Annotated in this window: 32 protein-coding genes; 9 read left to right on the top strand and 23 right to left on the bottom strand. The window is 61.7% G+C overall.

The features are described 5' to 3' along the window. Positions 1–169: 169 nt before the first annotated feature. Positions 170–1,654: a D-alanyl-D-alanine carboxypeptidase/D-alanyl-D-alanine-endopeptidase gene (dacB, locus tag PLL20_09825; GenBank protein HPD30282.1), complete on the bottom strand. Its 1,485-nt coding sequence runs from the start codon at positions 1,652–1,654 to the stop codon at positions 170–172. 219 nt (positions 1,655–1,873) lie between these two features. Between dacB and PLL20_09820 the strand changes: the two genes are divergently transcribed. Beyond that, positions 1,874–2,650, top strand: a complete 777-nt coding sequence (locus tag PLL20_09820; protein ID HPD30281.1) for a hypothetical protein — start codon at positions 1,874–1,876, stop codon at positions 2,648–2,650. After that, positions 2,647–3,963: a GGDEF domain-containing protein gene (locus PLL20_09815; GenBank protein HPD30280.1), complete on the top strand. Its 1,317-nt coding sequence runs from the start codon at positions 2,647–2,649 to the stop codon at positions 3,961–3,963. The genes PLL20_09820 and PLL20_09815 overlap by 4 nt, the downstream gene beginning before the upstream one ends. On the opposite strand, the gene PLL20_09810 is transcribed toward PLL20_09815, so the two are convergent. From PLL20_09810 to PLL20_09775, 8 genes are all read right to left on the bottom strand, one after another. Then, positions 3,918–6,854, bottom strand: coding sequence for a tetratricopeptide repeat protein (locus PLL20_09810; protein ID HPD30279.1), 2,937 nt, complete (start codon positions 6,852–6,854; stop codon positions 3,918–3,920). The genes PLL20_09815 and PLL20_09810 overlap by 46 nt on opposite strands. Before the next feature lie 130 nt (positions 6,855–6,984). Next, positions 6,985–8,610 (bottom strand): hypothetical protein, encoded by a 1,626-nt coding sequence (locus tag PLL20_09805; protein HPD30278.1) that lies wholly within the window; start codon positions 8,608–8,610, stop codon positions 6,985–6,987. A 772-nt stretch (positions 8,611–9,382) separates the two neighbouring features. Beyond that, entirely contained in the window at positions 9,383–10,534 is a 1,152-nt protein-coding gene (locus PLL20_09800) for a hypothetical protein (protein HPD30277.1), read from the bottom strand. Then, positions 10,503–11,918, bottom strand: coding sequence for an MBOAT family O-acyltransferase (locus PLL20_09795; protein HPD30276.1), 1,416 nt, complete (start codon positions 11,916–11,918; stop codon positions 10,503–10,505). Before PLL20_09795 ends, PLL20_09800 begins: the two co-directional genes overlap by 32 nt. A gap of 12 nt (positions 11,919–11,930) precedes the next feature. Then, on the bottom strand, positions 11,931–13,355 hold the full coding sequence (locus tag PLL20_09790) for a class I SAM-dependent methyltransferase (GenBank protein ID HPD30275.1): 1,425 nt from the start codon (positions 13,353–13,355) through the stop codon (positions 11,931–11,933). A gap of 63 nt (positions 13,356–13,418) precedes the next feature. Further along, a complete protein-coding gene (locus PLL20_09785; protein ID HPD30274.1) occupies positions 13,419–13,547 on the bottom strand; it encodes a hypothetical protein in 129 nt (42 codons plus the stop codon). Between the two features lie 218 nt (positions 13,548–13,765). Then, a complete protein-coding gene (locus PLL20_09780) occupies positions 13,766–15,364 on the bottom strand; it encodes a sulfatase-like hydrolase/transferase (GenBank protein ID HPD30273.1) in 1,599 nt (532 codons plus the stop codon). 115 nt (positions 15,365–15,479) lie between these two features. Then, the gene (locus tag PLL20_09775) at positions 15,480–16,538 is read right to left on the bottom strand and encodes a glycosyltransferase family 2 protein (protein ID HPD30272.1); all 1,059 of its coding nucleotides are present in this window, start codon (positions 16,536–16,538) and stop codon (positions 15,480–15,482) included. A gap of 234 nt (positions 16,539–16,772) precedes the next feature. On the opposite strand from PLL20_09775, the gene PLL20_09770 reads away from it, so the two are divergent. After that, a complete protein-coding gene (locus PLL20_09770) occupies positions 16,773–18,707 on the top strand; it encodes a hypothetical protein (GenBank protein HPD30271.1) in 1,935 nt (644 codons plus the stop codon). On the opposite strand, the gene PLL20_09765 is transcribed toward PLL20_09770, so the two are convergent. After that, on the bottom strand, positions 18,685–20,151 hold the full coding sequence (locus tag PLL20_09765; GenBank protein HPD30270.1) for a hypothetical protein: 1,467 nt from the start codon (positions 20,149–20,151) through the stop codon (positions 18,685–18,687). The two genes, PLL20_09770 and PLL20_09765, sit on opposite strands and share 23 nt — an antisense overlap. 215 nt (positions 20,152–20,366) lie before the next feature. Between PLL20_09765 and PLL20_09760 the strand changes: the two genes are divergently transcribed. Together PLL20_09760 and PLL20_09755 are read left to right on the top strand one after the other, a co-directional pair. Continuing rightward, complete coding sequence (locus PLL20_09760; GenBank protein ID HPD30269.1) at positions 20,367–21,023, top strand: hypothetical protein; 657 nt, start codon at positions 20,367–20,369, stop codon at positions 21,021–21,023. A 198-nt stretch (positions 21,024–21,221) separates the two neighbouring features. Then, positions 21,222–22,574 carry a PhoPQ-activated protein PqaA family protein gene (locus PLL20_09755; GenBank protein HPD30268.1) on the top strand — a complete coding sequence of 451 codons (1,353 nt, stop codon included), beginning with the start codon at positions 21,222–21,224 and terminating at the stop codon, positions 22,572–22,574. 109 nt (positions 22,575–22,683) lie between these two features. Here PLL20_09755 and PLL20_09750 read toward each other — a convergent pair whose 3' ends face one another. From PLL20_09750 to PLL20_09740, 3 genes are read right to left on the bottom strand one after another with little or no spacing between them, the layout of a single operon-like run. After that, positions 22,684–24,816, bottom strand: a complete 2,133-nt coding sequence (locus tag PLL20_09750) for a hypothetical protein (protein HPD30267.1) — start codon at positions 24,814–24,816, stop codon at positions 22,684–22,686. Positions 24,817–24,834: 18 nt separating this feature from the next. Continuing rightward, the gene (locus PLL20_09745; GenBank protein ID HPD30266.1) at positions 24,835–25,818 is read right to left on the bottom strand and encodes an aldo/keto reductase; all 984 of its coding nucleotides are present in this window, start codon (positions 25,816–25,818) and stop codon (positions 24,835–24,837) included. A gap of 31 nt (positions 25,819–25,849) precedes the next feature. Continuing rightward, positions 25,850–26,905 carry an alpha/beta hydrolase gene (locus tag PLL20_09740; GenBank protein HPD30265.1) on the bottom strand — a complete coding sequence of 352 codons (1,056 nt, stop codon included), beginning with the start codon at positions 26,903–26,905 and terminating at the stop codon, positions 25,850–25,852. Positions 26,906–27,361: 456 nt separating this feature from the next. Here PLL20_09740 and PLL20_09735 point away from each other — a divergent pair, with 456 nt between their 5' ends. After that, positions 27,362–28,864: an AMP-binding protein gene (locus PLL20_09735; GenBank protein ID HPD30264.1), complete on the top strand. Its 1,503-nt coding sequence runs from the start codon at positions 27,362–27,364 to the stop codon at positions 28,862–28,864. Positions 28,865–28,944: 80 nt separating this feature from the next. Here the strand turns inward: PLL20_09735 and PLL20_09730 are convergent, their stop codons facing one another. The 4 genes from PLL20_09730 to PLL20_09715 all read right to left on the bottom strand — a co-directional run bounded on the left by PLL20_09730 (position 28,945) and on the right by PLL20_09715 (position 34,621). Further along, positions 28,945–30,399, bottom strand: a complete 1,455-nt coding sequence (locus PLL20_09730) for a neutral/alkaline non-lysosomal ceramidase N-terminal domain-containing protein (GenBank protein HPD30263.1) — start codon at positions 30,397–30,399, stop codon at positions 28,945–28,947. A 1,099-nt stretch (positions 30,400–31,498) separates the two neighbouring features. Further along, positions 31,499–32,530, bottom strand: a complete 1,032-nt coding sequence (gene cydB, locus PLL20_09725; protein ID HPD30262.1) for a cytochrome d ubiquinol oxidase subunit II — start codon at positions 32,528–32,530, stop codon at positions 31,499–31,501. Positions 32,531–32,534: 4 nt separating this feature from the next. Continuing rightward, positions 32,535–33,992: a cytochrome ubiquinol oxidase subunit I gene (locus PLL20_09720; GenBank protein HPD30261.1), complete on the bottom strand. Its 1,458-nt coding sequence runs from the start codon at positions 33,990–33,992 to the stop codon at positions 32,535–32,537. Positions 33,993–34,171: 179 nt separating this feature from the next. Continuing rightward, on the bottom strand, positions 34,172–34,621 hold the full coding sequence (locus PLL20_09715) for a hypothetical protein (protein ID HPD30260.1): 450 nt from the start codon (positions 34,619–34,621) through the stop codon (positions 34,172–34,174). Positions 34,622–34,847: 226 nt separating this feature from the next. Between PLL20_09715 and lpdA the strand changes: the two genes are divergently transcribed. After that, the gene (gene lpdA / locus PLL20_09710) at positions 34,848–36,281 is read left to right on the top strand and encodes a dihydrolipoyl dehydrogenase (GenBank protein ID HPD30259.1); all 1,434 of its coding nucleotides are present in this window, start codon (positions 34,848–34,850) and stop codon (positions 36,279–36,281) included. 277 nt (positions 36,282–36,558) lie between these two features. Beyond that, positions 36,559–36,894: a zinc-ribbon domain containing protein gene (locus tag PLL20_09705; GenBank protein ID HPD30258.1), complete on the top strand. Its 336-nt coding sequence runs from the start codon at positions 36,559–36,561 to the stop codon at positions 36,892–36,894. Positions 36,895–36,977: 83 nt separating this feature from the next. On the opposite strand, the gene PLL20_09700 is transcribed toward PLL20_09705, so the two are convergent. The 6 genes from PLL20_09700 to PLL20_09675 all read right to left on the bottom strand — a co-directional run bounded on the left by PLL20_09700 (position 36,978) and on the right by PLL20_09675 (position 43,986). Then, complete coding sequence (locus PLL20_09700; GenBank protein HPD30257.1) at positions 36,978–38,000, bottom strand: hypothetical protein; 1,023 nt, start codon at positions 37,998–38,000, stop codon at positions 36,978–36,980. Positions 38,001–38,034: 34 nt separating this feature from the next. Next, on the bottom strand, positions 38,035–38,670 hold the full coding sequence (locus tag PLL20_09695; protein ID HPD30256.1) for an RNA polymerase sigma factor: 636 nt from the start codon (positions 38,668–38,670) through the stop codon (positions 38,035–38,037). A 182-nt stretch (positions 38,671–38,852) separates the two neighbouring features. Further along, positions 38,853–39,509, bottom strand: coding sequence for a hypothetical protein (locus PLL20_09690; GenBank protein ID HPD30255.1), 657 nt, complete (start codon positions 39,507–39,509; stop codon positions 38,853–38,855). Next, complete coding sequence (locus tag PLL20_09685; GenBank protein HPD30254.1) at positions 39,506–41,593, bottom strand: hypothetical protein; 2,088 nt, start codon at positions 41,591–41,593, stop codon at positions 39,506–39,508. Before PLL20_09685 ends, PLL20_09690 begins: the two co-directional genes overlap by 4 nt. 72 nt (positions 41,594–41,665) lie before the next feature. Beyond that, positions 41,666–42,388 carry a UMP kinase gene (gene pyrH, locus PLL20_09680; protein ID HPD30253.1) on the bottom strand — a complete coding sequence of 241 codons (723 nt, stop codon included), beginning with the start codon at positions 42,386–42,388 and terminating at the stop codon, positions 41,666–41,668. Between the two features lie 248 nt (positions 42,389–42,636). Next, positions 42,637–43,986 carry a 3-deoxy-7-phosphoheptulonate synthase class II gene (locus tag PLL20_09675; protein ID HPD30252.1) on the bottom strand — a complete coding sequence of 450 codons (1,350 nt, stop codon included), beginning with the start codon at positions 43,984–43,986 and terminating at the stop codon, positions 42,637–42,639. Positions 43,987–44,203: 217 nt separating this feature from the next. Between PLL20_09675 and PLL20_09670 the strand changes: the two genes are divergently transcribed. After that, positions 44,204–45,409: an aldo/keto reductase gene (locus tag PLL20_09670; protein ID HPD30251.1), complete on the top strand. Its 1,206-nt coding sequence runs from the start codon at positions 44,204–44,206 to the stop codon at positions 45,407–45,409. Positions 45,410–45,577: the final 168 nt, after the last annotated feature.

The raw sequence follows: 45,577 nt of genomic DNA, 5'->3' as shown, positions 1-45,577 counted from the left end.
CCCTGGCGCTATCGCCAAGGCCATTCTTGCCTCGAAAGTGTTCAACTTGGGTTAGTCCCTTCCGTCGCGACGGGTGCGCACTTTGCGCGCATGTTTCTGGATGGCAGTGCGTTTGGGTTGCGGCCCGCAAAAGGGCGCTTCGCCTTGGGAGTTGAACCCGGAATGCATCCTACTTGAACGCCGCGAGTCTTTTGCAGATTTCTTCTTCGAGCCTTCGGGCCGCTGTGGAACCATCTTTACTCTTGTTGGTGTCGTTGCAGAGAATGCTGAATGCAAAGTATCGCTTGCGGTCGGCGGCCACAACGTAGCCGCTAAGGGCACTGACCCCGGCAATGTAGCCGGTCTTGGCGTACACCGTTCCCTTCAGCGCCGGCATGCGATTGCGCAACGTGCCATCAGGGTCGCCCGGCGTTGCGAAACCGGCCCACCACTGCTTGCGGATCGGCATCTGCCGGTCGACATACACCAGCGTCTCGCAAAGCGAGGTCGGCGAGATGCGGCTGTTGTGGCTCAGACCTGAGCCGTCGTCAATTACAAACCCATCGGTCTTAACACCCAGCTTCGCGAGGAATTCCCGGATCACTGCTGCGCCGGCGGCACGCGTCCCCACCGCCTTCCCGCCGGTCGAATAGGCTCCGAGCGTCTTGAGCAGCGCTTCGGCGAACACGTTCAGGCTGCTCTTATTCATCCGCCAGAGGAAATCAATCGGCTTGCTCTCGTACGCGGCGACGATCTTGAACTCCGCCGGGAGCGAGCCGTCGGCCTGGCGAACGCGCTGCCGACGAACCTTGCCGTCGATCTTGATGCCTTTGGCGGACAGCACCGAATGAACCGTCCGGGCGAAGAAATCTCCCGGATCGCCGACGGGAATCGAGGTCGGGTTACCGTCACCCGTCGGCCGGGACACGGTTTTGCTCACCGAGATAGTCAGCGGATCAACCGAGGCACGGCGAATCACAGGCTGGCCCTTGCTGCCGGTCACCGACTTATTGTCCACCTTCACCCAATCGGGAACCAGCTCTACAATCGCGGGCTTGCCTTTCTCAGCGGGCGTCAATATCACATCCACGCAGTTATCATTGAAGTTGAGTCCGCCCACCGGGGCGGTAAACCAGTCTTCCAGGTTATGCTGCTGTCGCCAACTGGCGGGCACGAACTCGGTGTCAAAGATCGAATCGTCGAAGATCAAATCGCCCTCGACGGCATGGATGCCTTCAGCTTTCATCCGGTCGGCCCAACGTTCAAAGACTGCGGTGACCGGCTGCCGCTGGGCCTTGGCCAGCTTGGGGTCACCGATCGACGGGTCGCCCGCCCCGATGATCACCAGGTCGCGCCCCAGCATTCCCAGCAATGTGCGATACTGGAAATCGGGCGGCAACATGGTCAGGGCAGCGGCCGTGGTCAGAATTTTCTGGTTACTGGCCGGCTTGAAGAGCTCGTCGGCGTTCTGGGCATACACGAGTTGCGGCTGCTCGATGCCCAGAGCAACGATGCGAATTCCCACTTTGACCTTGGCCAGGCTCGGGGCCGCAGCCAGTGCCTTGATCTCATCGCCAAGAGCCTCGTACGGACCGGCCCAGGCAACCCGACCCCAAACGCAGACGGACAACAGGCCGATAATCGCCGAACGAACGTGTATGCTCCTGAATCGCATGAACATCTCCATCAAGCTCCCGGAGGCCGTTTTCGGTGCTCTGCCGACCGGCTGGAAGCCGGTCCCACGCAGGCCTTGGGACGGACTTCGTGTAAGTGTTGAGGTCGACTCCAAGCGGGCCGATATCCCAGTGTTTGACCGCGCCATTCTCCAACGGTAAACTAGATAAATAGCGGCAGAGAGTCAATCTGGCAATGCGATTCAGGCGAGGGCGGGGCAATGTCACGATTTCAGCCGCACGGTGCGCGAATCCTTTGCGTCGCCGGCAGCGAGGGTGAGTTCCCTGAGGCCGTCCGGCAATGGCTGGCCCAAGTGACGCTGCGCACCGAGTACTGCAGCGATGTGTACGATGCGTTGGCCGTTCTTGCGACCGGAACACGTCCCATCCTTGTGATCGTGGGCATCGACTCCGTCGATTGGAGTGAGATGGATTTCTTCAGCCATGTTGCCGCTCTCAGCCGCGGCACACGCATCTATGTCGCGGCCCACGATGCCAGCGACGGCCGGGTGTTCGCGGCCGGAGAACGGGGAGCCCGTCTGTTCGATCCCGCATCGGCAAACGCGGACATTGAGGCGGTCTTCACCCAGGACCAGGCAAGCGGACCGGGCGGTTTGCTGGCCGGAACGCTGCGACCTTCTCAGGTCAATCGCCAGCCGGTCAATGTGCCGCCCGCAACCGCAGAGCAAAACCAGCCTCCTGCGTCCGAGACCTTCAAGACCAAGACCGAGGAGCCGCCGATCCGGCTGGTCACCGCTGCCGAGCCCGACGAAAACAGCGACGTTGAGCTATCTGTGCCGTGGGCGCCTCATCCCAGTCGGCCCAGGCGTACCCCGCCCAAAGGCCCGGCAGATGCGCCGCAGCCATCACCGCGCCAAACCGACGGAGGCATCGAAACAGACAAGCCGTTGCCCCGCGTCGAGCTGACGCCCGATGAGATTGCCGCCCTGCTGGGCAAGCCGGGCTCGTCGCCACGGTTGAGGGAACAGGGATCATGACGCCGGACCCCCTCATTCCGACTCGCGAGCAACTGCTGATCGTGCACGATCCGGCTGATCTGGCGGCGTTTGTCCGCGGACGCTACCCACAGTTCGACGTGGCCACTGCTCCTGGATACATGGATGGTCTGGTCGCTCTGGCAAGGCAGTCGCCCCGCGGCGTGCTCGTGGGCGTGGAGCCGACCGTCCGCAAGCTGAGCAACGCGATTGCCGCACTTCGCAAGGCCGCCGGACCCTCGTCGCGTATTGTGCTGTGCTGCATGCCCAGCGGCGAGCCGGTGGCCCGCCGCGTGGTCGCCGCCGGTGCTGATGATTACCTGATATATCCCCCTGAAGGTGCAGAACTTGACGCCGCTCTAGCGTTGCCCACGCCCGGAGGGGATGCCCGCCTCGCGACGCCTGAGCCGCCGGTTCCCACCTGGTACGAACTGCATTCGCTGACCGACATCCTGGCGGGGCTGGCCGACGGCCGGACGGCGATGCTGGAACGGCTCTGCCGCCTCCTGGCCGACGCGATGCGGACACCGTTTGTGCGAATCACCTTGGAAAGAGAAAGCAGGCATGTCGGCGATCCCAAGACCGAGCCGGCGCTCTTCGAGACGATTCAGTCGGGCGGCCAGGTTCTCGGCAAGATTGAAGTCGGCCCGCGACATCGCGGTCCGTTCTCGGCCGCCGAGGTTGAGAAGCTTCGGCATCACGGCCGGCTGATCGCCCATCTGCTCAAGGCCGCCGAACAGCAACAACAGTGGCATCGCCTGGCCATGATCGACGAAGTGACGCAACTGCCCAACCGCCGATACTTCAGGCAGGCACTGGAAACACTCATCCGCCGGGCCGCGACGGAGCGATTCTCGGTGACGGTGGTCATCTTCGATCTCGACGGCTTCAAACACTTCAATGACACCTACGGCCACAACGCCGGCGACCAGGTACTCCGCGAGCTGGCCCAACTGATCCGCCGCCACTGCCGACGGCACGATATCGTCGCCCGTTATGCGGGCGATGAGTTCGTCGTTGCCTTCTGGGATGCCGAAGAACCACGCGTGGCCGGCTCCAAGCACCCTACCGACGCCCTGGCGGTGCTGCGGCGGTTCCAGAAAACGCTTGAATCGCAGGAGTTCGCCAACCTGGGTCTGGACAGCAAAGGCCGGATAACCATCAGCGGCGGCCTGGCCACTTTTCCATGGGATGCTCAAGAAGCCGCCCTGCTCATCGAGCAGGCCGACCAGGCGATGCTTCGAGCCAAGCGAGACGGCAAGAACCGTATTTACCTCGTCGGGGGTGAGACAGACGGTGAGGATGAACGGGGCTGATCTTCGAGCAGTGACTTGGCGTCGGATTGCGGATCGAGGCTGACGGCCCGCTTCGCAGCACCCTTGGCCTCCTCCGTCCTGCCCGCACGATATAGTGCGAACGCCAGTCGGCTGTGGGCCTCGGCGGAGGCCGGTTTGAGCTGGGTCACTACGCGGAAGGCGTCAATCGCTTCGAGGAAACGCTGTTCTCTCATGAGCAACTGGCCGAGGGCCTCATGCGTATCCTTGTCATACGGGGCCACCATCAGGGCCTTGCGATACCACTCGACGGCCTCGGCTCCCCTGCCGGCATCAGCATGGATGCGGGCGGCGCGCAACGGATAGCTCTCTTCGTTCGAGTCAAGGCGGGCCAGCTCGATCAGTTCGGCCAGGGCCTTCTCCGGTTGCTTTAGCTCGATATACAACTCGGCGAGCCGAGAACGCGAATACAAATCCCTCGGACGGGCCTCAACAACTCTGGCGAACATCTCGACGGCTCTCAAGCGATCCTGGTCCTTGATGGCCTGACTGCCGAGCACCCAGCAGGCGGTGGGATTGTCGGGATCCCGCTTGGCGAGCTCCTCGGCAACCTTTATGCACTCCTTGCGCAGCTTCTCCTCCTTCTTCTTGTCACTCTGACCAGCCTGGGCCCACAACGTCTGCACCATGACGGTGAGCACGCGTGCGTCCCGGTCATTGATCTTCCGTGCATCGCGAAGGGCCTTGGCCGCCTCGTCAAGTTCATGATTATCGAGCAGAGCTTCAGCTTTCGAAACCAGGAGTGCGACCTTCTCGGCGTCCTTGGCGCTGACGAGCCTCCTGTCGATTTCCTCAATGGGAGGTATGGGATCCAGCGGCTGACCCCACGATTCCGCCTGCTTGCTTGCCCAGGCGGTAAAGTCCCTCATGAATGCCTCGGGGGATTGGCCCAAGGCATTCCGCACGATCTCATCCTGCCGGGCGGCATCGCGAAAGCCCGCCAGCATGGTCCCAATGGCGCCTTGTCCGTGACGCTCGATGATGTAGTCCACCATCCACTCGCTTTGGGCATAGGCCAGCATCGGCCCGCCGTGGTGTTTCGGCCGAACGAAGCCCCAATCGATCGAGTTAAGGTCGTAGAGCATTCCCCTGCGCAGGGCCATGACCAGCATCTGGCACCATTCCCAGGACCAGTGTCTGCCCTCTTCGCGCTGGGCCAACCCTTCAGTCAGCCACCGGGGAACCCGATTCCCCGTTGCCGCCAGGGTAACCGTGTGAACGAATTCATGCCGCAGCACGGTGGGCCAATTGAAGGTCATGCTCGTGGGGCCGCTTCGCGGGGCATCCAGGGCGATGACCGGGCCGGTGGTCGCGCCGATCGTGTGCAGGAACGGCCGGCCGGTGACCCTCACGGCGAAACTGCCGTGCTCGGGGAAGACCTCAATGATCGTCTTGCGCGGCGGACGGTAGTTGTATTGATCGCAGACGCGAGCGTAAATCTCCTCAGCATAAGCGGCCACCATGGGTCTGATGATTGACTCTGGGCCATCGGCGGATTTGACGATGAAGTGTTCGGTCTCCTCGTGGCCGAACTTCTCGAGCTTATCCAGAAGATTCAGCGTGTGGAAGGTTTTCTCGTTGAACGGGTCAAGTTTCCACGACGAATCGAGCACCCGCCGGGCGGCCGCTTCGTCGCCGGTTTCCATGTAGAGCATGCCCAGCCCGGTCAGCGGATCGGCCCACTCAGGAGCCAGCTCGGCCGCCTTTTTGAACAACGGCTCGGCCTCGGAAAACTGGTTTCGCATGGCCAACCAGGAAGCGACCTCGTTGGGCACGATGGCGTTGCGGGGATTGACCTTCTCGGCACGGCTCACGGTCTCCTGCATGCCCGCTTTGTCGCCGTGAAGGAGGCGCGCGGCCGCGAGGATCCCGAGGGCTTCGAGGTGATTCGGGTTCGTGTCCAGTGCTTGGGCGGCGGCTTTGACGGCCTCAGCATCCTTTCGTTCCAGGAGGTGAATACGAGCCTGCAGGCAATGCGCATCGGGGCTGTGCGGATTGATCTTCAGGGCAGCGGCGGCCTCTTCAGCGGCTTTTTCAAAATCCCACTGATCCAAAGCGATGGTTCCTAACCCGACGTGTGCCATCGCCAGGTTGGGGTTGATCTTGATGGCGGCTTTGAAATCGTCGCCGGCTTGCTCCAGGTTGTACTTGCTCAACAGCAGCTCGCCGGACGCCAGCAGCGCCGGCCAGTACTCCTTGTCCAAACGCTCCACGGCCGGTTGCAGCAGCTCCTGCAAAACGTACTTCGTCCGGGCGGTGGTCTGAGGACTGCGAGTGAGAACCGCATGACGGTAGATCGCAATACCCGAATCGGTCAGGGCAACGGCCGTGGTCGGGTAGCTTTTCCGCAGGAGGGCTTCAAACCACGCGTAGGCTTCAATCGCCTTGAGTCTGTCGCCCGTGATCTCGTACAAATGTCCCAGCAGTCGGCGGGCGCTGGTGTTGCGACTATTAAGCTCAATAGCCTTGCCGGCCGCTTCGATGGACTGTCCGTAACGGCCGATCTCCGACAGAACCTCTGCGCGAGCCAACTGCCAGCTATCGGAGGATACGGCGTTGACTCTTTCGAGAACGGCTAAAGCATCGGCGTACCGGCCCACCATTCGGCGGGCTTCGGCCAGCCCGATGGCTGCTTCGACGGCCTGCTCCGGATCTGCCGCCAGCTCCTCCAAATTCTTGGCCGCTTCTTCATAAGCGCCCCTGACGAGGAGGTCCTGAGCCTGTTTCAGAAGGTCTTGCGACGGCTTGGTCAGCGGCTGGGGCGCCTGGCTAGCAGGAACGTCGGCTGCAAAGATGACCGGCATTGGGCACCGAGCCAGAAGACCTGAAAGACAAAACAGGGCCAGACGAAAAGGCATATCGCGCGGTCTCATACGCACATTCTACCGATACAGCCGACGCACTCGCAGGCCGTCGTCACAACACGGCCACCACGTTATTGTAGCACAACGGGATGTCCGCTTTCAGCATAAGAAGGGATATGACTGGACTGCGGTGAGGCACTCAATTCGGCCTGTTGGCAACAACAAGCCCGTTGTTTTCTCCGGCAGCAGGCGGCGGCACACGGTAGATGCGGGAACGTGGTAGCGGGTCACTTGGCGGAAGTTGAACCGAATCGTCGTACACCAATTCCAGACGCGGATCCGTCGGCCAGTCACGGCGAAAAGGCTCGCGAACGAATACGAAATCAACGCCCAGCTCCTGAAGCTGCTCCACGGTCGGTTTCAGCTCCGGAAACAGCGATTTCGTCGTCATGTAATCGATTACGTCATTCTTCAGATCGCGACCATACAGGGGATAGGTCAGAGTGCTGGCCCCGCTCCAGTCAGAAAGGTTGATCACGCGCGTGCCGTCGGGCCACTGATCGACGGGCGGCGGCAGGCCATAGAAGCCGGATCGCGAGAAATCCCCGGAAGCCAGACGCCTGCTGAGTTCGCGAGCCGGCTGCCCGGCAACCAGAGCGCACGCAAGTACCGTCGACGTGAGAAAGGCCAAACCGGTCAATCGGGGCCAGTATCGCACCGCCCAGCCGATGACCGGCATGGCCATGCACGTCGCCAGGAGGAGATAGATGATGCCAAATCTTGCGTAGTGCTGCAGCGGCCCGGTCCACAGGGCAAGGGACGACAACGTCAGCACCGCTATCGTCAGCCGGTTTCGCCGGGTTGCTCGCCTGCCCCGGGCAAGCAGCATCAACACCCCCACAAGCATCCCGATTGGCACGCACATGGCAAACAGCGGGCCGACGCTGCCCGAGAGCATGTTAAGAGTCACCGCATATCCGGCGATTCTGGCTATCGTCGCAAGCCACTGATGTGGCGATTGAGACATCGCCGAGAGTGAACCGTCGTTCTGTTCATACATCTCGTAGTATGCGCTGAACCTGATCCCCCTCAGCAGCACGCGATCGCCGACGGCAACCTGTACCGGATAGAAAGGATTGCCCGTCAACAGGCCCGCCCGGATGAACCAGAAAGCCGAGCATGCCAGGCAAGCCAGTATGAACGCCGGTAGTAGAAACGCAAGATCGTTGTTCCGCCGGTTTCGCTTCACAAGGACAACGAAGAAGATGAGAGCAAAGGCCAACGCATAGATCCAGTTGACCGGCTTGGTACCCATGGCGATGCCGATGGCCAGCCCCGCGATAGTCACAAGAACCCTTCGAGCCGCCAAAGTACGTTCGGGACCAATCGCAAGAAAAAACGCCGCGACGCCGCTTGCCAGAAACGCAGTCCCGAAGACATCGACGTAGGCATGTGATACCTGGAAGGTGACCAAGTGGGCGGACAGCGGAATCGCCACGGCCAAGGCGGCCGCACATCGCGACCCCTTCAGGGATCGGACGATCGACCAGACTGCCAGTCCCAGGAGGACCGAGGCCGGCCCGAAGGCCACGCCGGCGACACGCTCGAAGCCCCCCTTCAGCAGCCACCAGAGAATCAGTTCACCGTTGGCCGGGAGCGAAAAGGACCAAGTATCCGGTCGCATCACCAGAGCGTCCGCTTTCAGCCAGGTGACTACCAGAGGCAGACGATACTTCAGACCGTCGTGGCCCGCCGGCATTCTGGAGAGTCCCTCAGCAAGGAGAATCAAATGAGTGAGGACAACCGGCGCCAGAAGAATCGCCACCGACCACGCGTTCCGGGAACGAGCGCCCGTTTCGGTTGGCGGCCTGCGCCTGCTCCAAGGGTACCGGTATCGGCTTGTCCGCCGGTACCCAACTGACGCGGAAAAGACGTCGCCAGGTGTTGCCAGAGGCGACCTCACCGCCGTAGGTGATTGGACCGGATATGCGAGGACGAACCAGGTTAAGGCCAAGATCACCACGAACGCCGCTGTGATGAGGGCCGGGGACAGACCTGACAGCAATCCAAGCAAACGGAGGAATCCGACGAGGTGAAAGGCTACGATCCAGCCCGAGGTTACGAGCACGGCCGACAGAAGTGCTGCCGTAGGCTTGTCGGCATCCCCAATCCACCGCTGCCGCAGCAACCCCCCGAGCGCGAGGAAACACGGGATCGCGATGGCTGGAGCAGCGACCAGCCACGTGATCGTCTCCGGAGTGGGTTTCATAGATGCCGACTCCGAGCTTGGATGTCGACGGTCATGGCCACAGCCAACCTGCCACCATCCAATAGAATTGCCGGACCTCGCGAGATCGCAGCACAAACCCCACCAGAACCATGATAGACGCGGCCACAATCACGCCTGAGACGATCCGGCAACGCCAGAATCTGCTCGTTGCCCGACAATGGCTCTCGCCGTTGCGCATGCGAAATTGATCGGCGGCAACAATACCGGACTTCATACTTATCCGGCTGCGCATCACGATCGTCCGATAACCTCTTTGCTGTTGGATCCGCCCGACATCTCGGCCTGATATCGCAGCCAAGCCTGTCTTCTACGGATCCGAAGAGCCGTACCAACCGATGTTGCCGGCCAGCGACGACGCTTGAGGCGGCGGGGGCAACCAATCCATGGCCGTCAGTCTTGACACGATGAGCGAGGTGAACTTGCGTGCCCCCTGCGGGGTGAGGTGACATTCGTCCATGAAGTCGGCAGCGTCATCCAGGCCGGCTTCGGCTCCGTCTCGCCAGCACAGGTAGGCAACACCACCGCCGGTCATGGCGGACATTGCTGCGTTGAACTGAGCCAGGCGCGTCTGTGCATCCTGATTGCAGAACCTGGCCCGATGGATGACGGTCGCGCCAGGCATGGCCACCAATAGGACCTTGATCCCCGCGTGTCGCCACTGATCAACCAGTCGCGTGAGAAGATTGACCTGGCACTGCGATGTTCCCTCGGGCCACTCGGCGGGCGTCCATTCAGGATCGACGGACGCGCCCGGCGCAGAGGGCGGCTTCGCGCTCTCAAGTCGCGGGAGCCAACGGGCCCGTAACGTGGTCATTTTGGACGGCTCCCATGCGGGGCGCATCGCTTCCGGCCGGAGATAATCGGATTCGCCGCAGAGCCCCAGACCCCATGTCACCAGATCGCGGCGATCCGAATGGTAAGGCCAGACCCAATCCAGCGTCATGAGCATACGATCCGACCAGCGATCCACAGTGAGCTTCTCGGGAAGCGTGCTGAATCGGTAGAAATGGCCAAGTCTGCGTCGAACCGACCTTTCTTGCAGTTCCGAGAATCCCACGTTGTAGACAACCAGCCGAACGTCGCTGAAGAACTCCGGATTTCGACGCCAGAAGAATAAGGCGTCCCAAGGCTGACCCGCCTCAATGCCGAGATTCGCCACCTCAGCAGGGGCCATACCGGCCGCCGCGGCGATCTGATCTTCGAGCAGGCCGTAGCGGGCCATCGAATTGCCCATAAGCACGATCTTCGGGCGCGTTTTGGCTCGGCTGATGATCTGATCCTCCAGCTCGATGTATCGCTGGAAGATGGCCGGGGCGGGAATGCGATCAAGCCGGTCGGATGCGGCGTAGAGTACCGCGCGGAACCCTGCGCAAAACACCAGCGTCAGCACCAGCGAGGCCGTTACGCGTGGCAGGCCGGTGAGGGTGTCAAAAGCGAAAATAGATGAACGCCGTTCCATGACCGGCTCCGACAAAGGAAATCAGAATCACGGCCGTCGCCTGTGCCAACCCGCGGACATACCAGCGAGTCCGGGTGGTCAAGGGATACTCCTCGTTCCTCACCCAGCAAGGCAGATCAATCAACAGCATCAGAGTCAGGTAGAACCCCGTGACGCAAACCAACCGCAGCTCCACGGCCGTCGTCAGTTGAGCAAGTCCAGTCAGATAACTCCACGCCACGTCCAAGCTGCCGGCCCGGAAAAACACCCAGCCCAGACACACAAGATGGAAGGTCGCCAGAACACGCAGCCCGAACGCTGCGAGTTGGCGCGGCGTACGGATCTGCTGCTCCATTGGGCGAATCCCGATCAGCTTGGCTGCGCTGAGATAGAGCCCGTGCAGACCTCCCCAGATGACGAAGGTCCACGCGGCCCCGTGCCACAACCCCCCCAGCAACATGGTGATCATCAGGTTGCGGTAGGTTTTCAGCCGGCCACAACGATTACCACCCAACGGGATGTAAAGGTAATCGCGCAACCAGGTGGAAAGCGAAATGTGCCAGCGGCGCCAGAAGTCGACGATGTCGGCCGACAGATACGGCTGCCGGAAGTTGACCATCAACTCGATACCAAACCATCGGCTCACGCCGCGGGCGATGTCGCTGTATCCGGAAAAGTCGCAGTAGATCTGGACGGCGAAGAGATAAACGCCGAGAAGCAGCTTCAGCGAGGAGCACGCGGTCGGCCGGCTGAAGATTTGTTCGACGCAGGGGGCCACGGCGTCGGCGATGGCAATCTTTTTGAGATAACCCATGAGCACGAGCTGCGCAGCGGTGGCGATTTGCGCGGGACCGACGGTACGCTTTGTCATGATCCGCGGCAGCAGGTTGATCGCCCGCTCAATCGGCCCGGCCACAAGCTGCGGAAAGTAGGCGACGTACAGGCCGTAATCCACGAGACCATCAACGGGCTTGAGCCGGCGACGATATACGTCGATCGTGTAGCTGAGGGACTGGAAAGTATAGAAACTGATGCCGACGGGGAGAATGACCTTGACAGCCCAGTGCATCCGGCCCAGTCCGAAGCAGGCCAGCAGATCGTTCAGGCTGTCCACAAAGAAGCCGCAGTATTTGAAGAATCCCAGGACACCCAGCCCGAACGAGAGGCTCAGCAGGAGCAGCAGTTTTCTACGACGTTCGTCGGCGGTACGATCGATCGCTCGGGCAACCTGAAAGTCGACCAGCGTCGTACCCGCGAGCAGGAAACAGAAACGCCAGTCCCAGGCTCCGTAGAACACGTAGCTGGCCGCCAGCAGCATGCGGTTCTGCCACTTATGCGACAAGACGTAGTACAGCGGCAGTACGACCGACAGGAAGCCAACGAATATGAAGCTGTTAAACAGCATGAGACTTCAACGTCATGCGTCCTTCTTGCGCATGAACAGCAGCGTCCGCCGGGAATCCACGACGGGAACCTGCCGCAAGACGTCAAATCGCTCCTCGAAAGCCCGGATACAAGCGTCGAGCGTGAAATCCTGGTACACATCCACGCGAAACTGCATGAGCTTGCGGAACATCACGTCGTCGGTGGGTACGAATTCGAGAACCAAATGCCGATCGCACAGATCGGCCAGCATGTCTCGAATCCCGGCTACGGGCAGATTAGCGCTGACGTGCAAGTGATGAATGAGTGCCAAGGCCAGGACGCAATCCGCCCGGACACGTTCGAGGAAGCTCGCTCGCTCGCGATTGCGGAAGCCGATCGCAGGGCTGGGATTGGCGATATCCACGCAAAGGGGAAGAATCGGATGTCCGCAGTGGCGGATCCTGCGATACAGCAAGTCGATGCAATCCTGATCGCTGTCGATCGAGACGACCTTTGCGCCGGCCTCGAGTGCCAGCATCGAGTAGCGACCGGTGTTGCTGCCGACGTCAAGGACGGACGCGGGCCGGTGTTCCGTCAGGAAACGCCGGACCTCGCGAACCTTGGATTCTTCGGCACGGTCGGTGTAGCTGCACGTCTCGCTGTACGTCGCCCAGTGGCCGGCAGAACCGTTCCTGGCAGCCAGGTTTCTGAGCTTGGACCGCAGCCGGCGAAGATTGATGATCTGTGCGGCGGGCGTCGTTTGCCTGCACGTGAGCCGACGCGGCCCGGCGTCGCCCAACCTCGACGCCCGGCGGCCCAACCAGTAAGGCAGCGTCACATCCAGCAGTAGCCGCGGGCTTAGCCGTTCCAGCCTGCCGAAGGCCCGTTGCACGCGGCTGACGTCACTTCCGTCAAGATCGGCGAGGAAACATGATCGTAAGCTCTGCCCCTTATAGCGGTTTAATAACAAGGGATTCGTGAACATGCGCCCGAACTGGCCAAGGGCAATCCAAACGTCCAATCGTGGCGGACGTTCGATCGAGGGAACATCGATGAACACCGGCCGGCCGTGGCGAAACTGAATATTGTAGGCAGTGGCATCCTTCAGCGAGAAACCGTGTTCCAGCAGCCGAATCTGCAAGTCGATAGTGCAGACGCCGGCATCGGCCAGCATGGACGGGGACCACTCGTACGGGTAGCTGACAGGATGAATACGTTCATGTTCGAGGAAGCCTGCCTGCCCTGGGTAAACGGCCTTCAATCGCCGCAGGAGATCGGGCGATTCAACAAGCGAGGTGGGGACGATCAACCCTTCATCGATCAGTCGACCAAGCAGGCCGCCGTCGAGAAGTTCTCGAACAGTCCGCAGACAGTCTTCGTCGACGGCGCGCAGAATTCGACCGTTGAATTCGAACACGAACCCGCTGGGATCGCGAAATGATCCCGGCTGCCTGATTGGTGTTTGAACTTCCGGCATCCGCTCTCCCGAGCATTCATGAGTCAGCGTTCCGCAGCACCGATGAGTAGGCCGACCAAACCGTCAGTTCCGCTTGAAGACGCGCAGCAGCTTCCCGATGCCTTCGCGGAAGAAGAGCCCCGCGCCGATCAGCGAACCGATCAGCAACTGCAGGAGAATCGTTCCGGAACCTGGATCTATGTAAGCGATCATCGGCCGGCACCGCCTCAAGACACCTCTGCCGGGACATCGGTCGGAATCGGCTTGCGGCCCTGCCCGCACCGAGCCCCTATCGAGGATTACTATCGTTCATCCGATAAGCCAACTGAACATCTTTCCCTCAGACCGGCCCCCAGCCTCCGCAGACCCGCAAAGCCAACCCGGCAGTACTGGGAAAGGGCTGCCTTCACGCCTCCGCCCTTCCCGGCGGTTCACCGGCCGCACACGGGCGGGCGCGGAACCACCCACGTCACGGCATCGCGTTGCGCGTTTCCCTCGACCCATTGCCTGACAAGACTCTCGATCTGTCCCGGCGACGGAGGGGAAGCGATTACCCATCGAATCAGTGAACCGAGGCGGCGGGTTTCAAATCGATTCGAGATCGAAACCGGCGTTTGCTGACCGGGAAGTTTGATAAGCAACGGCACGTGGGTGACCGGAGTGACGATCGTACCGGACTTTCTGGCCGGATCGAACCGCCAGGAATGATCCGAAGTCACAATGACGAGCGCATCGTCGAACCGTCCCGCGCCATGCATGGCCTGCACGAACTCACCGATCAGGCGATCGAGCCCCTCCAAGTTCCTCGTGTATCCCTCGACGTTCGGCCGAATCCACGCCGAGTCGTCGGGCCCACGATAGGTGCCGTCCGGATCGAGGATGAACGGTTCATGGGGAAGCATGTAGTGGATCACCGCGAACGCGGCGGCCGGCTGGTCTCGGATGACGGAGAAGGCGTCGTTCCGCGTCCGCTCGTGCACCGTGAGAATCTGCCGGTCGTTCATGCGGGTCTTGAGTTTGGCGTAAGCCAGAACGCTCCACGGGTCCGTCAAGTATGAGACCGCGTTGAAACCGTGGATCGTCACCCAGCTCAGCATTCCATCCGCTCGCGGGTAGTAGCAGTAGCTTCGACAGATATCGACCTGATCGCCGAGCCACGCTTGGTATGGGAGAAACGCCCCGATCATAATGCGTCGATAGCCTTGGTCGGCAACCACTGAGAACAGGCATTCCAAGTCGGACCTCGGGACCACGCGGCCATCGCGGTCAAAGCCGACACTGCCGTTCTTCACGACGGGCCGAAGGTTCGTCTGAAACAACAGGGCGGGCATCGAGGTTGCGGTATCTTCGCCCGGGGAATGAGCATCATGAAAGACAACGGACCGCGCGGCCAGATCAGCCAGATTGGGAAAAGCCGTCTTCGGAGCGCCCTCCGTGAAGGTCCGCTCATAGGACCACTCGTCGAAAACGAACAGATAAACCGGCGGCCTGTCGACCTCAGCGTCGCCGCCCGACGCCGGCACGACCGAGGTTGAAACCAGCGGATCGGCGGCCAATGGATACGTCGGGGCCGCCAGCAGTTGAAACGCCACGATCGGCACCACGGGTGATGCGATGAGGCACGCCCGGCCGCACCAGAAAACCAGCCTCGAAGCCGGCTTGGCGAAGGAATATGCCACTACGGCCACCAGGATCAACCAGAGCGTTTGCATCTCCATGCCCGTCCGGCCGATGCGCCAACCTTGCGACTTGTCGCCGTAGAAAGCCACATTCGCCAAGATGCCTGCGCCAACAACAAGCACAAAAAGGTGATGGTAGAGGCGCATCAGGGTCGGCCTGGCGAGCTTGCGAAGCAGCCCATCAGCAAGCGTGGCAAGAGCCGCCAGTACGACGACGATGCTCAGCACCAGAACCATGTCGCTGCGCTGCCACATGTGCAGATACCGCGTGAGATCGCCAAGGGAGTTGGACAGGTAGGGACCAAAGAGGATAAACACGGCCATCAGCGAGGCGACAAACCGTGAGGCCACCGGCCTCAGTTTCGTCCAGCTTCTCGGTGAGCCATGCATCGGAACACCCGCCGCTTCCCTCCTCTGAGTTGCATCGATCAGGGACTTCCAGCGGTTTCTCGCCTCCATCCGGCGATCAGGCGCTGTTTTCGTGACCAGATCTCTCCATTGACCTGGACGGCGACAAACGTGCGGCCGTAACACGCTGTCGACGCTGCCTGACGTCCGTGCTCAGGAAGTCAAGCACATCCGGCACCGGCCGGGGCATCCGCTGAAAACCAAGGCGTTCTTTCGCTACGTACATGGGCCGTCCGCGAACCTCGCGATAGATGCGGGACATGTACTCTCCGACCACGCCCAGTCCGATAAGCTGAATGCCTCCCAGTAGACTCAGAGCAGCGCCCAGTGTGAGCACGCCTTTTCCACTTGCCGCCGACCACAAACCCGACACGCTGACCGCCAGGATTGACAGGGCGATCGCGGAAATGAGACCGCCGGTCAAGGTGATGGCCTTCAGCGGCGCATCGGAGAATGACAGAATGCCATCCATCGCCAGACGAAGCAAACGGCGAAAGGTGTATTTGGTTTCGCCCGTGTGCCGAGGTTCACGGTCGTATTCGATCTCCGCCTGCCGGAAACCGACCCAGCTTCGCAGTCCGCGAAGGAATCGCGTTCTTTCGGGAAGGCTGTTCATTTCGTCCAGGGCTCGGCGATCCATGAGTGCGAAGTCACCCGTGTCCAGCGGAATCGCAATTTCGCTCATCTGTCGCAACAATCGGTAGAAGCTGAAGTAAGCGGCCTTCTTGAAAATGTTCTCGCGGCGACTGCGACGCCGTGCAAAAACGACCTGATATCCGCTTCTCCATTTTTCGATCAGGTCCGGGATCACCTCCGGCGGATCCTGTAAATCGCCATCCATGGTGATGACTGATCGGCCCGTTGCGGCTTCCAAGCCCGCGCACAGCGCCGCCTGATGGCCGAAGTTTCGCGACAGGAACACGCCTTTGACGGTCGAGTCCTGCACGTGAAGATCGCGAATGACCTCCGCCGTGCGATCGCGACTGCCGTCGTCGACGTAAATGATCTCGTAGGGAATCGCCAGACGTCGCATGACCGCGCTCAGACGCTGATGAAGCGTCGGCAAGCTCTGCTCTTCGTTGCACAGGGGAATGACGATCGAGCACTCAAGAGCCACCGGGGCACTCCTTCTTTTGATAGCCGGCTGATCCTCGCTCAGGGGGCCATAAGCCCTGGTTCTTAAGCATCGGCGGGTTTCCGGACCGCGTTAAGCTTAATCCATGCAGCAGAAGGGATTATCAGACGTTGCACAAGCGATGAAACGGCGACAGGGCGAGCAACAGTTGCGTCTGCAGGCAACCGATATTATGGGACGGCATCCGGACGTAGTTCAGCAGGCAACGGCGACAACATGATCACAGCAACACGGTACATGCATCTTCGATCCAGCGACATGGCGCCGCCCTTGGCGGGCATTCGAGCCGGTACGTTCGCTGCTGTAACCGTATTCATCATCGTGTGGGTGATCTCGCTCAGCCGGAGCGTTTTCGACCCGATCGGATTCGACCAGGCGCTGTATCAGTACATCACCGATCGAGTGATGCTCGGCCAGCGGCTTTATGCCGACGTCTGGGACCAGAACACGCCCGGCATCATCGGGATTCATTGGCTGGCGACGATTCTCGTCGGCCGAACGCCGATTGCACTGCGGGTTTTCGATGCCTTCTGGCAATGTGCGACGATTACCGCGTTGGTGGCTCTGGCGGTCCGCGACGGGCGGCGCTGGCAAGCCGGCTGGCTGGCGGCGACTTTGTATGTCCTGGCGTACTATGGGCTGGGTTACGTGCATACCGCCCAACGGGAAGGCTTCGCGGTGCTTCCGCTGCTCCTGGCCGTTCATGCCCTCGCCCCTGCGACGGGACATGACCGCGCGTCTCGTGCTCCCGCTCCTCGACATGTTCTGGCAGGGGCGCTCTGTTTCTGCGTTTTCGCCATCAAGCCACCGCTCGGCCTTTGTTTCGGAATGCTCTGGCTCATGATTCTGGTTCGTTGGCTTGCCCCGCTCCTGCGTCCGGCTGCACCCTCCCTTCAGAACGGTGCTTCACCGCTCCAGCAACTCTGCCCCGGCGCAGCCTTAGGCGAAACGAGACATGAGAGCAGATTCTCTATCACACGTTTGTCAGAATCCGCTGAGAAAAGAGCCTTGTTCTCGCTGAGCCTGGGATTCATCGTCTCGGCGGCCCTGGCGGTCGCGCTTGTGCATCAGCTCGGCTGGTGGAGCGGCCTTTGGCGAACGCTGGCCCGTCAGGACGTGGCGGGTTACATCCGTGGGCCGCAACTGATCCGCGAATCAGCTCCTTACCTTTTCACCGGTGCAGTCGGCATTGCGGGCATCGCGCTGCTCGCACACGTACTTCGAGCCAAGAGTCATGCGGGCTCAAGCCTGCGTCTCCGTGACCTTGCCGCACCGGTTACAGGCGGCTTGGCCGTTTTCGCGTTGCTGTTGACTATTCAGCGATGGCCGGACTGGCAACAGGCGTTCCTTAAGACGGCCGGGATCCTCGTGCCGGCCGGCGGGGCCATGCTTCTGGCCCAATGGGGCCGGAGGTCGCGGATATGGCAGATGACCGCTCTTTTGGGCCTTGCATCGCTGGCCGCGGTCTTGTGGCAAGGCCACTTTGCGCTTTATCAGTTCCCTCCGTTGTTGGCGTGCGGGGCATATATCGCGGCGGCGGAGATTTCGGAGCGGTTCCCCCGCTTCTGCGAGATGGACAAGGCCGGGCGCGTATGGACCGTGGTCTGCCTCGGTGCGGTGATGCATTTGGCCGCCGGCACCTGGGGATGGACGATGACCTTCTACGGCCGTTCTCCGTACGTTTTGAGCGGCACGACGCTGATGCAGCATTACACCAAGGTCACCGCGAACAAACCCAGCTTCCCGACTTACGAGACAACCTCCGCGGCAGCAGTTCGTGTGCGGGAGCTGACCGGCGAGACCGACCCGATCGTTTGCCTAGTCGATGAGCCGCGGCTTTACTACCTGGCTCAGCGGCCGCCGGCGTATCCGCTGCTGCGTACCCAGGTCTGCTACAGCAGCATGTTTCCCGCCTTGTTTGAGGCCATCCGAACACAACACCCCAAGGTGTTGCTGGCCCGTCTGCCGGTCGGCGCGCGAGGCGCCGGTGATGCCAGGGCAGCCGAAGCCGCCGTCCTGGCCGACTTGGAGGGCTACTTCGGCCCGCCGGCTCGAGTTGTCCGCGACGAATACAGGCTGACGGAGGTCGTCAACGGCGACCTGTGCATTCTGCAGCCGCAAGCTCGTATCAGTAGTAACGCGGATCGTTGACCACGCCTTCATCACTGATCAGAACGGACAGCACCGGGTCCTTGAGCACGTCTTCAACAAGCATGGGCCGGCCGTCAACGAGCATCACCCGCTTGACCAGTCGAATTCCATGACTGTAGTCCATGTAGGTGATCGTGTGTCCCAGATACAGAGGCTGGATGGGCTGACCGTTGAGCTGGTGCCATCCGTAGATGGCCACCTTGCCGGGATGCGTGGCCAGTTGCGCGGTGACAACCACGTCCTTCTTGGTGCCAGCAATGAGCGTGCCCAGCGATGTCCCGGCGGCGATCCGCTGGCCTTCAATGTAGGTGTTGCTCATGTTGAACACCTCGACCGACTCGATGTTGTACACCGAAGGGCTGTAGGGGTGCGGGGCCAGCTTGCACGGTGCGGCCGACCAGATGTCGTTGACCATCTTGCGGGTCGGCATCATGCACTGGAACGTATCGCCAATGGATTGAGCGGTCAGCGGTCCCATCGGGAAGCGGACGAAATCTGCGTCTGATCCGATCGCCAGATAATCCGGCATCACGAACCAGGTCGCCGTGTGCTCAACGGAGGCGATCGTCGCCGTGACAGTGACCGGCACGAAACGCCTTAGAAACTCGGGGATGTTTCCGGCGGTCATCTCAGCCAGGATCATCTGCTCGCGCGTGGCCTTGGGAATGCTCCAGACCTGCTGTACGAACTGGCTGCCGGTGACCGCTCCGGCAGGCCGAGGCGGGATGGGGCTGGACAGGCATCCAGAGGTGGCCGGAACGTCCGGGCCGCTCAGACAATGCTGGAGCACCCCGAAGTCCGCTTGATCCACATCGAGATCGCCGTCGAAATCGGCCCAGTGGCAGGCATCGGCTACCGGCCCTGCGTCCGTGCCGGTGATGCACGCCAAGAAGATCGCCAGGTCGCTGCCGTCCACGTCCTGATCTCCGTCGAAATCGGTGTTGACCGGCATGTCACCGGCCAGCACAAACCGGACTGCATCGGCAATGACGACGTCGCCGGTGGCCACGTTGTTGAGGCGCACATAGCCGCCTGTGCCGGCGGCAAAAGAATAGGAACCCAACGAGAACCATTGGCTCCCGTTTGTCTGCTGGTTGACGAATACGGTGACCGGGTCGCCGGTACCGTGGATGACAAATGGCGCGTTCGTCGCCCGGTTGGCACCTTCGACGTACCAGACGAAGACCTCATAGGTGCCCGACGCGGGGAGACCAGGACGCCATTCGACCTCTCCAGTCGGGCTTCCCGCGACAGTGGCCCGCCATCGATAGTCGGTTCCATAGGGCGTCGGCGAGGTGCCGGTCATCCATGTTCCGCTGAGAATCGTGAAACCCGAGTCGCTGTTGTCGACGACAATCTCGACGGCTCCAACAATACGGGACGACGCCAACAGCAGCGACACCAGTAGGATTGCCATATGATAATCACTCGACTTTGCAGCCATCGGGTTTTCTCCATGTTGACGCATTTTAACAAGTACAGGCCCCGGCCCAAAGGCATTTGCCACTCTTGGAACCGGCGAGCGGCGCGCGACCGTCTCGGGCCACTCTCAGAACCCCAAGCACACCGGTCCGCCGTAGCCCTGGCGAAGGTGGAAGCGAGGGGCCCCGGCGACCTGCCGAGGGTATCGCCTTTTTTGACCGGATCCGCTTCGATGGAATGGAAATCTACAACACGCACAGCGACGTGAAAGATGAGTCCGTGAAGATGCTGCTCGCAGCGATGATCCTCAATCTCCCGGCGGTGAGGGCGCATTCGGAGGCTGCTTTCCTTTCCTTTTTCGACTACCCGGCTGAATTCTTGGCGAGATTCGATATCCTGAGGCTCGAAAGCCCGTTTGCCGGGATCGTCGCGAATGACAGCCACCAGAACCAGGGCTTCAAGGTCATGGCCATGCCCGACGGAGGGCTGGAAGTCTTCGACGCCGCCGAGGAATCGGTCTTCAGGAGCGACGGCGTCGTGGCCCGGATGCTTCTCGCGGCCCTGGGCTGCACCAAGACGCCCGAACAGACCCTCCAGTTGAGCCGTATCCAGCTTGCCCCTTACGAGATCAGCGTGCGGCACGTCGGTACGTTCCTCCAGATCGACCACATCGACGAGAAAACGGTCCGGCACGCCCTGCGGACCGGCCGCATTGTCCTCGGCTTCGAGATCATCGCCTCACCTGCCGGCCGTCGGTTTCTGGGTGGAGCGGGCCGGCACACCGGCCGGAACAGTCGGCGATCGGATCCCGTGGCAGCCGAAGCCGGCGCTCCGGTGGGCCCTTCCTCTGGACGCCGAGGTCCGGAACCTCCGCAACGGGCGTCCATTTCATGAGGTTGCGGCCCAATCCGGTACAGTCGACGACATCCTTGCGGGAGTGTATCGTCTGGAAGCGTGCCTCACCCTGGTCGGCGAGCGCCGGCCGTGGGTGATTACCAATCCCGTCTACGTAAGGCCGGTGCAGGTCGAGGAGAACGCCACCGGCAAGTAGCAGTCGGCAACCGTGGGAACGTTTCTTAAGGAGACCTGACGATGAGAAAGTCCATGTGTGCAATAGTGATCGTTCTGCCGACCGTCCTGTGCGCGCTCGCACGCGCGGATCTGGCCGGTTACATCGACAAAAAAGACGCCACCTATTCCTGGACCACCGTATCGACGAGCGAGAGCGATCCGGAGAGTCCGATCCGGTACGCTGAGCTTCGAATGGTGTCCCAGACCTGGCGGGGGATCGAATGGAAGCATCGGATGGCCGTCGTGTGCCCGCTCAAGCCGCAGACGACCTCGCACGCCCTGTTGATCATCTCCGGCGGCTCCTGGCGCGAGGGCCAGGAGCAGCCGAAGCTGGACAAGGACTCCAGGGAGTTCAAGCTGGCCACAACCATTGCCGGCGCCTGCGGCATGCCGGTCGCTTTCGTGATGCACGTCCCGTTTCAACCCATGTTTGGGGGCTTGAAAGAGGACCAGATCATTTCCAAGACCTTCGACGAGTACCTCAAAACGGGCGATGAGGAATGGCCTCTTCTGCTGCCCATGACCAAGGCCGCCGTGCGGGCCATGGACACGGCCCAGGACTTCGCAAAGAAGGAATGGAGGATCGACATTTCGAAGTTCATCGTGACGGGGGCCTCCAAGCGGGGCTGGACCACCTGGCTGACGGGTGCCTCCGACAAACGGGTCGTCGCCATCGCCCCGATGGTCATCGACGTGCTCAACATGGCAGAGCAGATGAAGCACCAGAAGGAGACGTACGGCACATACAGCGAGGAGATCGACGATTACACCAGGCTGAACCTCATGGATCGCCTCGACACCGAGACGGGACAGAAGCTGCTGGCTATTGTCGATCCATACTCGTACCGCAAGCGGCTGAAGATCCCCAAGCTCATTCTCCTGGGCACCAACGACCGCTATTGGACGTTAGACGCGCTCAACTTGTACTACGACGGGCTGGAGGGCGAGAAGTACATCCTTTATGTCCCGAACGTCGGCCACGGCCTGAACGACATGGTTCGGGTGGTCAGCAGCGTGTCGGCCTTTGCCCTGAAGGCAGCGGGCAAACTCGATTTTCCCAAGCTCACCTGGGACATGAAGGAGGACGGCGATACCTTGCTGTTGACGATCTGGTCGGACGTCAAGCCCTCCAGCGTTTCGGCCTGGGTTGCGGAATCGCCCACCAAGGATTTCCGGGACGCCAAGTGGCGGCCGGAAGCCATTGATCCCGCGGGCGAGGAATACGAGTACCGATTGAAGCAGCCGGAGAAGGGCTTTGCGGCCGTCTTCGGCGAAGCCGTCTACGAAGTCAAGGGCCGGATGATCTATCTTTCAACGAACGTCCGGATTGTGGGCACCCAACCGGCTCTCCCCGTCAGCGGTCCCACACCTTGAACGGACAGCCGGCGCCGCGGTTTCCGTGCGTGCGCGAGAATCAACGGGACCAGAGGGTGGGGCAGGGTGGAGGTCGCCGTAGCGACCGAGTCCCGCCGCACTCTGGAGCCTACCTGGGAGCAGTAATGAACCCGAAGTACCTTCCCATCCAGTAGGGCAGAAGGTACTCTGCTCCGGACTCCGGGCTGTTCCCATCCCCGCCGCCGTCCAGGCCCATCTCGTTGCCGTTCCATTTCTGGATGCGCCGCTCATCGGGCGGCAGGACGGCAGCGGCCTCCGGCTCCACACCCGGCCGGGCGTCGATCCGGATGTCCAGGCGATGCGAGTTCTGCATCCGCCAATTCCGGTTATCCAGCGGAAACCTTCGCAGGACAAAAATGCTTCCCTCCAAGTCGATGGCCTCGCCCGTCACGCCGCCGAAGATGAAATTCCACACCGGGTTCCTCTTGCGATGCGTGGCCTCCTTGTGGGCGCGAACGCTCTTCAGGAACGTTGCCTTCAACTTGTCGTCAAAGCAATGCTTGATGAGGTTGTAGTAGCTCAGCCAATAGAGTTCGTCGTCCGAGTGATTCCATTCGCCCCTGGGGTCGGGCAGGTAATTGATCGTATTGTCCGCATAACCGTGCTTGCGGACGAGGTCGTAGAAAGCATCTTTGAACCGCTGCGAGCCGGTGACGTGGTAAGCAAGCTGGAGAAACGACAGGATTTCGATGGAGTTCAGACGCCGGTCGCCGCCGACGGCCGGCGTGTTGACATATTCGGGGTTCCAGCGCCCCCAGGTGGTGGGCTTGCCGTCGACGTCAACCAGATACAGGTTGTGGTCGAGAATGTGGCTCGTGATGGCCCTCACGACCGACGCCACACGCTCTCTGAGAGCTGGGTCATCCCTGGCCACCGTGTCATAGAATACCGAATGAAAGAAGAACGTGCCGACGATCTCATCGCTCGACGTGTGCCCCTTCCATTCGAAATCATGTTGCGGTCGGGTCCGCCACCGCTCCGGATCCGAGCGCTTGTACCCTTCGAGCTCAAAAGTCCGTGCCTGAAAACCGGGAATGGAGGTGATGGTCACGAGTCGCTCGATCGCGTCGAATCCGTCAATCGCGTTCTCACGGGCGTCCTCGGCCCCCGTGACGGCAAATCGAAAGGCCTCGGAGGCCAGGTACAGGCTCGACCACAGCCCGTCGTTGTCCGTATCGTGCAGCCGCAGATGCGCATAATCGGCATCGACAAGCTCGGCATCGGAGACCAGCCCATACCGGATGTGATTGAGGCGCAGGTTGCGCAGTTCGATTGCGGCTTTGTCCGCCAGGGTCATCATCTCGAAGCGAAGCTGAGAAAGCCCTCGCCGGTTGAGGACATAGACGTCGTTTCGCATATCGACGTGAATGTCGATCACTTGGTCGTCTTGGAGCCATCGGCGGCCGGCGTAGTAGTTGATCTCTCCCGCATGGTCGAGGCTGAAGGCTCCTCGGGTTGATCCGATCCAGAGCCGCCCGTCGGCATCCCGAGTGATGCAAGTCAGATCCTGCCAGGGCAACGGCCGGAGATCGGCGACCACCGACTTGTCCGTGACGGTGAAGAGGCCTTGATCCGTCGCCACCTTCAACTCGCCGTTGGAGGCTGGAACCACGCCAGTGATTCTGGCGGGCGGGGCGGGCAGGGGGATGAGCCGGCCGCCTTGGTACCGTGCCAGCTTGTCGGTCGCGTACAGGACGAACATACGGTCGAAGGGGCACAGAATCACTTCGCTGAAGCCGGGATTGTCGATCTGCGCATTCTTGCCCCCCGCGATCTCAGCAATCTTGGCCTTTGACAGAAGCAGGTAGTGGCCGGAAGCCGCGGCGGCCAACCGAGTCCATTGCGATTCCGTATTGTGGTGAAAATCGACACCCGCGCCGTGAAGGGGCAGAAGCATCTTGTCCGTCAGGAAGACGAATTTGCCCTTGAGCAGCTCCAGATCGTAGTGATCCAGCTCGGATATACCGGCCAGCTCCCGGTAACGGACCAGTCGACCATCGTAGCCCTTGAGCAGACCCCTGTTGGTGTTGATCAGCACTTTCCCGTCGCGGTCCACACGGACCGTGCGAAGTTCATAATCCGACAGATCCACCTCGTTCTTGAAATGAATCGCCCGCACCTGTCGAAAGGGGACATCCTCGCACACCTGCGCGGCCGGCGAACATGCCGGCAGCAACGTCGCCAGGACCACGAAGCACGCAACCCTGGAGAATGCGGCCATGATGGTACCTCCTCGCGATCAGACCTTGGGGAAAATCGGCTTGAGGGTGGCAGTCAAGGTTTTCAGTTCCTCGGCCTCGCTCGGCCGAATCGGTTGAAAACGCATGGCAACGTCCATGGCGAGGCGGAAGAGTGACTCCTCGCCCGGCGGCACCGCAGCGGTCACCGGCCGGCTGAGCGTGTATCGCACGCCCAACTCGGCCTCGCGCGGGTCAGTCAGGGGTTCGTACCAGCACTTGTTGTAGGCGGCTCGCCGCGAATCATGCTCTTGCCACGCCTGGCGGGCCATGGCCTTCAGCGCCAGCACGGCCACGCCCTTTCTTCGAGCCGTCTCGATGACCTGCCGCGAGAAGTCGTTCGCGTAATCCGTGGCGAAATTGACCGGGTACAGAATCGAGTCGAATTCGTAGCGCTCCATCGCCGCCAGTGCGGCCTCGACCGAGTGAGCCGAGAAACCGATGTGCCGGACCCTGCCGCTCTTCTTCGCTTCGATGAACACCTCCATCGCCCCGCCTTCAGCGAACGCGGCGTCGACGTCTTTCCGTACGTCCGTCAGAGCGTGGAGCCGGTACAGGTCGAGGTAATCGGTCCGAAGACGTTCCAAGGAACGTCTCAGCTCGCTCGCCGCGCCTTCGCGCCGCCGCTCGGTGGTCTTGCAGGCCAGGAACGCCCGCTTGCGGTACGGCGCCAGCGCCGGTCCGAGCTTCAATTCCGCGTCGCCATAGGTGGGGGCCACGTCAAAGTAGTTCAATCCGCGCTCCACCGCCTCGGCCACGATGCGGTCGGCTCGCTGCTGCTCCAATCCCGCCAGCACGATGCCCCCCAGCCCGATGATAGACAGTTGGACTCCGGTGCGCCCGTAGTCACGTCGCGGGAGCACCGCGGGGTTCGAAGACGGGGTGGTTTGACTCATGGCCGTACCTGCCTGCCCCAACCACAGGGTCTCACTGGCTGCACCCGCCGCCGACAGCGTGGTTGCTTTGAGAAAATCTCGCCGTTTCACGGGACGTGCTCCCTTGCCGCATTGACCGCTGCTACTCCGCCGCCGTGCTTGAAGCGGGTGGCAGGGCCCCAGGTGGAACCGGAAGATGCTTGACCAGAAACCGCTCGACCCGCCACAAACAACGCCGGTTGACATCCTCGGACAAATCCATGGTGTGGGGCCAGCCCTCCAACCTCTCGTACTCGTATGGAATACCCAGTTCCTTGAGCTTCCTGGCCAACAGGTCTGCCTGCGCGATAGGAACCGTGTCGTCGATGGTGCCGTGCAGGATGAGCGTCGGCGGGGCGCCCTTTGCCAGGTGAGTGATCGGAGACGCCTCGCGGTACTGCGCCTCGGCCTCGTTATATCGCTTGCCGCCCATGAAATCGATCACCGCCCCTGCCTTCTTGGCTTCATCAGCAGTCAGATCGACAGGCCCATAGAAGTCGATCGCCGCCTGCACGGCGCTGCTGACGCCCGCGTTACCGCCGTTGCCCTCCAGGGCTTTCACCCCCGATGAGTACCCGACCATCATCGCCAGGTGACCGCCGGCCGAGCCCCCGAGCACGGCGATCTTATCCGGGTCGACGTGGTGTTTGCGGGCATTGGCCCGCAGCCAGCGAACCGCGCACTTGGCGTCCTGCACAGCCGCCGGGTATGGTGCCTCCTCCGAAAGCCGGTAGGAGATCGTGGCCGTGACGTAACCCTTCTCGGCCAACTTGATGCAATAGTACCGATAGATCTGGCGGTTCCCGCTTTTCCATCCTCCGCCGTGGATCAGGATCACCGCCGGGACCGGCTTACTGAGGCCTTTGGGCTGATAAAGGTCGAGTTGGAGCGATCTTTCGCCCACTCTGCCGTACTCGACATTGTTGATAACCTCAACGTTCTCCGGCAGCGGGATGAACAGGTTGACCAGCCTGACTTTGCCCTGCCCGATCGCCTCCTTGACTTCCTCCGTGGAGCCGAAACCTTTGGGCACGGGCGGTTCAGCATCCGGTTGTTGGGCGGCCGGCAAGGGGGCGATACTGAAGAAGAGCATTGCAGGGACGGCGACCCACAAGAAAACGCCGGTGGGCTTCTCGAAAAGAAGGGCCCGAACTCTCATCACATTGCCTCCGTTCCACGGCCTGTGGTCTCGGCGATCAGCGGTGACGTGATGTCAACCCTGTCGATACCCGGACATCCAAGATCTGACCTGAGGCTCGATGATACCAGCTTCGATTCGGTTGTCGAACAACACGACGTTTTGTCACTGGCAGGGCGGCCTGGAGAATGCCGTGAGGAGGCCAAGGTCATCTTCCCAGAACGTCGGCGAAGCGTCTGGGGCCCATTCAGGCCGCGTGGAATCCTGGCCGCTATTACTGGGGCAGATCCCCGGGGGCACTGAAGCGGCTTGGACGCACTGGCTTGACACGGCGGCTTGGGTCCATTAACAAGACGCCAACACGGACGGGCCAATAGAGTCGTTCTGAGCCTATCGCACCACGAAAGGGGACGCAGGCGGCGTCCGGTCGAGGCGGCCGAACGCGAACGACCGGGCCTGCCGGTTGCACGCGACACGATGCTTCTGACCAGCTTCCTCGACACTGCGGATCGATGCGCCGGTAAGACGGCTGTTCTCGATGAGACGCGCCAACTGACCTACAACCAACTCGTCTCCCGAGCGGCGGCGCTGGCTCGGATGGTCACCTCTGCAAGCCGTGGGGCCAACGTTGGGATCCTTCTGCCATCGTCGACGGACGCTGTTGCCGCCTTCTATGCCGTCTTGTGGGCCGGTCGCGTCGTTGTGCCTCTCAACGTTCTGCTCAATCCCTCGGAGATCAAAACAATCATTCAAGACGCGGGCGTCGATCTCATCCTGAGCTGCTCCGCGCTCGAGAAAGTCGTCAATGCGCTGCCTGCACAGGCGGTGTTCCTGGATCGCCTGCCGCAGGAACCACCGCCGTCACCCTCCGGCCCCCCGCGATTTCCGGCGGTGCCGGAGAGCAAACCCGATGATCTCGCGGTGATCCTGTACACCTCAGGAACAACCGCGATGCCCCGAGGGGTCTGTCTTTCGCACAACAACCTCCACTCCAACGCGTCCGCCACCGTGCGGCATGTGCTGCTTCGCGACGATGACCGGTTCCTTGGCGTATTGCCTCTCTCCCATAGCTTCGGCCTCCTCGCGACGCTCATCCTGCCCACTTTGTTCGGCGCGACCGTCGAGTACCAGACTCGCTTTCAGCCGGTCGAGGTTCTTCGGGCCCTTGCAGGCGGGGGTATCTCCGTGTTCATGGCCGCGGCCAGCATGTTCGCGGCGCTTGCCCGCGTGAAGAACGTCTCGTCGGAAATGCTCAGGGGGCTGAGGATTGCGGTCAGCGGCGGCGAAGCCTTGCCCGACGCCGTTTTCAAGGATTGCCGGACACGGCTCGATTTCACCATTCTTCAAGGCTACGGTCTGACCGAAACATCGCCGGTGGTCTCCGTCAACCAGCCATGGGCTCACCGCCCCGGGACCATTGGTCTGCCGATTCCCGACGTGGAGGTGAGCATCAGGGACGAGCAAGGACGCGCTCTGCCGTCGGGCGAGCAGGGCGAGATCTGTGTCCGAGGTCCCAATGTCATGCAGGGATACCTCAACAGGCCGCAAGAGACTGCGGCCGTCCTGATGCCGGACGGCTGGCTCCGTACCGGCGACCTAGGCCGACAGGACGCAGACGGCTATACCATGATCACGGGCCGCAAGAAGGAACTGATCATCGTAGCCGGCGAGAACGTGTTCCCCCGGGAAATCGAGAATGTCCTCGACGATCACCCTGCCGTGTCCCAGTCCGCCGTGATCGGCGTACCGGACCCCAGGCGTGGTGAAGTTGTGGTCGGTTTTGTCGTTCCCAAGGACGGCGCCCAAGTCAGCGCCATCGAGCTTCGTGAATACTGCCGTCGTCATCTGGCCAGCTTCAAAGTCCCTCGCCAGATCATTATCCATCGTGATCTGCCGCGGGGTCCTACAGGCAAGATCGCAAAGCGTCTGCTCCCGACGGTGACAGGCGTTGCCGACATGCTCATGTCTTCAAAACCTTGAAACCCCGGATTGGCAGGCCGCGTTTGCCGCCATGACCGCCTCCCAATCGCCGAGGTCGGACGTCGCACGCGATTCCGCGTCTACCGCTGTGCGACGAGCGACTGCCACGCCGCCATCAGGCGCGTGGCGGCTTCCGGCCCGCAGGAGTTGATCTCACCGTACTGGCGCTCCTTGCGGCCATAGGCGTATGGCGAGGACCAGTCCCACTGCGACTTGGGGATGATGTAGCCGATCTCGTCATTCGCCAGCCCGATGACCATTTTGAACCGCCCGGTCATGAGCGGATAGATCGCCGGTTCCAGCGGGGCGTTCGGGAAATCGGCCGCGGCTTCCTGGGGTTGCTGGAATCTGCCCAGGGCCAGCTCCGGGTAGAGTTCGCCCGGAACCGCCGCGATCTGAAGCGAACCGATCTGGATGAGGCCGATCTCGGTCTTGAGATACAGATCGCCCTCGGCCGGTGCGCCGGCCGCGGCGGTCGCCGTGGCGGCCTGCTGCATCTTGACAGGTCGCCCGTCTGCGTCGAGCATCGGCCGCTGAAGAACCCCGATGGATCCGCCCAGCCTGTAAAACGGGTTCCACAACGGAATTTGCACTTCCCGAGAGATAGCACGAATCGGCCCGCGCAGAGGCTGAGCTTGGTCGATGGCGCCCTCGGCAATACGTCCGATGATCCGTCCATAAGCGATCATCCGGCCGATTTCATCCTCCGGCAACGGCTCATTTGTGAACGGGTCAGACTTCGGCTCGCGAGGCGAGAGCAAGCCGCCGACCGCCCCGCTGTTGTAGACGGCCAGCCCGCCGAACTTCGTTTCAAGGTACTGGCGCAACGTCGAAGGGAAATCGCTGCTCAACTGCTTGTTCTTTGAACCGAGAACCTCAGGGTGGCACGGCATGTTGACCAGCGTAACGATCATCTCGCCGCCATCATTCGTCGCCTGGATGACGGTCAGTTGCGAGTCGATCACTTTGGGCAGCCGCGAGTCGCCGATCAGTTCGGCCAGACGATTCACATCGGCGGTTCCGATCCGCAGTGTGCCGCGCCGGGCATTCCGATGCGCCCGGCGGACGGCATCGACGCACGCCGTCCGCACTTCATCGAGGTAACCGGGCGTGATGCCCGTCCGGCCAACGGGGCCCCAGAGTCCCAGCGTGTCCGGCCCGGCGTGCGTGTGCGTACTGCTGACAAGGACGTAATCGATCGACGGGCTCAGTTGCAGCCGGCCAAGTTCCTTTCGGACCTTCGCCACCTCGTCGTGGAAAAGGCCGATCAGGTCGCATGCAACGATGGCCAGACCGAATTGGCCGTCATGGATGAATATGGCCCGCGCGTAGATGTCGTCGTGCACGCCCTCGGCCTGTCGGCCCTGCCCGTACCCGGCCAGCCACACCGGTGGGGCGTCATGGGCCACCTTCGGCGTTATGACGACCGAGGCCGAACCGATCTGATAGAAGCCAACATCATTTGCCGCGACCGCAATGGAACTGACCAGCAGCGTGCTTCCGAACCAGCCAAGACCTGGCATCGGTCGTTTCATGATTCGTCCTCCCTGGCCGCTCGGCAGTGTAAAGCCGAGGGTTGCACACGGCAACGCAGGGGAATGCAGGATTGTGAACATGGAACTGAGAATGGGCCGTGTTCTGCCGTCGCCCATGGACCTCGTCACCGGTGAACTCCGGAGACAGCGGTGATTCGGCACAAGACGCCCGATTCGGACATGCTTCTCCGCGCGCCTGCGGGGATTCTTATGCAACCGGAGGGGGTAAACGGCTTTACGCCATTGTGAAAGCGGTGCAGGCATCGGGTAGAAGATGCTTATCAGGGGTTCCTGACTTCTCCGGCATCGTTGTAGCAGCAACCAAGTCGCTCCAAGACTCTTGGTCGGCGACTCTCGCCGGCGGCCGCCGCGTGTCCAACCGGGTGCCCCATTCCGAGGAGTCCCGACTTCCCCGCCAGCCGGGGGACAGAAAAGGGGGGCTCAAGCCAAGGGATTCCGAGGGGGATGGCAGGCCAGTGGGACGATCGCAACCCCTTTTCTATCAATCGTTTAGGTCATTTTTTGGGTTCGTTTGGCGCGGCGATCCGGCAACTGCCCGGGTCTGGCGGGGAAGCCGGCCGTGCTTGGGCGGAGGTTCTCTATCTTGACTTTTGGGTTCGTTCGGCTGGGACGGGGTAAGACCGGAGGTCGTTTCCAGCCCGGCAGTCCGCCAGAGTAGGGCTGCGAAGGCGAACCGCCTTTCTGCGGGCCGCAACCCGGGGGCACTGCGATTCAGCAACGTGCGCGCAAGCCGCACAGATCGCCGGCCGTAAGGTATCAATATATCAAAGAGCCCGGAACCGCAGGTGCCCGCCGGGTGCGGGCAGAGGATCTCCGCTGATTTCGGTGACGACATAACACGATGGCATGCTCCGGCGGTGAGCGTGTGTGCGGAGCGGCGTGGAGGAGGGATGACCCCCGGCCCACCTTGGATGGGGCACACAGGACTCGCCTGGCGTCCTGTTCATCGTCTATCGGGACGGTACTCTCTGACGGTCGTGGTTCTGAAAGGGCCACGTTGCCTCTCATGAAGGCGCACGGGCTGTAAGGCATCTGGTTTTCCCTCCTTTGGGCAGTGATGCGGCCGGGGCGCGCCCCATCAGTAGCTGTGCCGGCCAAGCTGAACCTTGCCGCGGAAGACCCAGTAGATGACAGCGGTATAGGCCAGGACGAAGGGCATTCCGATGACGGCGATGATGAGCATGATGGTCAGCGTCCGGGCCGATGAAGCGGCGTTGTAGATCGTCAGGCTGTACCGGGGATCGATGCTGGAGGTCACAAGGTTGGGGCTCAAGGCAATCGAGAACAGGAAAATGAAAGCGGCGATCGTGCAGCAGGACGAGACGAAGGCATATCCCGGCCGTCGAAGGTAAATGGCCCGTGGAATATTGGCGATGGCCAAGACGTTGAGCACCACCACGCCCCAGGCCCAGGGGTGAGCGGCGAAATTGCGGATGGCGTCGGGCACTGTGGCCAGGGTGAAGATCGTCGTCAGGAGGTACAGGACGAAGAAGACACCGAAGGTGTGCCACATCCAACTGGCGATGCGTTCCTGCAGCCGTCCCTCGGTCTTGAGGTACAGGTAGAGGGCCCCGTGCATGGCGAACATCGCCACGGTGAACAGTCCGATCAGCAGCGGGTAGGGCCGGAGCAGATCGAGAAAAGAACCGACAAACTCCATATCCGGGCCGATGGGCATACCGATCATCGCGTTGCCGACGGCCACACCGAACAGCAAGGCAGCCAGCAGGCTGCCCGCAAAAAAACCGAAATCCCAGATTCGTCGCCAAGTTGCCGACGCCGTCTTGCCGCGGAACTCGAGCGACACAGCCCTGAAGATCAGCGCCAGCAACAGGGCCATGAAGGCGACGTACAAGCCCGAGAAGACTGTGGCGTAAGCATGGGGGAACGCCGCGAACATCGCCCCGCCGAAGGTGACCAGCCATACTTCGTTGCCGTCCCAGAGCGGTCCGATCGAGTTCATCAAAACGCGGCGTTCGCGGTCGTCGCGGGCGGCAAGGTGCAGAATGCCCACGCCCAGATCGAAGCCGTCGAGGATGGCATACCCGGTCATGAGCACGCCCAGGAGCACGAACCAGATCTGGCACAGTGTGTCGTGGGTGAGTTCCATGGCCTTATTCCCGGCCTCCGGTATCTACGGAGCGTCCTGGCTCAGACTCGGTCATCGATACGCCTTTTTCGTGCCCGGCGAACCGTGCGGCCGTGTCGAAGAAGCCCTTGCCGTCGGCCGTGTCACCTGCCGCCTCCTCCGGGCCGGCTTTGATCTTGGCATTGAGCAGATACAGCCAGATGCCGAACAGGATCAGGTAGATCAGGCTGAACATGACGATTGACCCAAGTACTTCAGCGGCACCAACCGAGGGGGAGGCCGCGTCGGCCGTCTTGAGCAGTCCGTACACGATCCAGGGTTGCCGGCCGATTTCGGCAGCTGCCCAGCCCAGCTCATTCGCGATGTACGGCCCGATGACGGCGAACACGAAAACCCACATCAGCCACTTCTTGTTGAACAGCGTCCCTCGCCACCACAGGACGGCCGCCAACACGGTGATGCCGATGAAGAACATGCCAAGGGCGACCATGATATGGTAGCAGTGGAACGACGCGGCCACCGGCGGCCATTCGTCTCTGGGGAATCGGTCCAGGCCGGTCACCTCGGCTTTGGCATCGTTGTGCATGAGGAAGCTCAGCATGCCGGGGATCTTGAGACCCGCACGCACCTGCTGCGTCTGCTCATCCGGGAAACCAAACAGATAGAGCGGGACTCCCCTGGCGGTCTGGAAATGCCCCTCGAATGCGGCCATCTTGGCGGGTTGAGTGTGATACACGTTCCTGGCTTGGGAATGGCCCGAAACCAGAGCTGCCAGAGACGCAACGAGGGTCACGCCCAGGGCAGCGGCAAAGGATCGACGGGCAAACGTCTCGTGGCGTTTCCTGAGGATGTAATACGCCGTGATGCTCGTTACGAAGAAAGCACCAAGGATAAACGCGCCAATCCACACGTGGACCAGTCGTTCAACGGTCGAGGGATTGAAAACGACGGCCCAGAAATCCGTGATTTCGGCGCGGATCTGTGTCCGGCCGCCGATGGTCTGTTCGACGAGGTGAAACCCGGCGGGGGTCTGCTGCCAGGAATTGGCGACGACGATCCAAATGGAGGAGAAGATCGAGCCCAGCGCCACCATGAGCGCGGAGAAGAAATGCATCCGCGGCGAGACGCGATCCCAGCCGAACACCAGGACGGCGAGGAAACCGGATTCGAGGAAGAACGCGAAAATGCCCTCAGCGGCCAGAGCGGACCCAAAGACATCGCCGACATAACGCGAGTATGTCGCCCAGTTGGTTCCGAACTGAAACTCCATGACAATGCCGGTGACCACGCCCATCGCGAAATTGAGAGCGAAGATCTTCGTCCAGAATTGGGCCGCGGACTTGTAGCCGGCATCCCCCGTCTTGAGCCACGCTCCTTCGAGAATGACCAGCATCGCTCCCAGCCCGATGGTCAGGGGCGGGAAGAGATAGTGAAACATGATCGTCAGGGCGAATTGGACACGAGATAGCCAGATGACGTCCATGGAAGAGAGTTGTGAGTGATCAGTTCTCAGTTTTCATTTTTCAGACGCTGAACCACGACAACAGAATAGCGGGAATGGGTTGGGTGTAAAGGCCTTTTAGCGATCGTTCAGGGCAAGCGGCGTGGTGCAAAAGAGGAAGTTGACGACTCACCGTGCAATTGTCGGGTTGGGGATGCGGATCACGCCCGAAGCAGATCGCCTGGTTTCTGCCACCGGGACCGCTCGAAAGTGTATGGGCCGGTGACACCGAGTCGCATCGCGGCCACGACCTGTTCGCGCTCTCGCATCGTTTCGCAAAGCTGGCGGGGCAATTCATGCATCGGCACGGTATTCCGCCCCTGCATAACCGGAATGTCCCAGAACTTGACGACCGGTTCGTCCTCGCCGGCTGAACAGCGGACGTCGACTTCACCGGACCACTCGCCGCACACATCAACCGTGGTCAGGATCGTGACCATCGGGCGTTGGGCCCTCCAGTCCACCGGCGACGCGGCGACCAGAACAATTCGATCCCGCTGAGCCTTGCGAAGGTACATCCGGGCCGATTTCACTTTGAGGCCCGCCGTTTCGCAAGCGGCAACGATGCGTCGCTTGACGTCTTCGGCAGGTTCGCGTCCTGCTCTGCTCATGGCTCACACTGCAAACCGGAATGGACCCAATCTCGCCTGCAACCGCCAAGCTTCTTCCCTGGCGCCATTATGGTGAAACAGTTGCGGGGCCACAAGTGTGCTTCACAAATGATTTTGATGTTCCGATAATATCCGGCACGGCAGTGTTGAGCGTTCCGCCATTGAGGCGAATTTCCGGCACGTAAAAGGCCCGACGCAGTGTGCGCTGAACGGAAACGGAGCAGAGATGAGCGAAAGCCCAAAGCAGCGTGAGAGCGACGTGGTGGTCATCGGGGCCGGACCGGGCGGTTACACGGCCGCGTTCCTGGCCGCCGACCACGGTCGAAAGGTGACGCTGATCGATGCCGGCGAGCAACCCGGCGGAGTCTGTTTGAACCGTGGCTGCATTCCCTCCAAAACACTTCTGCACATGGCGCGGCTTCTCTCCGAGGCCCGCGAGGCGGCCGATCGCGGCGTGTCTTTTCAGCGCGCAAGCGTCGATCTGGAGAAGCTGCGTGCCTGGAAGAACGAGGTCGTCTCCCGAAACGCCTCGGGCCTGCGGCAACTGGCGCAGGCGAGAAGGGTGGAAATGGTGCGGGCCCGCGCTCGGTTTCTCGGTTCCCGCGTGCTTCGGCTCACGGACGCCTCCGGCGACGACCTTTGCCTCGGGTTCAACCACGCGATCATCGCCACGGGGGCAAGTCCCGCGAGACTGCCGGGACTGACCGTTGAAAGCGATCGGATCATGGACTCGACCGCCGCTCTGGAGTTGCCGGAAATCCCGGGTTCGCTTCTGGTCATTGGCGGGGGCTACATCGGTCTGGAAATCGGCACCGTTTACGCCGCGTTGGGCAGCCGAGTCACCGTGGTAGAAATGACCGCGGATCTGCTGCCCGGTGCCGATCGCGACCTGGTGCGCATCCTGCATAATCGCTTGAAAAAGAGCTTTGCGAACATCATGCTGAAATCGAAGGTCGTATCTCTCGCCGAGGCCGGTCAGGGAATCTCCGCCACGATCGCGACCGAGGGGGCCGATTCGCCCACTCAACAGGTTTTCGATCGGGTCCTGATCGCCGTCGGCAGGTTGCCGAATTCCAGCGAGCTTGATTTGGAGCTTGCCGGCGTTGAGGTGGACCGTCAGGGCTTCATCCGGGTCAGCCAACAACTGCGGACCGGGAATGAGCGAGCGTTTGCCATCGGCGACGTGGCCGGCGGTCTCATGCTGGCCCACAAGGCTGCTCATGAAGCCCGCGTCGCCGTCGAAGTCCTCGCCGGGAGGGATGCTCGTTCTGTCCCTGCGGTCGTGCCGTGCGTGGCGTTCACCGATCCGGAGGTGGCCTGGGTCGGGCTGACCGAGACCGAGGCCGCTGCCAAGGGCATTCCTTTTGAAGCGGCCAGATTTCCGTGGGCGGCGTGTGGCCGGGCCGCAAGCATCGGCCGAACCGACGGCCTCACCAAGATCCTCGTATCCCCGGATGACAAACGCATCCTGGGCGTCGGCATCGTCGGCACTGGTGCCAGTGAACTGGTGGCCGAGGGTGTCCTGGCCATTGAAATGAAGGCCACTGCCCGGGAGGTCGCCCGCTGTATCCACGCCCACCCCACCCTGTCGGAGACAGTCGGAGAGGCTGCCGAATCAGCTCTCGGAATTACGCCCCATATTCTCCGGCCTCGGCGGTGAGCCGGAGGAGTCTTACGTCAACTCGAAACCCTGCCAAGGTCGGGCATCGCCGCGAGTTGACCGGCGGAGGTTTTTCGGGCATACTTACGATCTGCCGGTGAAATGGGTTCACCGCTCTTGGACTGCGGGCCACTCGGCCTTGAGGGGCGGCGAAAGACGCCGACCAACCCTTTGCAGGTATTCAAATGGTTCCCCTCCTACCCGGGATTCCCGCTTCAATCAGGTTCGGCGGCCATTCAGGAATGGTCCGTCTCCTCTAGACGGAGGCAACTCCACCATGTCGTTCGAAGACAAAACGATCGTGTGCTCGGACTGCGGCCAGACGTTCATCCACAGCGCCCAGGACCAGGCACGCTACGCCCAGCGTGGCTTCACCAATGAGCCCAAGCGCTGCCGCGAATGTCGTGACAAGCGCAAGGCCCAGGGTGGCAGCGGGCGTTCCGGCGGCGCCAGCGGGAACCGGAGCTTCAACGGCGGCCGCGGGGATCGTCCTCGGCGGGAGTCTTTCCCGGCCACTTGTGCCGAATGTGGGGCTCAGACAACCGTCCCATTCAAGCCGGTCCAGGATCGGCCGGTATACTGCCAGGATTGCTTCCGGGCGAGAAAACGCTAAGCGCCGCTTTTGCCGGTAAAGCCGCTTGAATCGGTTTCGATACACAAGGCGGACGGGGGGGAGGGTCTGCGCGCCCGTGCGGATCACGGCACCAAGAGGGTGTCGGTGTCGCCGAAGGGTCTCTCGACGCCCGTGTAGTGGGTAAGCCGACCGGCACGGTAGATGTTGTCCTGATCGACACCAATCGTAGGCCGGGTGAACCAGCCGCCCGTCCCACCCACGTAGACCGCGTTCTGACCGGCGCCGTTCTCGTGGGCCAGCGAGTTGGCAGCATTATCATCATACGGGCTGATGCGATGACCGCCTCCGCGCCCGTCGAACAACGGATTGGCGTCCGCGGCGATCACCATCTGCGGATCCATCTTCTCGACCCGCCACCCCTTCAAGACATTCATGAGCAACAGGCTGTAGGAGACGTTTGCGGGCTCGGCGAAATCGTCGAACCGCTGATAATCCCGGGCGATCATCGGGCGTGCGTCGGGCATACTCGGGCAGATGAACACGCGCGGATCGTCGTTGGGAATAAGCCCCTGCCGGAGCAGAACGAACATGGCCCTGGTATTGGAGTAGCGAGGCACGTTGGGCGTGCGTGTGCGGAGCCACGATGCGTTGGGCATATACCCGAAATATGGAAGATAGCCGTCGTTCTGCTGGGCGTACGCGCTCATGCCCAAGGACACGGTGCGCAGTCCCCAGCGACATGCGTTCCGCCGGGCGATGTTCTGAGCCTTCTGGTATCCGGGCACGAATACTCCCACGAAAAGGGTGATGCAGGCAGCGATAGCGATCAGTTCTCGCAGTGACAGCACCGACCGGCCCGAAACACGTCGCCCCTCCACAGGCGATACGGGGGTCATTTCCTTGAAAGGAATCGGCCTGGTGCGTTCGTCGATTCGGGCCATAACCGCATCCGCCAAGTCGGCGGACGGCTCGGGGACCTCCACGGCATCGAGGAGTCCCAGGAGGGTACGCAAGGCCCGGCTTTTGGCCGCCAGGTCGGCCGACGTTGTCACGGCCTCTTCAACCTCCCGGGCCTGCTCCGGATCGAGCCGATTCAACTGAAGGTCCAGCAGCTTCGATTCAATTGTCTGCGAGTCGTCTTGCATCGTCCTCAACGTGCTCCTGCCCGTCCGACCATCGTCAAACAGCCTTTAAGCCTTTTGGGGCGGAAGGCCCGCCGACCGATCGCTTTCCTACCGCGGCCTTGTAGGCTTTTCCGAAAGTGGCCACCGCGGCGTGCAACCGGCTTTTGACGGTCCCCAACGGGACATTAAGGATCTCCGCGATCTCCCGGTACGGAAACTGATGGTAATAGCTCAGCACCAGCACCTCCCGAAGGTGATCCGGCATCCTTGCCAGAACCGCGCGAACTTGCTCGCGTTCTTCCATGCTTTCAAGCCCGGCCACCGGGTCGGCCGAATTATCGGCCATGAAGTCCCGGAAAGTCTGCCCGGTTTCCTGGTCGGCATTGCCGACGTGTGCATCGAGCGGCACTTCAGGTTTTCGCCCTCGGCTCCTGAGACAGTCGCGAGCCTTATTTGCCGCGATGGTGAACAGCCACGGCTTGAATCGCCGAGACCGGTCGAAGCTTGCGGCTGCCAGATGCACCTGGAGGAACGCTTCCTGAACGACGTCCTCCGCCAGCGCCTGGCTACCGGTAAACCGGACCAGAAAGCGAAACAGCTCATGACTATGCCGCCGGACCAGCAGCTCGAACCGGTCGGGCAGGCCTTCAACATGTTCGGCCAGCAACTGCTCGTCCGAAGGCGTCGTCACCGCTTCAACAGTTCCTTACGATTGGACTTGCGCTTTGTTCACCGCACGGTTGGACAACGACCTCATAATAGATCCGTGTCCGTCGACGGTCAAAGTGAGGCAGCAGACGTGCCGCCATAACATTCGTGGCAACAGAGGGTTGAACCCGTTCGACCATTATCGGCCCCCGAAAAGATCTTGGGTCAGCTTTCCGGCTTTTGTTCCACTTGCGAGCCGGCAACCGGCCCCTCGGTCCGTTGTCCTTTTCGCCGCCGCTCGCGCACGGTACGGACGAGCACCCAAAGCCCAAAAATGATCGCCGCACCAAGAAGGGGCAAGAGCTTGAAGCTGGGGGGCGGGGGCACAGGCAGCGTAACGCCGGGCACGATGACCGTCCTGTCGTCGGCAAACTTGATGGTGACTTTCCCTTTACCGACCAAGGCTCCCTTGGCGGTGAGTCGCATGGCAAAAAGGTGCTGCCCGCCGGGCGGGATACCGGGGTTAGGAGGCTTGCGTCTGGCGATACAGACTCCGGGCCTGTCAGGAACGCCGACGTTCACCAAGTAGGTGCATTCCTGTTCCCACCCGGCCGGAGGGATGATCTGGAAGAGGTCGGCGTGATAGTGCGGGAATTCAACCTCAACGATCGCAAGCGAGTGTTTGTTGATCACCGTCCATTCGTAGTTTTGCCGTGTTTCGTCGGCGCCGCCCCTGATTTCAACAAGCTGGTCGGCTGACTGCGCGGAGTCGGCGAAGGAGGGTGCCGCATCCGTCACGACGAGCAACGACAGGAACAGAACTGCATATGGGCAGAGCCGGAATCGCTCGGTGCCCCGATGAGCAGGATGGTTTCGCGTCATGGACCGCCCCTCTGGGTAATCACCTCCGGCCGGCTTTGCGAAAACAAATCCGCAAGCCGATAGACGGTGACACCGTCGCCATTATACACCGGCTCGAACCAACGTTGGTCATTGAATTGCGGCATGATCCCGAAACGCTTCCGCTCGGCCAAGCCGACGAAGACGTATCGGACGCCCCACGTTTCAAGTTTCGCGTGCGCTTCCTCGCTGGACGGCGTGTAGAAGGCTTGCATGACATCAGAATAAGCCCGCCTCATGCTCGCGGGATCCTTGGGGCTGAACACGACCACATGAGGGGAATTCGGCTTCGACGCGCCGATGCGTCGGTCGGTCAAGGCCGCCAGATCCAGCCTGCAATCGGGGTCGCCCTGGATGACGGCATCGGTCGGCGTCGACTCCCGCAAGAAACGGATCGCCCCGGACTCAGGCATGAGTCGTCGTGACTCCCAGATCGTCCTGACTGCGGTCAACGGTGCTTCGTACAAACCCACCGGTAAACCCAGCGACGCGCCGATGACCGCCAGACCAACGCCGATCCGCCGAACGCGCCGACGCAGAAGATCGGCGTTGAGCAGGGATCCGGCCATGCCGGCCAGCAAAGGTGCCGCAGCCATCGGTGCGATCCGAAAACCATAGTCGATGGCATTGACCTCGCTGCGAAAGGTGAACATCAGTACGGCTCCCGAGAGCCCAACCAGGATAAGCAGCTTCACGCCCGGATCCGCCCACAGGACACGCCAGAAGGTCCCTGACACCAAGAGGCAGGCGAGTGCCGGCAGCCCAAGCTCGACGATCAGCAGCCAAGGCGCGTCGGCATAGTTGGCCAGCGGCCCCGCCGGCAGCAAGCGACCGAAGATCGCAAAGGGGAATCTTTCCCAGGAGGTTGTCAGCCCGCCGGGGTAACGGCTGCTCATCTCCTTGTAGCCCCATGCCTGCCGGCCCATCAATGCCAGACCAAGCACGCCGATTACCACGATTCCCGCCAGCACCCGCTTGAGGCTCGTGCGGTCCTCGCGGGCAATCCGCCACAGGAAGAGAACGGCGTAGACGGCCGCCGCCGGGAAGATCACGATGGCCAGATGAGCACTCCCGCCAAAGATCGACGCCGACAACAGCGGCGCCATCAGGAGCCACCACGTGCCGCGCGGCGACAGCCTCAGCCAGATTGCCGCCAGCGTCAACCCGACGACGGCGAAGACGTGTTGCGGGCACCAGAAGTACTGCGTAGTGAAATTGTGGACCCGCCAGGCCACCGGACACCAGGCGTCCAACGTGACCACCAAGCTTCCGCCGGTCGCCGCCCTGATCAGTACGGGGACGATATCGAAGCCGCCGACCAAGCTGACGAACGCAGCCGCGAGCGCGCTGCATCTCTCGTCCCTTGTGATACTGCCGGCCAGCGAAGAGGTGAGATGGATCAGAATTGCCGCGAGAAGCGCGGACGTCAGGCCAAAGGCGAGGGGAATCGATACCTTGTTACCGGTCATCGTCCGGAGCGCGGCCGGCAGGAGGTAGTAGTACTCATAGTAATAGTACGGCGTGTCGGCTTCGGCCCTATAGAAACAACTGTGCAATGGAAGCGGATGCCGCTCGAGCGAGAGCATGACGGCGTGGTGTTTGACGTAGTCGTGGGCACGGGTGATGGTGACGTTTCCCACCTGACTGGGCAGCCAGAACGAGAGGAACACGCAACCCGACGTCCAGATCGTCATTGCCGCGAGCAGCAGGCGATAGCGACGGGACGTGGACGCCGGTGGAGCTTCCCGGGGGCGGATGTCTTTCCGAACGGCCACCGCCAGGACCAGATTGAGGCCGCAGACGAGCGCCACGATCGCCCATCGGGCATTGGTCAAGCGCCAAGCCCAGCTCAGAGGAACCGGCATGAGAGCCGCAGATGCCGCCACCATTGCCCACTTTGAAGTGCGAAGCGATTCCAGGCCGGGCAACAGGCAGAGGAGCGACCGCCCCGGCAGCCACAGCACCAATATGGCGGCAGCAGGCAGCGAGATCCACGGAGTCGGCACGATGCAGGCTGCGGTCGCGAGAAGAATCATGGCGAGCCGGCTGGTCATGATCAGGTCCATACACCCAACCCGTCGGCCATCAAGGCGATTTGGGCATCGGCTGCCGCCATTTTGCCGGGTGGACGACGCCGGTCACGAGATAATCGTCCCCACGCGCCGGCCTGTGGCCGCCCGCTTGAGATTGCCGGCCTTGTGCAGATTGAACACCACCATGGTGACGCCACAGCGCTGGCACATTTCCACCGCGCTGAGATCCATGACCGCGAGCCGCTTGTCGATGACGTCGTCGTAGCTGAGCTTCGGATAGAACATGGCCCGAGGATCTTTCTTGGGATCGGCGCTGTAGACGCCGTCGACCTGGGTCGCCTTCAGCAGTGCATCGGCGTCGATCTCGACGGCCGCGAGAGCGGCGGCCGTGTCGGTGGTGAAGAACGGGCGTCCACTGCCGCCGGCCAGAACAACCACGCGGCCCTTGTCGAGATGCCCCTTGCAGCGATGCCGCGAGAACGGTTCGCACAAGCCCGTCACGCCCAGGGCGGACATCAAGCGGGTCGGCACCTTTTTGTCCTCCAGGGCCTCCTGCAAAGCGAGACCGTTGATCACCGTGGCCAGCATCCCCATGTAATGAGCGGTTGCCTCGGGGATGGCGGACTTCCTGGAAAAAGCCCCGCCGCGAAGAATGTTGCCCCCGCCGACCATGATCGCCAACTCGACACCCGTGCGATGAACGGCAACGATTTCGCGGGTCACGTAATCCAATTGTTCCGGATCGATGCCGGCGCCGCCGCGCCCGCCCAGGCCCTCGCCACTCAGCTTGAGCACCACTCTGGAAAAAGCGACCTTCGTCCTGGCCACAATACATCACTCCCAAGACCGCGTACCGCTCGCCCCAGAATCCTTTCTGGGGCGGTTTGCACCGAGGACTCTCATCCTCATGAGCAGTGAACGCCGAACGGATTCGGCCGGCCAGAACGGCCCGGAAGGGATTCCGGGCCGAGCGGCCAAAGCACATCACTCCCAAGACCTCGTTCCACTGGAGACCGGGGATCGAACCTCGGTGTCCAACGGCCGTGACCTTAATCACATCATCGGCATCCGGCAAGTCAGAACCGTTGAGATTGGAGCAGCCGGGCGATCAGGAACGCCATTTCCAGGCTCTGCGAGCAGTTCAACCGCGGATCGCAATAGGTCTCGTAGCGTCGCGCGAGGTCGCCGCTGGTCAAATCGCCCGCCCCGCCGATACACTCGGTGACGTCGTCGGCGGTCAGTTCAAAATGTACGCCGGCCAGGCGGCTTGCCTGGCGCCGGTGGACTTCGAACGTCCTCCGCAACTCGTCGAGCACCACCGAGAAATCGCGAGTCTTCCTTCCGTTCTCCAACGTCACGGTGTTGCCGTGCATCGGGTCGCAACTCCAAACCACGTTCCGGCCGGCGTTCCGAACCGCCCGAATCAGCGGCGGCAGCCGTTCCTCGACTCGCCCGGCCCCCAATCGCGTGATCAGGGTCAAGCGTCCTTCGTCGTTGTGCGGGTTCAACACGTCCACCAGGGCAAGGAGCTCTTCCGGCCGCATGGCCGCATCTACTTTCAAGCCGATCGGGTTGGCGATCCCGCGGAAGTACTCGACATGAGCTCCGTCGACCTGACGGGTCCGGGCCCCGATCCACAGCATATGCGCTCCCAGGTTGTACCAGCGTCCCGAGTCGGGGTCCTTGCGGGTCATCGCTTCCTCATATCCCAGCAGAAGCCCTTCGTGCGAGGTGAAGAAATCGACTCGGCCCAGAACGTCGGACCGTGCCCCGCCGAACGATTCCATGAAGTTGATCGCATCGAGAATCTGGTCGAGGACGGCCTTGTACTCGTTCCAGTTGCGGCTGTTCTCCATCGAGCTGAGGTTCCAGGTATAGGGGTGTCGCAGATCCGCAAAGCCTCCGTCGATCAGCGCCCGGATGTGATTGAGCGTCGCGGCGGCGTAGAAGTAGGCGGAGACGAGTCGCTGCGGGTCGGCGGCGCGAGCCTCGGGCGTCGGCTCGACAGCGTTGACGGCATCGCCGCGGTAGACGGGCAACTCACGGTCGTCCGCGATCTCAGTCTCATTGGACCGGGGCTTGGCATACTGCCCGGCGAAACGGCCGATGCGCACCACGGGTCTGCGGACGCCGTAGGTGAGAATGACGCTCATCTGGAGCAGGATTTTGAGCTTATTGGCAATACTCTCGGCCCGGCAGTCAAGGAACCGCTCCGCGCAGTTGCCGCCCTGAAGAATGAATGCCTCGCCGCGGCCGGCACCGGCCAGCCGGGCTCGGAGGTTGTCGACTTCACCAACCGCAACGAGCGGAGGGCAGTTTTTCAGCGCGCACAATGCCGCTTCATATGCTGTTGCATCAGGATACTGTGGTTGCTGAGCGGCCGGACAGCAACGCCACCCGGCCGGCTCCCATGGCTTGCCGGTCATTGCGGATTCCTGAAAGAGACTGAACACACCTTGCTGTGCCGATATCGCCCGGATGCCCCGAAACCGGACGCCGGGCCACGGTCCAGACCTATTGTACCCGTCGTCATCGCTCTCGCCATCCCGGGACAACGCAACACGGCCGGGTGGTTGGTTTTGAATCGCAGCTCTGCCGGTTTATACTGACCGCGTCGCGAACTGATTTTGGAAAGGGGTAACCATGAGCCACGCATCGCACAATACCGTGAGCCGGCGCGATTTCCTCCGAACAACCACCTGTGGCGCCGCGGCCATCGGGCTGGGACCGATGGCTTCGGGGACTCTGGCCGCATCGACAGCCTCGCAGCCGGCCAAGACCTTCAAGAAACCTTCGTTGCCTTACGGCAAGCTGGGCCGGACGGATTTCCCGGTGACGCTGATCAGCTTCGGGGCCATCCGCATTGCCGAGAGACTGGGCACGCGCATTGCGAAAGGCGTGATTGACGCAGGAATCAACCTGATACACACATCCTCCAGTTACATGGGAGGCAACAGCATCGCCGCCATCGCGGACCTCTTCAAAGCGGACAAGAGCTACCGGGAGAAGGTCTTTCTCTGCCTCAAGAGCTTCAACCCCGACAGCGAGAAGGAAATCGACGAAATGCTCATGACGCTGGGCACGGATCATACCGACGCCCTGCTGACCACGTTCGAGAACGCCGACCCCCGCCGGCTGGAGGCCATTCAGAAGCAGCAGGAGGCGCTGATCAAGAAGGGCAAGCTCAGGCACACCGGTTTCGTTTGCCACGGCGACCTGCACGGGGTCATGGAATTGACCATCGAGAAAGCCCCGAGGTTCTTTGAGGTGGCGCTTCTGGCAATGCGGATGCTGCCGCTGGGCAAGAGCAGCATCTCCGATGAAAGCAAGCGGTTTCTGAAAAACCTCAAGACCTTCCGCGATAACGGCGTCGGCATCCTCTCGATGAAGAGCGGCGCCTGGAGCGCGCTCGAACATGGCGCGGACGTCTTTCTGCCTCACGCCAAGGCCGTTCTCGAAGCCGGTTGTGACAGCGTATTGACCAGTGTCAACCGCTTCGATCAGATCGACATGATCAAAACGCTGGACCTGAGGTCGCGGCACATGACGGAGGATGAGAAGAAGGCGGCGGCCGAGTTCCTCGACGGCCGCCGCCAGGCCTGCCTGATGTGCGCCCGTTGTCGAAAGGTCTGCCCTCAGGGGCTTCCGGTGAGCGATCTGATGCGGATTCGGATGTACAACGACGAGTATGGCTGGCCGGACCATGCCGGCAATGAGTTCGCGAGGCTCGGTCTCGACGCGAATCGTCTGGCCTCGGCCTGCGGCGACTGCACCGCGTGTGCTCAGGCCTGCCCCATCGGCCTGGCCGGCGCCGAAGCTGTCCGTCACGTGGCGGAGATGTTTGTGTAGCCACTCATGGGCCGTGGCGGGGACTGGGGGCCGGCGAATAGCGGCCTACCAGTGAGAACTGAACACCGCTGACTTGCTCGCGGTGGGTTCGTTTCGTGCGGCACAGCGGGAAAGGCAGGTCGCCGCTTCGCTGTGACCTGCCCTACGTGCCCGTGCCGGGCGGCCGCG

Source organism: Phycisphaerae bacterium, assembly GCA_035384605.1.
GTDB lineage: Bacteria > Planctomycetota > Phycisphaerae > UBA1845 > PWPN01 > JAUCQB01.
This window is presented reverse-complemented; position numbering and strand designations above follow the sequence as displayed.

Coding starts and splice junctions, on each gene's coding strand:
- dacB (HPD30282.1), bottom strand. CDS start 1,654: ATGCGATTCAGGAGCATACACGTTCGTTCGGCGATTATCGGCCTGTTG.
- PLL20_09820 (HPD30281.1), top strand. CDS start 1,874: ATGTCACGATTTCAGCCGCACGGTGCGCGAATCCTTTGCGTCGCCGGC.
- PLL20_09815 (HPD30280.1), top strand. CDS start 2,647: ATGACGCCGGACCCCCTCATTCCGACTCGCGAGCAACTGCTGATCGTG.
- PLL20_09810 (HPD30279.1), bottom strand. CDS start 6,854: ATGAGACCGCGCGATATGCCTTTTCGTCTGGCCCTGTTTTGTCTTTCA.
- PLL20_09800 (HPD30277.1), bottom strand. CDS start 10,534: ATGGAACGGCGTTCATCTATTTTCGCTTTTGACACCCTCACCGGCCTG.
- PLL20_09795 (HPD30276.1), bottom strand. CDS start 11,918: ATGCTGTTTAACAGCTTCATATTCGTTGGCTTCCTGTCGGTCGTACTG.
- PLL20_09790 (HPD30275.1), bottom strand. CDS start 13,355: ATGCCGGAAGTTCAAACACCAATCAGGCAGCCGGGATCATTTCGCGAT.
- PLL20_09785 (HPD30274.1), bottom strand. CDS start 13,547: ATGATCGCTTACATAGATCCAGGTTCCGGAACGATTCTCCTGCAGTTG.
- PLL20_09770 (HPD30271.1), top strand. CDS start 16,773: ATGATCACAGCAACACGGTACATGCATCTTCGATCCAGCGACATGGCG.
- PLL20_09765 (HPD30270.1), bottom strand. CDS start 20,151: ATGGCTGCAAAGTCGAGTGATTATCATATGGCAATCCTACTGGTGTCG.
- PLL20_09760 (HPD30269.1), top strand. CDS start 20,367: ATGGAAATCTACAACACGCACAGCGACGTGAAAGATGAGTCCGTGAAG.
- PLL20_09755 (HPD30268.1), top strand. CDS start 21,222: ATGAGAAAGTCCATGTGTGCAATAGTGATCGTTCTGCCGACCGTCCTG.
- PLL20_09750 (HPD30267.1), bottom strand. CDS start 24,816: ATGGCCGCATTCTCCAGGGTTGCGTGCTTCGTGGTCCTGGCGACGTTG.
- PLL20_09740 (HPD30265.1), bottom strand. CDS start 26,905: ATGAGAGTTCGGGCCCTTCTTTTCGAGAAGCCCACCGGCGTTTTCTTG.
- PLL20_09735 (HPD30264.1), top strand. CDS start 27,362: ATGCTTCTGACCAGCTTCCTCGACACTGCGGATCGATGCGCCGGTAAG.
- PLL20_09730 (HPD30263.1), bottom strand. CDS start 30,399: ATGAAACGACCGATGCCAGGTCTTGGCTGGTTCGGAAGCACGCTGCTG.
- cydB (HPD30262.1), bottom strand. CDS start 32,530: ATGGAACTCACCCACGACACACTGTGCCAGATCTGGTTCGTGCTCCTG.
- PLL20_09720 (HPD30261.1), bottom strand. CDS start 33,992: ATGGACGTCATCTGGCTATCTCGTGTCCAATTCGCCCTGACGATCATG.
- PLL20_09715 (HPD30260.1), bottom strand. CDS start 34,621: ATGAGCAGAGCAGGACGCGAACCTGCCGAAGACGTCAAGCGACGCATC.
- lpdA (HPD30259.1), top strand. CDS start 34,848: ATGAGCGAAAGCCCAAAGCAGCGTGAGAGCGACGTGGTGGTCATCGGG.
- PLL20_09705 (HPD30258.1), top strand. CDS start 36,559: ATGTCGTTCGAAGACAAAACGATCGTGTGCTCGGACTGCGGCCAGACG.
- PLL20_09700 (HPD30257.1), bottom strand. CDS start 38,000: ATGCAAGACGACTCGCAGACAATTGAATCGAAGCTGCTGGACCTTCAG.
- PLL20_09690 (HPD30255.1), bottom strand. CDS start 39,509: ATGACGCGAAACCATCCTGCTCATCGGGGCACCGAGCGATTCCGGCTC.
- PLL20_09685 (HPD30254.1), bottom strand. CDS start 41,593: ATGGACCTGATCATGACCAGCCGGCTCGCCATGATTCTTCTCGCGACC.
- PLL20_09675 (HPD30252.1), bottom strand. CDS start 43,986: ATGACCGGCAAGCCATGGGAGCCGGCCGGGTGGCGTTGCTGTCCGGCC.
- PLL20_09670 (HPD30251.1), top strand. CDS start 44,204: ATGAGCCACGCATCGCACAATACCGTGAGCCGGCGCGATTTCCTCCGA.